Origin of the sequence: Vibrio sp. MOR3 (assembly GCF_001557775.1) — a bacterium.
GTDB lineage: Bacteria > Pseudomonadota > Gammaproteobacteria > Enterobacterales > Vibrionaceae > Vibrio > Vibrio jasicida.
In genome coordinates this window covers 1-57671 of record NZ_LNRD01000013.1, presented here as the reverse complement: position 1 = coordinate 57671, position 57671 = coordinate 1, and the positions used below count along the sequence as shown (strand labels likewise).

The 57671-nt window shown below is 45.4% G+C and carries 50 protein-coding genes (1 of these 50 running past the window's edge); 16 read left to right on the top strand and 34 right to left on the bottom strand.

The features are described 5' to 3' along the window. Both ppnN and xni read left to right on the top strand, forming a co-directional pair. Positions 1-1041, top strand: the 3' portion of a protein-coding gene (ppnN, locus tag ATB76_RS20690) for a nucleotide 5'-monophosphate nucleosidase PpnN (RefSeq protein ID WP_038865411.1). The gene continues 336 nt to the left of window position 1, outside the view; only the last 1041 of its 1377 coding nucleotides appear in the window; its start codon lies beyond the left edge, outside the window; its stop codon occupies positions 1039-1041. A 58-nt stretch (positions 1042-1099) separates the two neighbouring features. Further along, a complete protein-coding gene (gene xni, locus ATB76_RS20685) occupies positions 1100-1882 on the top strand; it encodes a flap endonuclease Xni (protein WP_038865412.1) in 783 nt (260 codons plus the stop codon). Between the two features lie 78 nt (positions 1883-1960). Here the strand turns inward: xni and rlmM are convergent, their stop codons facing one another. The 7 genes from rlmM to pomA form a co-directional block, all read right to left on the bottom strand. Further along, a complete protein-coding gene (gene rlmM / locus ATB76_RS20680) occupies positions 1961-3052 on the bottom strand; it encodes a 23S rRNA (cytidine(2498)-2'-O)-methyltransferase RlmM (protein WP_045400178.1) in 1092 nt (363 codons plus the stop codon). After that, the gene (locus ATB76_RS20675) at positions 3049-3447 is read right to left on the bottom strand and encodes a DUF423 domain-containing protein (protein ID WP_038865415.1); all 399 of its coding nucleotides are present in this window, start codon (positions 3445-3447) and stop codon (positions 3049-3051) included. The genes rlmM and ATB76_RS20675 overlap by 4 nt, the downstream gene beginning before the upstream one ends. Next, the gene (locus ATB76_RS20670) at positions 3437-4060 is read right to left on the bottom strand and encodes an alpha/beta family hydrolase (RefSeq protein WP_038875574.1); all 624 of its coding nucleotides are present in this window, start codon (positions 4058-4060) and stop codon (positions 3437-3439) included. Before ATB76_RS20670 ends, ATB76_RS20675 begins: the two co-directional genes overlap by 11 nt. Next, on the bottom strand, positions 4041-4961 hold the full coding sequence (locus ATB76_RS20665; RefSeq protein ID WP_005447583.1) for a transcriptional regulator GcvA: 921 nt from the start codon (positions 4959-4961) through the stop codon (positions 4041-4043). The genes ATB76_RS20670 and ATB76_RS20665 overlap by 20 nt, the downstream gene beginning before the upstream one ends. A 521-nt stretch (positions 4962-5482) precedes the next feature. Continuing rightward, a complete protein-coding gene (gene thiI, locus ATB76_RS20660; protein ID WP_038865418.1) occupies positions 5483-6931 on the bottom strand; it encodes a tRNA uracil 4-sulfurtransferase ThiI in 1449 nt (482 codons plus the stop codon). Positions 6932-7128: 197 nt separating this feature from the next. Further along, positions 7129-8073, bottom strand: coding sequence for a flagellar motor protein MotB (locus tag ATB76_RS20655; protein WP_005440148.1), 945 nt, complete (start codon positions 8071-8073; stop codon positions 7129-7131). Between the two features lie 15 nt (positions 8074-8088). Next, entirely contained in the window at positions 8089-8850 is a 762-nt protein-coding gene (gene pomA / locus ATB76_RS20650) for a flagellar motor protein PomA (protein WP_038865419.1), read from the bottom strand. 265 nt (positions 8851-9115) lie between these two features. On the opposite strand from pomA, the gene xseB reads away from it, so the two are divergent. The 3 genes from xseB to dxs are packed head-to-tail and all read left to right on the top strand — an operon-like array spanning position 9116 to position 12151. Further along, complete coding sequence (gene xseB, locus ATB76_RS20645; protein WP_038865420.1) at positions 9116-9358, top strand: exodeoxyribonuclease VII small subunit; 243 nt, start codon at positions 9116-9118, stop codon at positions 9356-9358. Between the two features lie 22 nt (positions 9359-9380). Then, on the top strand, positions 9381-10265 hold the full coding sequence (ispA, locus tag ATB76_RS20640; RefSeq protein ID WP_042603914.1) for a (2E,6E)-farnesyl diphosphate synthase: 885 nt from the start codon (positions 9381-9383) through the stop codon (positions 10263-10265). 20 nt (positions 10266-10285) lie between these two features. Continuing rightward, entirely contained in the window at positions 10286-12151 is a 1866-nt protein-coding gene (dxs, locus tag ATB76_RS20635; RefSeq protein WP_038865423.1) for a 1-deoxy-D-xylulose-5-phosphate synthase, read from the top strand. A gap of 92 nt (positions 12152-12243) precedes the next feature. Here the strand turns inward: dxs and pgpA are convergent, their stop codons facing one another. The 14 genes from pgpA to ATB76_RS20565 form a co-directional block, all read right to left on the bottom strand. Continuing rightward, complete coding sequence (gene pgpA / locus ATB76_RS20630) at positions 12244-12747, bottom strand: phosphatidylglycerophosphatase A (protein ID WP_038865424.1); 504 nt, start codon at positions 12745-12747, stop codon at positions 12244-12246. Positions 12748-12803: 56 nt separating this feature from the next. Beyond that, on the bottom strand, positions 12804-13769 hold the full coding sequence (gene thiL / locus ATB76_RS20625; RefSeq protein WP_038865426.1) for a thiamine-phosphate kinase: 966 nt from the start codon (positions 13767-13769) through the stop codon (positions 12804-12806). A 78-nt stretch (positions 13770-13847) separates the two neighbouring features. Beyond that, complete coding sequence (nusB, locus tag ATB76_RS20620) at positions 13848-14315, bottom strand: transcription antitermination factor NusB (RefSeq protein WP_038865428.1); 468 nt, start codon at positions 14313-14315, stop codon at positions 13848-13850. Then, positions 14315-14785 carry a 6,7-dimethyl-8-ribityllumazine synthase gene (gene ribE, locus ATB76_RS20615; protein ID WP_005440184.1) on the bottom strand — a complete coding sequence of 157 codons (471 nt, stop codon included), beginning with the start codon at positions 14783-14785 and terminating at the stop codon, positions 14315-14317. Before ribE ends, nusB begins: the two co-directional genes overlap by 1 nt. A gap of 169 nt (positions 14786-14954) precedes the next feature. Further along, positions 14955-16064 (bottom strand): bifunctional 3,4-dihydroxy-2-butanone-4-phosphate synthase/GTP cyclohydrolase II, encoded by a 1110-nt coding sequence (gene ribBA / locus ATB76_RS20610; protein ID WP_038865430.1) that lies wholly within the window; start codon positions 16062-16064, stop codon positions 14955-14957. A 159-nt stretch (positions 16065-16223) separates the two neighbouring features. Then, positions 16224-16877, bottom strand: coding sequence for a riboflavin synthase (locus ATB76_RS20605; protein WP_038875569.1), 654 nt, complete (start codon positions 16875-16877; stop codon positions 16224-16226). A gap of 11 nt (positions 16878-16888) precedes the next feature. Continuing rightward, on the bottom strand, positions 16889-18013 hold the full coding sequence (ribD, locus tag ATB76_RS20600) for a bifunctional diaminohydroxyphosphoribosylaminopyrimidine deaminase/5-amino-6-(5-phosphoribosylamino)uracil reductase RibD (protein WP_038865432.1): 1125 nt from the start codon (positions 18011-18013) through the stop codon (positions 16889-16891). Between the two features lie 7 nt (positions 18014-18020). Then, positions 18021-18470 (bottom strand): transcriptional regulator NrdR, encoded by a 450-nt coding sequence (gene nrdR / locus ATB76_RS20595; protein ID WP_038865435.1) that lies wholly within the window; start codon positions 18468-18470, stop codon positions 18021-18023. A 127-nt stretch (positions 18471-18597) separates the two neighbouring features. Next, positions 18598-19848 carry a glutamate-5-semialdehyde dehydrogenase gene (locus tag ATB76_RS20590; RefSeq protein ID WP_039975402.1) on the bottom strand — a complete coding sequence of 417 codons (1251 nt, stop codon included), beginning with the start codon at positions 19846-19848 and terminating at the stop codon, positions 18598-18600. 17 nt (positions 19849-19865) lie between these two features. Continuing rightward, on the bottom strand, positions 19866-21005 hold the full coding sequence (proB, locus tag ATB76_RS20585; RefSeq protein ID WP_061036064.1) for a glutamate 5-kinase: 1140 nt from the start codon (positions 21003-21005) through the stop codon (positions 19866-19868). A gap of 122 nt (positions 21006-21127) precedes the next feature. Beyond that, positions 21128-21517 (bottom strand): sigma factor-binding protein Crl, encoded by a 390-nt coding sequence (gene crl / locus ATB76_RS20580; protein ID WP_038865441.1) that lies wholly within the window; start codon positions 21515-21517, stop codon positions 21128-21130. A gap of 118 nt (positions 21518-21635) precedes the next feature. After that, positions 21636-22883 (bottom strand): esterase FrsA, encoded by a 1248-nt coding sequence (gene frsA / locus ATB76_RS20575; protein ID WP_042602617.1) that lies wholly within the window; start codon positions 22881-22883, stop codon positions 21636-21638. Positions 22884-22974: 91 nt separating this feature from the next. Next, positions 22975-23439, bottom strand: coding sequence for an oxytetracycline resistance phosphoribosyltransferase domain-containing protein Tet(34) (gene tet(34), locus ATB76_RS20570; RefSeq protein WP_005440202.1), 465 nt, complete (start codon positions 23437-23439; stop codon positions 22975-22977). A gap of 304 nt (positions 23440-23743) precedes the next feature. After that, positions 23744-25033: an NCS2 family permease gene (locus tag ATB76_RS20565; protein WP_038865443.1), complete on the bottom strand. Its 1290-nt coding sequence runs from the start codon at positions 25031-25033 to the stop codon at positions 23744-23746. Between the two features lie 1035 nt (positions 25034-26068). On the opposite strand from ATB76_RS20565, the gene ATB76_RS20560 reads away from it, so the two are divergent. Next, positions 26069-27541, top strand: a complete 1473-nt coding sequence (locus ATB76_RS20560) for an aminoacyl-histidine dipeptidase (RefSeq protein WP_038865444.1) — start codon at positions 26069-26071, stop codon at positions 27539-27541. 84 nt (positions 27542-27625) lie between these two features. Here the strand turns inward: ATB76_RS20560 and ATB76_RS20555 are convergent, their stop codons facing one another. Further along, entirely contained in the window at positions 27626-28165 is a 540-nt protein-coding gene (locus ATB76_RS20555) for a DUF3332 domain-containing protein (RefSeq protein WP_038865446.1), read from the bottom strand. A gap of 330 nt (positions 28166-28495) precedes the next feature. Between ATB76_RS20555 and ATB76_RS20550 the strand changes: the two genes are divergently transcribed. From ATB76_RS20550 to ATB76_RS20540, 3 genes are all read left to right on the top strand, one after another. Then, positions 28496-29566, top strand: a complete 1071-nt coding sequence (locus ATB76_RS20550) for a succinylglutamate desuccinylase/aspartoacylase family protein (protein WP_038865448.1) — start codon at positions 28496-28498, stop codon at positions 29564-29566. Positions 29567-29818: 252 nt separating this feature from the next. Further along, a complete protein-coding gene (locus ATB76_RS20545) occupies positions 29819-32005 on the top strand; it encodes a TonB-dependent receptor (RefSeq protein ID WP_061036063.1) in 2187 nt (728 codons plus the stop codon). Between the two features lie 98 nt (positions 32006-32103). After that, positions 32104-32526: a hypothetical protein gene (locus ATB76_RS20540; protein ID WP_061036062.1), complete on the top strand. Its 423-nt coding sequence runs from the start codon at positions 32104-32106 to the stop codon at positions 32524-32526. An 88-nt stretch (positions 32527-32614) separates the two neighbouring features. Here ATB76_RS20540 and ATB76_RS20535 read toward each other — a convergent pair whose 3' ends face one another. Then, complete coding sequence (locus tag ATB76_RS20535) at positions 32615-32923, bottom strand: DUF3622 domain-containing protein (RefSeq protein ID WP_038865460.1); 309 nt, start codon at positions 32921-32923, stop codon at positions 32615-32617. 380 nt (positions 32924-33303) lie between these two features. After that, positions 33304-37215, bottom strand: coding sequence for a phosphoribosylformylglycinamidine synthase (gene purL, locus ATB76_RS20530; RefSeq protein ID WP_061036061.1), 3912 nt, complete (start codon positions 37213-37215; stop codon positions 33304-33306). Positions 37216-37800: 585 nt separating this feature from the next. Between purL and mltF the strand changes: the two genes are divergently transcribed. After that, the gene (mltF, locus tag ATB76_RS20525; RefSeq protein WP_038865454.1) at positions 37801-39402 is read left to right on the top strand and encodes a membrane-bound lytic murein transglycosylase MltF; all 1602 of its coding nucleotides are present in this window, start codon (positions 37801-37803) and stop codon (positions 39400-39402) included. Between the two features lie 483 nt (positions 39403-39885). Here the strand turns inward: mltF and tadA are convergent, their stop codons facing one another. The 6 genes from tadA to ATB76_RS20495 form a co-directional block, all read right to left on the bottom strand. Next, positions 39886-40419 (bottom strand): tRNA adenosine(34) deaminase TadA, encoded by a 534-nt coding sequence (gene tadA, locus ATB76_RS20520; protein WP_045495257.1) that lies wholly within the window; start codon positions 40417-40419, stop codon positions 39886-39888. A 473-nt stretch (positions 40420-40892) separates the two neighbouring features. Continuing rightward, positions 40893-42452 (bottom strand): AbgT family transporter, encoded by a 1560-nt coding sequence (locus ATB76_RS20515; RefSeq protein ID WP_005440222.1) that lies wholly within the window; start codon positions 42450-42452, stop codon positions 40893-40895. Positions 42453-42740: 288 nt separating this feature from the next. After that, on the bottom strand, positions 42741-43151 hold the full coding sequence (locus tag ATB76_RS20510) for a prepilin-type N-terminal cleavage/methylation domain-containing protein (protein ID WP_039975394.1): 411 nt from the start codon (positions 43149-43151) through the stop codon (positions 42741-42743). Further along, entirely contained in the window at positions 43141-44436 is a 1296-nt protein-coding gene (locus tag ATB76_RS20505; RefSeq protein WP_061036060.1) for a hypothetical protein, read from the bottom strand. Before ATB76_RS20505 ends, ATB76_RS20510 begins: the two co-directional genes overlap by 11 nt. After that, positions 44436-45062 (bottom strand): hypothetical protein, encoded by a 627-nt coding sequence (locus ATB76_RS20500; RefSeq protein ID WP_038875551.1) that lies wholly within the window; start codon positions 45060-45062, stop codon positions 44436-44438. Before ATB76_RS20500 ends, ATB76_RS20505 begins: the two co-directional genes overlap by 1 nt. Positions 45063-45073: 11 nt before the next feature. Next, complete coding sequence (locus ATB76_RS20495) at positions 45074-45589, bottom strand: GspH/FimT family pseudopilin (RefSeq protein ID WP_061036059.1); 516 nt, start codon at positions 45587-45589, stop codon at positions 45074-45076. 103 nt (positions 45590-45692) lie between these two features. On the opposite strand from ATB76_RS20495, the gene ATB76_RS20490 reads away from it, so the two are divergent. Next, positions 45693-46130: a type IV pilin protein gene (locus tag ATB76_RS20490; protein ID WP_061036058.1), complete on the top strand. Its 438-nt coding sequence runs from the start codon at positions 45693-45695 to the stop codon at positions 46128-46130. Between the two features lie 89 nt (positions 46131-46219). On the opposite strand, the gene dnaJ is transcribed toward ATB76_RS20490, so the two are convergent. The 4 genes from dnaJ to grpE all read right to left on the bottom strand — a co-directional run bounded on the left by dnaJ (position 46220) and on the right by grpE (position 52098). After that, the gene (gene dnaJ / locus ATB76_RS20485) at positions 46220-47368 is read right to left on the bottom strand and encodes a molecular chaperone DnaJ (protein WP_038868766.1); all 1149 of its coding nucleotides are present in this window, start codon (positions 47366-47368) and stop codon (positions 46220-46222) included. 201 nt (positions 47369-47569) lie between these two features. Next, the gene (gene dnaK, locus ATB76_RS20480; RefSeq protein ID WP_038868767.1) at positions 47570-49486 is read right to left on the bottom strand and encodes a molecular chaperone DnaK; all 1917 of its coding nucleotides are present in this window, start codon (positions 49484-49486) and stop codon (positions 47570-47572) included. A gap of 319 nt (positions 49487-49805) precedes the next feature. Then, positions 49806-51080, bottom strand: coding sequence for a dicarboxylate/amino acid:cation symporter (locus tag ATB76_RS20475; protein ID WP_038868768.1), 1275 nt, complete (start codon positions 51078-51080; stop codon positions 49806-49808). Between the two features lie 421 nt (positions 51081-51501). Next, a complete protein-coding gene (gene grpE, locus ATB76_RS20470; RefSeq protein WP_038868770.1) occupies positions 51502-52098 on the bottom strand; it encodes a nucleotide exchange factor GrpE in 597 nt (198 codons plus the stop codon). Between the two features lie 145 nt (positions 52099-52243). On the opposite strand from grpE, the gene nadK reads away from it, so the two are divergent. From nadK to bamE, 5 genes are all read left to right on the top strand, one after another. Further along, complete coding sequence (gene nadK, locus ATB76_RS20465; RefSeq protein ID WP_038868771.1) at positions 52244-53128, top strand: NAD(+) kinase; 885 nt, start codon at positions 52244-52246, stop codon at positions 53126-53128. A gap of 240 nt (positions 53129-53368) precedes the next feature. Beyond that, a complete protein-coding gene (locus tag ATB76_RS20460; RefSeq protein WP_061036057.1) occupies positions 53369-54556 on the top strand; it encodes a DUF3103 domain-containing protein in 1188 nt (395 codons plus the stop codon). 168 nt (positions 54557-54724) lie between these two features. Then, positions 54725-56389, top strand: a complete 1665-nt coding sequence (gene recN / locus ATB76_RS20455; RefSeq protein WP_039975384.1) for a DNA repair protein RecN — start codon at positions 54725-54727, stop codon at positions 56387-56389. Between the two features lie 21 nt (positions 56390-56410). After that, positions 56411-56893, top strand: coding sequence for a GNAT family N-acetyltransferase (locus tag ATB76_RS20450; RefSeq protein WP_042603930.1), 483 nt, complete (start codon positions 56411-56413; stop codon positions 56891-56893). Positions 56894-57144: 251 nt separating this feature from the next. Next, positions 57145-57504, top strand: a complete 360-nt coding sequence (bamE, locus tag ATB76_RS20445) for an outer membrane protein assembly factor BamE (RefSeq protein WP_038868775.1) — start codon at positions 57145-57147, stop codon at positions 57502-57504. Positions 57505-57671 lie beyond the last annotated feature (167 nt).

Genomic DNA, 57671 nt, shown 5'->3' with positions numbered 1-57671 from the left:
GACAACCAACGCCTTAATCTCACCAATGCTACGCACATTACCAACCTTGTATTTGGCATTCTGCGCAATGCGGGCGCCCTAACTCCGGGCATCGAGCCAAATCTTGTCGTGTGTTGGGGTGGCCACTCAATCAATGCAACCGAATACCAATACACTCGCGAAGTAGGTAACGAGCTTGGACTTCGTGAGCTGAACATCTGTACAGGCTGTGGCCCTGGTGCAATGGAAGGACCAATGAAAGGGGCAGCGATTGGTCACGCCAAACAGCGTTACACTGAGCAGCGCTACCTTGGTTTGACAGAGCCTTCAATCATTGCTGCAGAGCCACCAAACCCTATCGTGAATGAACTGGTGATCATGCCAGACATCGAGAAGCGTCTCGAAGCCTTTGTACGTATGGCGCACGGCATAGTGATCTTCCCTGGTGGTCCGGGTACGGCAGAAGAGTTGCTGTACATCTTGGGCATCATGATGCACCCAGATAACGCCGACCAACCAATGCCAATCGTGCTAACGGGTCCAAAAGAAAGCGAAGCTTACTTCCGCTCAATCGATGCTTTCATTGCAGATACGCTGGGTGAAGAAGGCCAGAAACACTATCAAATCGTTATTGATGATCCGGCCGAAGTCGCTCGTATCATGAAGCGTTCGATGGAAGATGTTCGTCAACACCGCAAAGAAAAAGGCGATGCCTACAGCTTTAACTGGTCAATGAAGATCGAACCAGAATTCCAATTGCCTTTTGAGCCAACTCACGATGCGATGGCAAGCCTAGATTTGCACTTGAACCAACAACCACAGGTACTGGCTGCGAGCTTACGTCAGGCTTTCTCTGGCATTGTTGCGGGTAACGTAAAAGCAGAAGGCATTCAAGAAATCGAACGTCATGGTCCATTTACCATCAACGGCGATCCCGTGCTAATGAAGAAGCTGGATAAGTTACTGAAAGACTTTGTTGAACAACACCGCATGAAACTACCAGGCGGAACGGCCTATGAGCCATGTTACCGAATTGCCCATCAGGAAAATGGTGGTCGATAGATAACTCAGCTTTGGTTACACTAGGGGCATTACGCCCCTTTTTTATTGCTAAGTCATTATGTCTATTCATCTTGTTATTATTGATGCCCTAAACCTGATTCGTCGCGTGCACTCTGCACAACCCGATCCGACCGACATAGCAAGAACTATCACGACGACAGGACGAACGCTAACTCGCATCCTTTCTGAAGCTCAACCTACGCACATCATCGCGGTGTTTGATCATCATGAACAAGATAGAGGCTGGCGCGCTGAAATTCTTCCGAACTACAAGCAAAATCGTAAGCCTATGCCAGAGCCGCTAATGCAGGGATTGGATGCCATCCAACAAGCTTGGTGGGAAGAAGGCATTGATTCACTATTGTCTGAAGGCGATGAGGCCGATGATTTAGTCGCAACACTGGCAACTAAAGTGGCGAGCCACGGCGAAAAGGTCACGATTGTCTCGACCGATAAAGGCTACTGCCAACTGCTCTCCCCGACTCTTCAGATCCGAGATTACTTCCAACACCGTTGGCTAGATGAACCGTTTATCGAAAAAGAGTTTGGCGTAAAACCATCTCAGCTCGCGGATTATTGGGGTTTGACAGGAATCAGCTCAAGCCAAGTTCCGGGTATTCCGGGTGTTGGCCCTAAAGCAGCCAAAGAGATCTTAACTCAATTCGAAGACATTGAAGCCGCTTACGCTAGCGAAGAACTGGTACCGAAATATCGTAAGAAGTTTGATGAACATATTGAGTCGGCACGCTTATGTAAACGCGTAGCAGCACTTAAATGCGATATTGAACTAGGTTTCAACCTACAAGACATTCGCTTTACCGGACCAAACAAAGCGGAATAGCAATCGACTTCAAACACTAAAAAAGCGCCTATTGCCGGCGCTTTTTTGCTTCTACTCTATCGTATATCAACGCGTAGATTAATGCGGAGAAATGTTCGATAGGCACTGAATGTGAATCGTGATTTCTTCACGGTCGTGGTACAGGTGCTTAGCTTGCAGCTTGAACTTCACCTTGTTCTCAATCAGGAACATTTTTAGGTTTTCCAAATCTTGCAGTACTTCGTCGTAGCGACCTTTCATTGGCAGTTTCAGGTTGAAGATAGCTTCTTTTGCCCAACCTTTCAGTAACCACTGTCCCATCAAGTGAGCAACGCGTGCTGGCTTCTCAATCATGTCACATACAATCCAAGTCACGTTCTTGCGGTCTGGTTCAAACTTAAAGCCATCCACCATGTGGTGCTTAATTTGTCCCGTTTCCATTAGACTGTCTGCCATCATGCCGTTATCGACACAGTGAACGAACATCGAACGCTTCCCCAATTGGTAAGTCCAACCGCCTGGACACGCACCGAGATCTACGCCCCACATGCCTGGTGCTAAACGCTCATCCCACTCTTCGCGAGGAATAAACACGTGGAACGCTTCTTCTAGCTTCAAAGTAGAACGACTTGGTGCATCTGCAGGGAACTTCAAACGAGGAATGCCCATGAAGAACTGAGAGTTGTTACCTGGGTATGAGTAACCTACGTAACAATGACCAGGAGCCACAAAGCAAATATGCAACACAGGCTTCTTCGCATTGTCTTTGTTCCACATCAGACCTTTACCACGCATCGCTTGACGCATTGGTACCGTGAACTTACGGCAGAACTTCAATAGCTCTTTCGCTTCGTTGGTGTCTGGGGTTTCAATACGTAGATCACCACAACGTGGGAATTCTTCCATTTCAGACAGTTCAGCAAGAATTGGACTGATACGGTCTTCGCTTGGCAGAGCTTCAAATTCAGCAGCAACGGCAAACATTTGGCGAGCAAAAATCAATGCGCTGAAATCTAGACCTTTCGCTAGCTTATCTGCGTCTCCATCTTGGTAACACTCGAAGACAACATAACCTGAATTTTTCTTCACACGAGGGAAGCCATACACTTCAAGTTTTGTTGCTTTGTCCTGAATTTCACCAGCACACTCTTTCTCAAAGCCAGAACGGCAATAGAGCATTAGTTGTTTCACTTGGAGACCTCTTTGATATTAAACGCAGCAAAAAAGAACAAACACCAACCGATCATGAACAAGAATCCTCCCATAGGGGTGATTGGTCCAAACCACTTGATACCTGTCAGCGCCAGCGCGTAAAGACTGCCGCTAAAACAAAAGATGCCGATGATAAAGCAAATCGCCGCGATGAAAAAATACTTTTGTGCTTTTTGTCCCAAATTTAGTACGAGCAAAATGGCACAAAGCGCGATAGCCAAAGTATGGATGAATTGGTACAAAACACCGGTCTCAAACACACCGAGTAAATAAGGCGAGAGCGTTGCTTTTAAACCATGAGCAGCAAACGCTCCTAGCGCAACAGAAGTTAAACCAGAAAGTCCTGTAAAAGAAAGTAACCACTTACTTTTCATTGGATACCTCTTTAATAAATGTCGCTAATTGCTCTACCGTCAAGGCAATATTGCCTTCTTCCGTAAAGCCGGAACGTTTACGAGGCTTGAAGCCATGGTCGCCATCGGGCAAGAAACTCACCGTTACTTGGTCAGAAAGAGCAAAGCCATCGAATTCTTCTCGCTTGCCAAAGGTATCTCGCTCCCCTTGTAAAATAAGCGTCGGCTTATTGATCGTCGCGAGATGCTCACCTTTGTACTTTTCAGGTTTGCCTGGCGGATGGAACGGAAAGCCCAGACACGCAACGCCTGCTACTAGGTTATTGTCTGCAAGCAGGCTCGACATACGGCCACCCATCGATTTACCACCAATGACAATAGGCTGTGAAGTAAAGTGAGTGATCACTTCTTCATATGCTTCCAGTAACTTTGGCGCACGATCTGGCGGACGTTTTTTACCATCTTCTGCTCGCTTAACCATATAAGGGAAATTAAAACGCACCACACGAATACCTTGCTCAACTAATCCTTTGGCTACAGCAATCATGAAGTCATGCTCCATACCGGCACCTGCACCGTGAGCAAAAATAAAAAGTGGTCCGTTCTCAGGCCCTTCAGCTATCCAATGGCTCATCTAGTACTTCCTCTTGTTCTTTTCGTGCGGTCGCCAACATCCAATCCCTGAACGTCGCGATACGTCCCATATCCGCTTGTTGTTCGTGACACACCACGTAGAAGGCATTCTTAGAAACCAGCACCTCATCAAATGGTGCAATCAAGCGTCCTGCTTCCATTTCAGGTTTAGCGAGTACGTTGTTTCCTAGTGCAACACCTTGCCCATGCGCCGCCGCCTGCAACACCATGGTTGAGTGGCTGAAGATTGGACCATGGTTTACGTTGATACCTTCGATATTTTGTTGGCGAGCAAACTGCTTCCAATCTTTACGAGAAGTATCGTGTAACAAGGTGTGTAATTTAAGGTCACTTAGAGATTCTAATGGTTTGTTACCTAAAAGTAACGATGGTGAACAAAGTGGGATCAAAAACTCTTGGTAGAGTTTATCGGCACGCAAACCAGGCCAATTTCCACGACCATAATAGATAGCTACATCAACATCATCAGTCAGTGAACCTTCATCCATATCCACCGCTTTAATGCGCACATCAATGTCTGGTTCTTGCGCGTTAAAATCGGCTAAACGAGGCACTAGCCATTGGATGGCAAAACTCGGTGGCAAACTGATGGTTAACGCACCTTTTTCACTACGTTCCAATACCTTATCGGTCGCTTCAGCAATGGAAGTGAAGATATCTTTAATGTCTAAAAAGTAACTTTGCCCTTCTTCCGTCAGTAATAACGAACGATTACGACGACGGAAAAGTTTCAGCGATAAGAACTCTTCTAACGCTTTAATTTGATGACTCACTGCGGCTTGAGTAACAAACAACTCTTCAGCAGCACGGGTAAAACTAAGATGGCGAGCAGCCGCTTCAAAAACGCGAAGCGAATTTAACGGAGGCAATCTGCGAGACATTATGGGACCTCAAGTAGGATTAGTTTTTTTAATCTGAAACATTATAAAATGTCCGTTGCCGAACAGCCAGATAAATTCTATATTTCATCCCGCAACACGAGCCTGAACGGCTTGATTCCATTTGTGAATCAATTGGCTTCGTTGTTGCGATGTTGTGTTTGCAAACTCGTATTTCGAGTTCGGTAGAATTCTACCATGATGTTTTGTCCACACTCCCTGTGACAAAACATATACTTCCTGTATTTATTTTGACCTGTCTGTCAAATTTCTTGCACCGCCTAATTAGGCGGTGTTTTTTTATCTAAACCATCCACATTTCTTCTTTTATAAAAAATTGGCATCAACGTCACTTTTCATCCTCATTTCGGATTATCTATCGTTATATCAATACAAATTTCGAAACGTGTGATTTAACGCAATACTACCACTTTAATACACTCCATTTTGCGCGCGCTAAAACGAAAAAAGCGCAAACTGATTTCTCAATTTGCGCTTTTGTGATCTTCTGTTTTACAACGATTCTATGGGCGGTAAACCTTCACGTTGTTGAAACCTTGCTCCTGCAAGTACAATGCCTGTAGACGGCTCATCACACCGCGGTCACAGTACAGAAGGTAAGTCTTAGATTGGTCTAAGTCTCCGAACTGAGTACCCAGCTTATAGAATGGAATGTGCTTAACGTCCACACCATCGATTTCTAGTGGGTTATCGTCTTCCTCTTCAGGGCTACGAATATCCAAAACGATAGCGTGCTCTTCTACAGCTTGAACCTGCTCTACTTCTGGTGCTGCTTGCTCAGACTCTTTTGCGATATCGCGAATGTCCATCACGCGAGCTTCTTGCACAACTTGCTCAAGAATCGCAAAGTCAAACTTCTCTTCTTCCGCGTTCAGTCTGCCTTTTACCGCTTTCACTGTTGGCTTCTTAGAGATAACACCACAGTACTCAGGCATCGTCTTAGCGAAGTCTTCAGTACCGATGTCACGCGCTAGGTTGATGATGTCTTCTTTATCCCAGTTGATAAGCGGACGAAGAATCAGGGTGTCAGTCACATTATCGATATGACGCAAGTTAGTCAGTGTTTGGCTTGATACTTGGCCTAGAGCTTCACCCGTAACCAATGCTTCGATCTTAAACTTCTCTGCCACCATACCAGCGGCACGCATGAACATGCGCTTCAAGATCACGCCCATTTGGCCGTCGTCGACTTTTTCTAGGATTTCAGCAACTACTGGTTCGAAATCAACAGAGATGAAGCGAACTTTTGCAGAAGAACCGTATTTGTTCCATAGGTAATGAGAAACCTGCTTAACGCCGATCTCGTGTGCTGGGCCACCTAGGTTAAAGAAACAGTAGTGAACTTTTGAACCACGCTTGATGTGCAGGTAACTTGAAACGCCAGAGTCGAAACCACCAGAGATCAGACTTAGTACGTCTTCTTGTGTACCTAGAGGGAAGCCGCCTAGGCCTTTGTGACGAGCCAACACTTGGTTTAGCTTGTCATTGGTTACTTCAACGTTAATCGTTACGTCTGGCTTGCTTAGCTTAACACGAGCACTTTCTACCGCTTGGTTAAGACCACCACCTACGTAACGCTCTAGTTCAATAGAAGTAAAATCATGTTTACCACGGCGTTTAGCACGCACGACGAAAGTCTTACCTTCGATCAGTGAACCGCTTAACTCCAACACTTGCTCGTAAATATCGTGCAAGTCTTTGAACTCAGTTTGCTTCACCTCAAGAACGTGGTGGATACCAGGGGTATGAGTCAGGACTTCTAAAACTTCAGCGTGAAACTCGTCACTCTCAGAGGTCACTTCAATGTGATCACGACGGTTGAATACCGCGACAGATTCCGTACGGCTCTTAACGATGTTACGAATGTTGCACTCTAAAATCTTTGTGAAGCGCTTACGCACAGATTCACTTTTTACAAAAATTTCTGGATGGGGCTTTACAATAAATTTCATAGTCTAGTTCGCAGGTTAGTTTCGCAATCAACAATGAGTGATACTCCGCACTAGGTGTTCATACGTAAAAATATCACGCATGTCACACTCAAACTTTTGAGCTCACTTTTAAAGGCGCAAGATTATACACCCAAGCGAAATGGAATGACAAAAAAAGCGAGCTTGACGCTCGCTTTAGTATAAGAATAAATACTCGGTTATTGAATTACCGGCACTTCTTCGCTGTAGAGTGGTTCACCTTGCATGATGCTGATTTCGACGCGGCGATTAAGCGCTCGGTTCGCATCCGAATCATTTGGTGCCAATGGCTCAGTGTCCGCCATACCACGCACGCGTAAGCGTTGATGCGAGAAGCCTCGTACTTTCTCCATTTCTTGAGCAACCGATACCGCTCGTTGCGACGACAGGTCCCAATTGGAGCGATACAGCTCAGAATCCAACGGTTGGTTATCCGTATGGCCAGAAACTCGTACGATGCCCGGTACATCTTTCACCAATTCCGCAATCTGACGCACCAGCGGTCTAAACTTCGGCTGGAGGAACGCAGAGCCTTCAGGGAATGCCCCTTTCTCTCGCATTCGAATCACGATCTGTTGCCCAAGGTTTTCGACCTCTATTGCCCCTTGCTCAATCTCACGCTCCAACGCTTTCTTGATACTTTCCATCAAGGTATCCATCTCTTGCGAGGTTTGCTCAGACTGCTGTTGTTGCATGTCTGATTCCGCTGATTGGTTGTTTTGCGTTGACGTTTCTGGTGATTGACCACCGGTTAACTTCCCTTGGTCACGCTTAGTGCCACCAGCTCGGTCAGATTCCCCTTCATGAAACTCCAACGTCTGCTGAGTGATGTCCATGGTCTGCTGCATGATGACATCAATCGGTGTTGGCTCTGGGCGACCTGGTCTGAACTCTTGCGCAATAATGCTGGTGCCTTTAGGTATGTCCTTAACCTCAAGTTGGTTCTGAACACCAAAAGCAAATTTCATAGAGCCAGCGATCTGTTTGAACTTCAGTACGTCCATTTCCGAGAACGAAAGTAACAATACGAAGAAACACATCAACAAGGACATCAAGTCAGCGAACGTCCCCATCCATTGGGGGAGGCCAGGTGGCGGACAATCACATTTGTTATCTTCATCCATTAGATGACCTCCAGATTACTCGTCAATCTCAAGGACGCGTTTGCCCTCGTTGAGGTAGTTCTTCAGATAGCTATCGATAACACGTGGGTTCTGACCATCTTGAATTGCGAGTACACCGTCCATAATCAAACGACGGTTGAGTGTTTCTTGATCACGGCGTAGTGAAAGCTTGTCCGCAATTGGGAAAAACACCATGTTAGAAAGAATTGCACCGTAAAGAGTGGTTAAAAGTGCAACGGCCATCGCAGGACCGATCGCTTTTGGATCATCCATATTTGAAAGCATGGCAACCAAACCAACCAAGGTACCGATCATACCCATTGCCGGAGCGACATCACCGAATGCTCGAAAAACACCCGTGCCTTGCGAGTGGCGCTCATCGGTCAGTGCAATGTCTTTTTGCAAAGCAGCACGCACCACATCCGCATCATGCCCATCCACCAGTAAGTCGATGCCCTTTTGCATGAAGCTATTATTAATCTCCATCTCTTCCAATGCTAGGAAGCCACCTTTACGCGCTGCGTCTGCCATTTCTACGATCTTAGCAATCAGATCTTCTGGCTCGTCCGATTTGAACATGAACGCTTTGCCCGCAATTTTGGTCGCGCCGAAGAATTGCCCCATGGTGAACTTCATCAATACTACAAACGTTGAACCACCAACGACGATTAGGATTGAGGTGACGTCTACGAACATGCCAATGCTGCCACCAAGCACCATCGCCATAATGACGAATGCAAAACCACCAATCAAACCTATTAGGGTTGCTAAATCCACAAAGCACTCCTCACGCTATACTCAAACATTGCCCAGTCAGGCGAATTATTACTTGTATCGACAACTAGAGCAGAATTTTTAGAAAAATCTTGGTTAATACATCACAAAAAGATCGTTAATACCTTAACTTATTAATGGTCTTCGTCTCATCAGACCCGTTGAACGCTAAATTTGTGACAATTATATAAGGTTAAATTTGACCAAGTTACTAGGCTAAGGTAACTTGCGTGCATTCTATTAGAGGCTTGATTAAGGCAGATAAAAGATGGCGGTTAAGAAACCAGAAAACATGACCTTTGAAGCAACCATCGATGAGCTAGACAGCTTGGTTGATCAACTAGAGAACGGTGACCTTGCTCTAGATGATGCTCTACGTAAATTTGAACGTGGCATTGCACTCGCTCGTGCTGGTCAAACGAAACTGAGCGACGCCGAACATCGCGTTAGCATTCTTCTAAGCGAAGATGATGAAGCACCACTGAGTGACTTCAACCCTGAGTCAGAATAATAAATCAGTAGTGAGCAATGTGATGCAAGAGACATTGACGTCTTATCAACAAAGAAATAACCAACAGTTAAATCAATGGCTTGAGCAATTACCTCATCAAGAACAGCCGTTGATTCAAGCCATGAAATACGGCCTACTCCTCGGCGGTAAACGTGTTCGTCCCTTCCTTGTTTACATCACTGGTCAAATGCTAGGTTGTGAACCTGAAGACCTAGATACGCCGGCTTCTGCGATTGAGTGTATCCATGCCTACTCTCTTATCCATGATGATCTACCTGCTATGGATGACGACGACCTGCGCCGTGGACAGCCGACTTGCCACATCAAATTTGATGAAGCGACAGCCATTCTGACCGGTGACGCACTGCAAACCCTCGCATTTACGATCCTTGCAGAAGGCGAACTGAATCCGAACGCAGAAAGCCACCGTATAAAGATGGTGCAAGCCCTTGCACAAAGTTCTGGTGCGAATGGCATGTGCGTTGGTCAAGCATTGGACTTAGGTGCAGAAAATCGTCGAGTGTCTCTCGCAGAATTGGAAGAAATTCATCGCAATAAGACTGGTGCACTGATTAACTGTGCCGTAAAACTAGGCGCACTTGCCGCTGGCGATAAGGGCCTAGACGTTATGCCTCACCTTGAGCGCTACTCTAGAGCGATCGGTCTGGCGTTTCAGGTTCAAGACGATATTCTTGATATAATTAGTGATACAGAAACATTGGGTAAGCCTCAAGGTTCAGACCAAGAGCTAAACAAGAGCACTTACCCATCTTTACTGGGGTTAGAGGGAGCAATGGAGAAAGCTCACACTCTGTTGCAAGAAGCACTTCAAGCATTGGAGGCAATCCCATACAATACTCAGTTACTCGAAGAGTTCGCCCGATATGTCATCGAGCGCAAGAACTAACACTATAAGCGCGCATTTATATGACTCTTGATATTTCAAAGTACCCAACACTGGCGTTAGCAAATACACCGGAAGAGTTGCGTCTTCTTCCGAAAGAAACATTGCCAACTTTGTGCGATGAATTACGCACGTATCTGCTAAATTCAGTGAGTCAGTCTAGCGGACATTTAGCGTCTGGCTTAGGCACAGTAGAGCTAACCGTTGCTCTGCATTATGTTTACAACACCCCAGTGGATCAATTGATCTGGGACGTGGGTCATCAGGCTTATCCACACAAAATTCTTACTGGCCGTCGTGACCAAATGCCAACCATCCGCCAAAAAGGCGGCCTTCACCCATTCCCATGGCGTGAAGAGAGCGAATACGACACGCTATCTGTTGGCCACTCATCGACTTCTATCAGTGCAGCGCTCGGTATGGCGATCAGTGCACAAAAAGAAGATGAAGGTCGAAAGGTGGTAAGTGTGATTGGTGATGGTGCAATCACAGCAGGTATGGCATTCGAGGCCATGAACCATGCTGGTGACGTTCATCCTGATATGCTAGTGATTCTAAACGACAACGAGATGTCGATTTCAGAAAACGTTGGCGCATTGAACAACCACCTTGCTAAAGTCCTTTCTGGTAGCTTATACACCTCTATCCGTGAAGGCGGGAAGAAAGTGCTGTCTGGCGTTCCTCCAATTAAAGAGTTGGTTCGTCGTACAGAAGAGCACCTTAAAGGCATGGTTGTTCCTGGCACATTATTCGAAGAGCTTGGTTTTAACTACATCGGTCCTATCGACGGTCACGATGTTAACGAGTTAGTCAAAACGCTGAAAAACATGCGTGAACTGAAAGGCCCTCAATTCCTGCACATCATGACCAAGAAAGGCAAAGGTTATGAACCAGCAGAAAAAGATCCTATCGGCTACCATGGAGTTCCAAAGTTCGACCCATCACATAACAGTTTGCCGAAGAGCAGTGGCGGTAAACCGACCTTCTCTAAGATCTTTGGTGACTTCCTATGTGATATGGCCGCGCAAGATCCTAAGCTAATGGCGATTACGCCAGCGATGCGTGAAGGCTCTGGCATGGTTCGTTTCTCGAAAGAGTACCCAGAACAGTACTTTGATGTTGCAATTGCAGAGCAGCATGCTGTGACGCTAGCAACAGGCATGGCGATTGCCGGCGATCACCCGATCGTCGCTATCTACTCAACCTTCTTGCAGCGTGGCTACGATCAGTTAATCCACGACGTGGCGATCATGGATTTACCTGTCATGTTCGCTATCGACCGTGCAGGTCTGGTTGGCGCAGATGGTCAAACTCACCAAGGCGCGTTCGACCTTAGCTTCATGCGTTGTATCCCAAACATGGTGATCATGGCACCAAGTGATGAAAACGAATGTCGTCAAATGCTGTACACCGGTCATAAACACACTGGACCAAGTGCAGTTCGCTACCCTCGCGGCAGCGGCATGGGCACAGAAATCGAGCCAGAATTTACTGCACTTGAGATTGGTAAAGGCCGTGTGCTTCGTAAAGGCGAAAAAGTCGCGATTCTAAACTTCGGCACCTTCTTAGGTAACGCGCTAGAAGCGGCTGAAAATCTGGATGCAACCGTCGCAGACATGCGCTTCGTGAAACCACTTGATGAAGAATTGATTCGCCAGCTAGCGTCTGAGCACGATGTATTAGTCACGCTAGAAGAAAACGCAATTGCTGGCGGTGCGGGTGCGGGTGTGATTGAGTTTATGATGCAAGATAAGATCATCAAGCCTGTGCTAAATCTTGGCTTGCCTGATCGCTTTATTCCTCAAGGCACACAAGACGAACTTCATGAAGAACTTGGCTTAGACGCGAAGGGCATTGAGAAGTCGATCAACGAATATCTCGCGAAGTAAGTTAACGCAAACAAGCGCTAAAAGTAAACACCAAAAAGGGATGCCATGATGGCATCCCTTTTATTTATCTGTCGATTGTTAAAGCGGTATGACTACATCCAACCTGCGTATTTCGCCACTAAGAACAGTGCGATACCCGCCATGATACCGGCCACGATATCATCAATCATGATACCCAAACCACCGTGAACACGTTTATCCAACCAGCCAATTGGCCATGGTTTTACCATGTCAAAGAAGCGGAACAAAATAAAACCAGTCAGCAACCACTTCCATTCCGTGACTGGGATATTTAGTGCTGGTACTAAGCTCATGGTGATCCAAAAGCCTGCAAACTCATCCCACACGATTGAGCCATGGTCATGAACCCCCATGTCATCTGATGTCACTTGGCAGATCTTAATACCAATAACACAAGAGATGAGTACTAATACGACATACAGTGGGAAGGGTAACTGCGCCAGTAACAAGAATAACGGCACAGCTGCCAACGTCCCCATAGTTCCTGGAACCACTGGTGATAAGCCGCTACCAAAACCCGTTGCCAAAAGATGCCACGGGTTCTTTAATGAAATCAGAGAGAGGGGATTGGTCATTTCCTTAAACCTATACTGCTAGTTGGTTTCAATCTTAGGCTAGAGCCTAGCTCAGATTATCTAAAGTGGTCAAAGCCACTGAGTTCCCAATCAAGAGGTTGATTGTTGTCGTGCAGCTCAAACGTACCTTTTGGTCGAATTTGGCCAATGCACGTAAACTTACACCCAGCGTGCGACAACGCACTTTGCAATGAACCGTTGTTCTGCTCAGGCACAGTAAAGCACAATTCGTACTCTTCACCACTGGATAAAGCATACTGCTGTGCGCTTACCTTATCATCTAAAAATTGAACCAATTCTGAAGATATAGGCAGTTGGGACACATCTAAACTGACTCCAACATCAGAACGCTTAAGAATATGTTTGATATCAGAAATTAAGCCATCAGAAATATCAATTGCTGATGACGCTAAGCCGACTAATGCTTGCCCAGCCAACACGCGTGGCGTACTGAGATAATGTGCTTTCTCTAACTCTGGGGCAGCTATTCGAGTACGTAATGTGTTATCAAGAACGACATCCAGACCAGCTTTGGCATCACCAAGGTTACCTGTCACATACACCCAGTCACCGACTTTTGCTCCAGAGCGAGTCAAAGCTTTGCCCTCTGGTACAAAGCCTTGCACCGTAAGCGTCAGGCTTAGTGGACCTTTGGTCGTATCGCCCCCAATAAGCTGAATACCAAAGTAATCAGCTAACTCAAAAAACGCATCACAAAAAGGGGCAAGCCATGCTTCATCTGGGTCTGGCATAGTTAACGCAAAGCTTACCCAAGCAGGTGTTGCACCCATTGCAGCTAAATCACTGATGTTTGACGCTAATGCTTTGTGCGCCACCCACGCAGGGTTAGCATCAGAAAGAAAGTGCGTGCCTGCCACCAGCGTATCGGTACTAATAGCAATTTGTACATTCGCAGGTGCTTTCACTAACGCACAGTCGTCCCCCGCTGCTAGATGGACGTCTTTGCGCTGGCTTTGGCGTCCAACAAAGTATTTGTCGATAAGATTAAATTCACCAGACATAATTCACTTTCTTTTTGATGTAAAAGATTTTGATACAAAAAAGGTCAGCATGTGCTGACCTTTTTAATAAAGAAATCGTTATTTCTTACGTACGTGTGGCGCCGCTTTATCTAGCACACCATTCACAAATTTGTGGCTGTCTTCTGCCGCGAATACTTTTGCAAGTTCAATCGCTTCATTGATTACCACTTTGTAAGGAACATCTTCGCGACGAGTCATCTCGTACATAGCAAGGCGAAGAAGAGCAAGTTCCATCATGTCTAGATCCTGCATTGGACGAGACACGTATGGACGGATTTTGCAATCTAGCTCTGAGTGGCTAAGTACAACACCGCTTAGTAGTTCACGGAAGTAAGCTACGTCAGTTTCTGGAGCAGCAAGTGCTGGCTCAGATGCATGAAGTTCTTCTTCATCGTATTTGTCACCAGACAAAAACTGTTCTTCAATCGTGGCAACATTGTCTTTAGTAATTTGCCATGAGTAGATCGCCTGTAGAGCGAATTGACGTGCGTTACGACGTGCGGCTGGTTTCACACTGGCCCCCATTAGGAATCAATTTCAGATAATACGTTAATCATTTCAAGTGCGCTTAGTGCAGCCTCTGCACCTTTATTACCAGCCTTGGTTCCTGCGCGTTCAATCGCTTGATCGATAGTATCAACAGTCAGTACGCCAAACGCTACTGGAAGGCTGTATTCCAGAGAAACTTGTGCAAGACCCTTGTTACATTCACTACAAACATAGTCAAAGTGTGGTGTACCACCACGAATTACTGTACCTAGAGATACGATAGCATCGTACTTACCAGTTTTAGCAACTCGTTGAGCAACTAAAGGCAGTTCTACAGCACCAGGACAACGAACAACAGTGATGTTGTCTTCGCTTACTTGTCCGTGACGCTTTAGTGTATCGATCGCACCAGAAAGTAGGCTTTCGTTAATAAAACTGTTAAAACGAGAAATAACGATAGCAATTTTTGCATTTGGCGCTGGGAAGCCACCCTCGATCACTTTCATAAGCCTTCCTTTAACTCTATTTTTAAGTGAAAATTGTTCATCAAGTGAGAATCGCCGGATTCTATCACAAATTTGTGAGCAATATCTAATGGAAATTAGAGACGAGTCACCAAGCCCTAGCCGTCAGCAGAATAAGCCGAAACTTGGCTAGGGGGGAATCGTTCAGTTGTTATTCGCAGATGTATTCAACAACATTCAAGCCAAAGCCACCCAATGCATGGTACTTTTTGTTGGTTGAAGAAAGCAGACGCATATCGTGCACGCCAAGATCCGCCAAAATCTGAGAACCAACACCTACACGACGTGATGTGCCCTGCTTCTTAGCAAGAGTAGGTGCCTCGCCTTTGTCTTGCGATTCAAACATTTTTACACGATGAATAAGCAGATCGGTCGAGTCTTCATGACCAAGTACAACCAGAACACCCCCTTCTTCACCGATTCGCTTCATCGCTTTATCCAGCGTCCAACTGCGTTCTGCGTTACGATCACTGCGAAGCACATCGGTAAATACGTCTTGTAAGTGAACGCGAACTAACGGTGCATTCGCAGTTAAATCACCTTTACACATCGCGTAGTGTACTTGGTTATCAATCGTGTCTTTGTAAGTCACCAAAGTGAACTCACCGAATTCCGTTGGCAGTGCACACTCAGCAACGCGTTCAATCGTTGTTTCCGTGTTGTTGCGGTATTCGATAAGGTCTGCAATGGTACCTAGCTTTAAATCGTGTTTTTCAGCAAACACTTCAAGGTCCGGGCGACGCGCCATCGTGCCATCGTCGTTTAGGATCTCAACAATAACCGATGCTGGCTCTAGACCTGCAAGACGAGCCAAATCACAGCCGGCTTCTGTATGACCAGCGCGAGTTAGAACACCACCGTCTTGTGCTGCTAGCGGGAAGATATGGCCCGGTTGCACTAAGTCCGCCGCTTTTGCACTTGGCGCAACTGCCGCTTGTACAGTGCGAGCACGGTCAGCTGCAGAAATACCAGTGGTAACACCTTCAGCGGCTTCAATAGAAACCGTAAAGTTGGTGGTGTATTGCGCGTTGTTGTCTTGCACCATTGGTGGCAAGCCAAGGCTCTCACAACGAGTTTTTGTCATGGTTAGACAGATTAAGCCACGGCCATGCGTAGCCATAAAGTTGATAGCTTCCGGCGTAATGTGCTCGGCAGCCATGATCAAATCACCTTCATTCTCGCGGTCTTCATCATCCATTAGGATGACCATTTTGCCTGCGCGAATATCATCAATAATCTCTTGAGGCGTGCTGATAGGCATATTCTGTTTCCCGTTATTCAAAAATTTATTATTGCAGCAGCAATGCGTTTAACGTTTCGTTGAGTTACGTCTACTGGCTTTAGTCAGCAAAGCAGTTTGAAGCTAACCTTTATTAAGTCAATTAACCTGATAACGTTCTGTGATTGTGGTCGGTTTCGCTTACGCAAAACCATTTTGCTGCAAGAAGTCCATTGTAATACGTGATTCTTGCGGCTCTTCTTTTTGGCCTTGTAGCAAGCGCTCCATATAGCGAGCTAACACGTCTACTTCTAGGTTCACTTTACGGCCAACTTGGAACTGATCGATGGTTGTCTCTTCACTGGTGTGAGGAACAATCGTTAATTTAAATCCATTCTTACGTAGATCGTTGACGGTCAGACTAATGCCATCCACTGTGATAGAGCCTTTTTCTGCCACGTACTTACAGATTTCCGCTGGCATCTCAACCCAGAACTCAATCGCACGGCCAACTTGATTACGCTCAACAATCACACCGACGCCATCAACATGACCTGAAACGATATGACCGCCAAAACGAGTGGTCGGCAACATGGCTTTTTCTAGGTTCACTTTGTCGCCCACTTGATAAGCAGCAAAACCAGTTTTGTTCAGCGTTTCCAGTGACAAATCAGCACTGTAATAGTTACTACCGAAATCGACGACCGTTAAACATACGCCGTTAGTCGCAATGCTGTCGCCTAACTTAACGTCAGCCATATCCAATTTGCCTACTTCCACCGTCACGGTGATGTCTTCGCCTTTTGGCGTGATTGCAGTTAGTTTGCCAACTGCTTCTACAATTCCTGTAAACATAATGCTTCTTTCTAGCGTTGAATGCGTTTGACGGTTGCGGTGATGCGAATATCCACCCCCACCATTCGAACGTCGGTAATAGTTAAATCGATAACTTGTGCCATCTCGGTTAAACCAAGCGCGCCGATCAAGCCTCGTCCATCGCTCCCCATCAACTTAGGCGCGAGATAAACGATCAGTTCATCTACAAGGTTAGCTTCGATTAATGAACTCGCGAGTGTCGCTCCCGCTTCGACCCACAAGTGATTGATGTGACATTCGCTTGCCACGGCTTTCAATGTCGCAGCTAAGTCAACTTGATCGTTTTCAGTCAGTTTAGGGGCGATATCACCATCTTGACTGACAATAATACGCTCACCTTCTGTCTTGAATAGCTTTAAATCATTACGAAGCTGAGATTGGCGATCGAGTATGACTCGTGGAGGCTGACGAACATCAACCTGAGGGTATTGCGATTGTAGGCTTTTTGGCAAATCATCCCAGCGAACGTTCAATGAGGCATTGTCGTCAATCACTGTTTTGCTGGTAGAGAGAATACCGCCGCTCATCGCACGATAGTGTTGGACATCTTGGCGAGCTTTTGGGGAGGTAATCCATTGGCTCTGTCCGTTACTCAACGCACTTTGCCCATCGAGGCTAGCTGCCATTTTCAACTGAACATAAGGCATGCCGGTTTGCATGAATTTGATAAAACCTTTGTTCAGCTCGATCGCATCGCTTTCCAACAAGCCAACGTGAACTTCTACCCCTGCATCACGCAGCATTTGAAAACCACGCCCTGCAACTTTCGGGTTTGGGTCTTCCATTGCGCAGACCACACGTGCAACCTTGGCTTTGATAAGTCCCTCAGCACACGGCGGTGTTCGCCCGTAGTGAGAGCAAGGCTCCAACGTCACATAAGCGGTCGCCCCTTCGGTTTTATCCCCAGCCATACGCATTGCATGAACTTCGGCATGAGCTTCACCCGCGCGATGATGATGGCCTTCGCCAACAATCTCACCGTCACGGACAATAACGCAACCAACGTTGGGGTTAGGCGCTGTGGTATACATGCCGCGCTTCGCCAATTTCAACGCACGCGACATCATTTCGAAATCTTGAGAGGTAAATTCTGAAGAAGTGTTCTGTTGTTCCATGACTCAATCAGTCTTCTAGACGAGCAATTTCTTCGCCAAATTCACGGATATCTTCAAAGCTGCGGTAAACCGATGCAAAACGGATATAAGCAACTTTATCCAGCTCTTTCAATTGGCCCATAACTAGGTTACCAATCATCTCACTTGGCACTTCACGTTCACCTGTTGCACGCAGCTGCGATTTAATCATGCTGATTGCCAATTCGATAGAATCTGCACTCACTGGGCGTTTTTCTAGTGCGCGTTGAATGCCACCGACCATTTTGTCTTCATCAAACGGTTCACGGTTGCCGTTAGACTTAATCACTTTAGGCATCACCAACTCAGCTGTTTCAAACGTGGTAAAACGTTCGCTACAAGCTAAGCACTGGCGACGACGACGCACTTGATGGCCGTCAGCAACTAAGCGGGAATCAATTACTTTTGTATCGTTCTCAGAACAAAAAGGACAATGCATATCACCTCCAAATAGCGTGCGATTGGGTTCGTCCCAAAAGCAAGACTAGTGTAGCGGAATTGCTATGTTAGAGAAAACAAAAAGGGGCACTATTGCCCCTTTTTCAATCAATATCAAACGGTTTCTGTTAACTGCGTGCTAGGTAGTTTGCTTTACCAACCCATTTGTAGCTGGTGAGTTCTTCCAAACCCATTGGGCCACGTGCATGCAGTTTCTGAGTAGATACCGCCACTTCTGCCCCAAGACCAAACTGAGCACCGTCAGTAAAACGAGTTGAGGCATTCACGTAAACCGCAGCAGAACCAACAGAATTAATGAATAATTCCGAGTTAACCAAACTGTTGGTCATGATCGCATCTGAGTGGCTCGCGTTATGAACACGCATGTGGTCAATCGCCTCTTTTACGTCGGCAACCACTTTTACACCCAGCGTGTAACTTAGCCATTCAGTATCAAAGTCACCTTCCACTGCATCACGAATTTGTGTTGCTTGAGCCATCAGTACTTTTGCCTTTGGTTCTGTCACGAAGGTCACTTTATCGCTCATGCGCTCTACGATCATTGATAGGAATTGCGCCGCAACATCTTCATGTACGAGCAAAGTATCTAGCGAGTTACATGCTGAAGGGCGTTGAACTTTTGAATTCTCAACAACGTTCAACGATTTTTCTAGATCCGCTGACTCATCAACAAAAATATGGCTGATACCAAAACCACCGATGATCACTGGAATGGTGCTGTTCTCTTTACACATCTTGTGTAAGCCAGCGCCGCCACGTGGAATGATCATATCAACGTAATCGTCTAGCTTAAGGAGTTGAGAAACCAACTCACGATCTGGCTTTTCAATATATTGAACGGAAGCCGCCGGCAAGTTCGCTTTCGCTAGAGCCGATTGGATAACCTTTACCAATTCCATATTGGAAAAGAACGTCTCTTTACCACCACGTAGGATGCTTGCATTACCTGTTTTTAGACATAGAGCAGCAATATCGATAGTTACGTTTGGACGCGCTTCGTAAATCACACCAACCACACCCAGTGGTACACGACGACGGGACAGAGACATGCCATTTTCTAGCACTTTGCTGTCGATTTCACTGCCTACAGGATCGTTTAGGCTGATCACGTTACGAACGTCATTAGCGATACCAGTAAGGCGCTCTTCATTTAATAGAAGACGGTCTAGTAGTGCATCTGTTAGACCCGCTTCGCGACCTAATTCGATGTCTTTTGCGTTTGCAGCCAAAATAGTTGCCGCATTCGCTTCTAGCTCATCAGCGATGATCGCTAGTGCTTGGTTTTTTTGTGCGGTTGACGCTGTCGCCAATTCGAAAGCTGCATCTTTGGCAGCTTTACCCATATTCGTTAAATCCACTTTGCTTCCCTCAATATCTATTCTTGGATGACGACAAGATCATCGCGGTGAATCACTTCTGAGCCGTAATCATGACCCAAAATAGAGATGATATCTTTACTGTGTTTACCGGCAATGTTTGCTAGGTCTTCGCTTGAGTAGGCGCTGATACCACGTGCCACCAGCTTGCCTTGTGCGTTGGTCACGCGAGCCACTTCACCACGAGCAAAATCACCACTTACCTTAATCACGCCTTTTGCAAGTAGACTACTGCCCTTACCGACAACCGCGCTAACTGCACCATCATCAATAATGATATCACCGGATGCAGCAGGGCCCGCTAGGATCCAGCGCTTGCGGTTTTCTAGCGCTTCTTCACAAGGAAGGAAACGCGTCCCTTGTGGCTCTGAGCTCAATGAGTCAAAAATAACATTTGGTGCGCTGCCCGCAGCGATGATCACCTCAATGCCTGCACGGCGAGCGATGTCTGCCGCCTGAAGCTTGGTTGCCATGCCGCCAGTACCTAGCGTTGTGCCGCTACCACCCGCAATTTTGCGCAAAGTATCATCAATGGTTTTCACTTCTTTGATCAATTCGGCATTTGGATCTTTACGAGGGTCTGCGGTAAACAAACCTTTTTGGTCTGTTAGCAGCAGTAATTTGTCTGCACCACACAAAATCCCCACCAAAGCAGACAAATTGTCGTTATCGCCCACTTTGATCTCGTTCGTTGCTACCGCGTCATTTTCGTTCACGATAGGAATAATGTCGTTTGCAACCAGAGCATTGATGGTGTCACGCGCGTTAAGAAAACGCTCGCGATCATCCAAATCAGCACGAGTTAGCAACATCTGACCAATTTTGATGCCATAAATGCCAAACAGAGACTCCCATGTTTGAATCAGACGGCTTTGGCCCACTGCAGCAAGCAATTGTTTGCTCGCCATCTCGTTGGGCAATGCGGGGTATCCAAGATGCTCACGGCCTGCTGCAATTGCACCAGACGAAACCATTACGACTGAATGGCCTTGTTTTTTTAGTTCAGCACATTGACGAGCCAGCTCTACCATGTGAGCACGGTTTAACGCCAAAGTGCCGCCTGTCAGCACACTTGTACCCAGTTTCACAACGACGGTTTGTGATTGTGAAATAACTGCATTCTGTTGATTCGTTGTCATGATGTCTTCTGAAATGAAAAACAAATAAAGAGTGGATGTTTTAGCAATCAAATGGGGATTTAACAAGCAGAAAAGGTGCGAAAACGCACCTTTTTGTCTTATAGAGGAAGAAAACAGCCAAATTAGGCGAAATCAAACGATTCTGTGTGATATTCCACTTCCAGTTTGAAATGCTCAGCCAGCGTATCTACTAGCTTCTGATGAAAGGTACTCTGGGTGAGGTAAACCTCTTCAGTCACCTTATTCGGTAATGGCTCTGAGGTCCAATCCCCTTCTTTGTTGTATTTACCAATATGGTATTTTGCAGTAAAGCCACCTTCGATGGACTCCAAGTCCATCCACCATCCCCAAAATTCACGTTTTTCTGGCGACTTTTTGTCGTCTACACAAACAGATAGACAGTCAAAATAGTAGTGGCCTTCTTGTGATTGTGGTTCGCGCAGGTAAGGACCTATCGCCTTTAACTTAGACATCAAGCGAAAGTGAGTCGGCCCTTGAGTCGTCTCTGACATAAGAATCTCCGTTTCCATAGTAAGGATATTTAGCTATCCAAGAATGATTATTATTTTTTATTATCATGAGCTTATTTTTTGCTCACATATATCACTCTTAACTAAATTAGGAGATTTGTCATCTTAATAATTCCTCCTCCAACCACTTTATGGCCAAATCGAGGGATTGCTCATAACCTTTTGTAATTGTTTTGGAACTGATTTTCTTTGCTTGACCATAGTGACTAAACAGCGCTACCAACTGGTTGTCACTGTGTGGGGAAACAGGATCCCCTTCCAAACTCAAAGCCAAAATAGGTACCTTGGTTTTACGACTGCTTAAGAACCCTTGTACTTTCAACGACCACGCCATCATCTGCCCAGCCATGCTATTGATGTCCACGGCGTTCTTACCTAAACGAGACGCCAGTAGATCTAGGTACATCTTCGGCATCTGCTGCAGCTTCTTCGGTGAGGTAAACAAATCATGTACAGGTGCACCGAGCGCCACACACGCTTTGATCTTCTCTTGTTCAACGAATGAAAGACGGATCATAGCATTGCCACCAAAGCGGAAACCAATCAATCCCACTTTGTAATGATCGACCCAAGGCAGTTTGTACAGCTCATTCAATACCGCTTGATGCAAACAACTAGAATCTTCCGTTAATGGCCAATGGGAGCTATGACCCACTGACGGCATGTCGATGGTCAACATTGCGATGTCTTTAGGCGCTAAATGATTGCGGAACAAACGCCACATGTCTGTTTGCAAGCTGTCCAAACCCGCACTCACCATCACAACGGGCAATTGCTTGTCCGTACGTGGCAAGTGTAAATTCGCGATGATCTTGCGCTTTTGATAAGGTACTTCGATCTGTTTGATCGTGTATTGCGTTTTCTCAGAGCCTTCGTTGTATGCTTTATTGGCCAACACTTGAGCTTGAGTCGCAAGGTTATCGTTCTTCAAATGTGGGTAGCCCGCAATACTGAAACACAGCGAAGCGGAAAACAACTCATCCGCCGCATCTTCACCTTTCAATTCGGTTGAACGGCGTTGGTGTTCCATCCCAAGCTTTATCCACTCAAACGTCCAGTTACCGCCGTGATAACCCATCACTGTATCTAACCACTTATCTTCCGTACGCGAATGTTTCGACGACGCAATTTTAGACAGTGTACTTTCCATCTCGATTGGAGATAAACCCTGCCAAGTCCACTGCAAACGTCTTAAGTGTCGATACCACGCACGATCATCTTGCCCTTCTCGCTCATCAAGAATTGTTTGGCTGGTAGGCATGTATTGAGTAAGTGCAGAGGTTTCTTTCGCCTGCTTGTGCTTAACAAACAAGGTTTCTGAGAGGTTTTTACTGACGTCTTCTGACATAGGAAGAACTCTAAGCTATTGGCAATTGCTGTAATAATAATAAAAAAAATGCCCCTATAAAGGGGCATTTCTCAATATTCTTGGTGCAAACTTATTTTTGCTTACGATTTACTGGCTCAGCAAACTGGATAGACATATCCCAAGGTTGCTCGATCCAAGTGTCTTGAGCGATGTCTACTACGTAATCGTCTAGTAGCTCAACACCTGCAGGCTTAGCACATACTGCGATAAGCTTCGCTTTCGGGTACATTTCACGTAACTTGCGTGCTGTGTCACCGCTATCTACTAGGTCTTCAACGATTAGGAAACCTTCGCCGTCACCTTCTGGTGCTTTAACTACTGTCATATCACGCTGGTGATCGTGGTCGTAGCTAGAGATACAAATAGTATCAACGTGACGAATACCCAGTTCACGCGCTAGGATTGCACCAGGAACTAGGCCACCACGACTTACCGCCCAAATACCTTTCCATTGCTCAGCTGGCATTTGTTTCTCAGCCAGTTCACGGCAGTAAGACTGCATCGCATCCCAAGTGATAATGAATTTTTTACTCATTGTAATAACCTAATAATTTCAAAATATGCATCCCCTCTGTCTAGCTGATGGCGCTGAAATGGACTCATCCCGCTAAACTTTCCACACCAGAGGAAATGGGGGTTTCAAGCTACGCAAACGATTATTCTACCGAAACACATCGTTAATACCAACGCTGATATCAAAATTCTCTGCCTATTACGCAGAAAAATCGTATTCGGTGAACAATACAAAATGGAGAAGTGGATGAATTACTTTAAAAATTATCCACAAACAAAAAGCCAGTGTGAATCGAGTTCGCACTGGCTTTTTTCAATCGTTGGAATTAACCGACCATGTATTTCACAATGAAGATAGCAGACATCACCCACACACTCATCGATACTTCACGGCCTTTACCACTGAACAGTTTAATAGCAGCGTAAGCGATGAAACCTAGCGTGATACCTTCTGCAATCGAGAAAGTAAGAGGCATTACCAAACAAGTAACCACAACTGGCGCAGCTTCTGTGAGGTCACGCCAGTCGATGCCAACAAGACCAGAAAGCATTAGGATCGCTACATAGAATAGCGCACCAGATGTTGCGTAAGCTGGAATCATACCTGCTAGTGGCGAGAACAACAGAGCCAGAAGGAACAATACGCCAACAACCACAGCCGTTAGACCAGTACGACCGCCTGCTGCTACACCAGAAACACTCTCAATGTATGACGTCGTGTTAGATGTACCTAGTAGAGCACCTACTGATGTTGCTGTTGAGTCAGCAAGTAGCGCTTTGTTTAGACGTGGAATGTTGCCGTTTTCGTCAGTTAGACCTGCTTTCTGTGAAACGCCAACTAGCGTGCCCGCAGTGTCGAACAAGTCAACGAATAGGAAAGCAAATACGACCGAGATCATGCCAACTTCGAACAGACCAGAGAAGTCTAGCTGCATGAAGGTTGGTGCGATGCTTGGTGGTGTCGACATGATGCCGCCCCATTGAACGTCACCAAAGATAAGACCAAGAATTGTCACACCCAAAATGGCGATCATAACCGCACCTTTCACACCACGGTGAACCAGCGCGATAGTCATAAAGAAGCCGATAGCCGCAAGTACAGATGGTAGCGAAGTGATGTTACCCATTGAAACTAGCGTTGCTGGATTATCTACTACGATGCCGGCATTTTTCAGTGCGATGAACGCAAGGAACAGACCGATACCTGCAGAGATACCTGTACGAAGAGAAAGTGGAATTGAGTTAATGATCCACTCACGGATCTTGAACACACTCAACACAATAAATAGTAGACCCGACACAAATACTGCTGCTAGCGCGACTTGCCACGTATAACCCATACCCAACACAACAGAGTAGGTAAAGAACGCGTTTAGGCCCATACCTGGAGCCTGAGCGATTGGGTAGTTTGCTACTAAGCCCATGATGAAACAGCCAATAGCCGCAGCAAGACACGTCGCAACGAACACAGCACCACGATCCATACCAGTATCTGCAAGGATTGCTGGGTTTACGAAGATAATGTAAGCCATGGTTAAGAAGGTAGTAACACCTGCGATGATCTCAGTGCGCACATTGGTGCCATTTTCACTAAGTTTGAATAGCCTTTCGAGCATGATCGAATCCTGTAAAGGGTAAAAAGTAAACGGTTGCGTAATCGATTGGCTCGAATTATAAAGTTATCAAATAACAAATTCCAGATAGAATTTTCACTCTAATGCGATTTTTTTCTTTGGATATGAAACCGATTCGCTAGCGTTTCAAACGCGATTAAAATTTAAGGCTTAATAAACAATAACTAACAATTAAGGCATTCAAGTAAGACAACGAGTGCAAACTGAACAATGTATTAAACTTTCAAACAGAAACATGGAGTTTTGAGCGTAAAACACTCACGAATTTGGTTAGCAAATGAAATAAGTTGGGGAAGCAAACCTAGAATAGGTGCTTAGCGGTGAGAAATCAGTCAACGTTCAGGATCGAGAGATAAAAAAACGCCACTCAATTTGAGTGGCGGTGAATCATGTCAGCACTATGCACTGAAAAAAAATTCCAATTTATAGGGGTGAACAAATTTGTTCGAGTCACATGCGTTGGCTTCAATTAGTAACCAAAGCTTGTTGGGTATACAAAGTTACCGGTGTAAACAGATTTGCTGTTCCAGAACATTGCACTTGGTAAACCTTTCATAAATATCACCTTCTAAATCAATTAATACTGTTAATTTGGTTGATTTCTCGGTTCCTTGGAGGCGACAAACGGACTCATCCTTTGAGCATTTCATTCTTCTCTCAGAAGCTGGTTACAAATATACCACCAAGAAATTTAATTACAAGCATTTTAGTGACAGAAATCACAAAACATTAATAAATTGATCTTCATCAAGAATTAACTGTAATTAAATTACACTTTAGTAAATTAAAAAATAACCAATCTTATAATTGATACTAATTGAGTTGCATTCGTGTATTTCTGTGTGTCCATAAACTGTGACAGTTCAAGGGCAAATCCTTTTATCCACATCTACTAGTAGCGCCCTTCTGGTGGTATGCTGAAAACAATTCAAAGCCAAAACCGGATTAGCATTTACTGCTAAACACTTATTAAATTTACGGTTTATATTTGGCAAAGCACATCAAAAGGAGTCCTCCGTGTCTGAATTCCATTCTGAAATCAGTACCTTATCACCTGCTCCACTTTGGCAGTTTTTCGATAAGATTTGTTCAATCCCTCACCCTTCTAAACATGAAGAGGCACTAGCTCAGTACATTGTGACTTGGGCAACAGAGCAGGGATTTGACGTACGCCGCGATCCAACTGGCAACGTATTTATCAAAAAGCCAGCAACACCGGGTATGGAAAACAAGAAAGGCGTGGTTCTTCAAGCGCACATCGACATGGTGCCGCAAAAGAACGAAGATACTGATCACGACTTCACTAAAGATCCTATCCAACCATACATCGATGGTGAGTGGGTAACAGCGAAAGGAACAACACTAGGTGCTGACAACGGCATTGGTATGGCTTCTTGTCTTGCAGTTCTCGCTTCTACTGAAATCAAACACGGCCCAATTGAAGTTCTGCTAACGATTGATGAAGAAGCTGGCATGACTGGCGCATTCGGTCTTGAAGAAGGTTGGTTAGAAGGCGACATCCTTCTAAACACGGATTCAGAGCAAGAAGGCGAAGTCTACATGGGCTGTGCTGGCGGTATCGACGGCGCAATGACATTCGACATCACTCGCGATGCCATTCCAGCAGGCTTTGTTACTCGTCAGCTAACGCTAAAAGGCCTTAAAGGTGGTCACTCTGGCTGTGATATCCACACAGGTCGTGGCAACGCAAACAAACTGATTGGTCGTTTCCTAGCGGGTCACGCACAAGAGTTGGATCTTCGTCTTGTTGAGTTCCGTGGTGGCAGCCTACGTAACGCTATCCCTCGTGAAGCATTCGTTACGGTTGCTCTACCGGCAGAAAACCAAGATAAGTTAGCGGAATTGTTCAACTACTACACCGAGCTACTAAAAACTGAGCTTGGTAAAGTTGAGACTGACATTGTGACTTTCAACGAAGAGTTCGCGACTGATGCACAAGTATTTGCAGTTGCAGATCAACAACGTTTCATCGCAGCACTTAACGCGTGTCCAAACGGCGTAATGCGCATGAGTGACGAAGTTGAAGGTGTGGTTGAAACGTCACTTAACGTTGGCGTTATCACAACAGAAGAGAATAAAGTCACCGTACTTTGTCTAATTCGTTCGCTGATCGATTCAGGTCGTAGCCAAGTTGAAGGCATGCTTCAATCAGTAGCAGAGCTAGCTGGCGCGCAAATCGCGTTCTCTGGCGCTTACCCAGGTTGGAAACCAGATGCAGACTCAGAAATCATGGCAATTTTCCGTGATATGTACGAAGGCATCTACGGTCACAAACCGAACATCATGGTTATCCACGCAGGTCTTGAGTGTGGTCTATTTAAAGAACCTTACCCGACTATGGACATGGTTTCTTTCGGCCCAACCATCAAATTCCCTCACTCTCCAGATGAGAAAGTGAAGATTGATACCGTTCAATTGTTCTGGGATCAAATGGTTGCACTTCTAGAAGCTATTCCAGAAAAAGCGTAATCTTAACCAGATACGACAAATACGAAAAAGGGTGCCGAGGCACCCTTTTTTATTGCGAGTTTGCTATTAAAAGCACTTCGCAAATTATGCACGAGTTTGCGCGTATGCCGCTAGCTCATCCATAGAAGTCTTAGCAACCACTTCACCATCGATGTAGTAAGTCACAAAGTCACCTTCACGAACACCCATTAGCGTCGCTTTCTCACCGTTGTTGTAAGTGATATCCATTTGAACTGTGTTCTCGTCAAGCTGTTGCATTTGACCTTGTTCGATAACACGGTTGTTCGTTAGAGGACCAACAGGTGCAGTGGTTAGAGATTTATCTAACTGGTGGTTTACGTCGATGTAAGTATCCATCTTCTTGTCAAAGATGTGTGGCTTACCGTTTAGCGGGTTTTTACCAGTCCAAAACTCTAGTGAGTTGAACACGATGTAGTCAGCCGCAATAGCAACACCGTAAACTGGCGCCATTAGCATGTTTAGACCACCACGAGCGTAACGGTTATCAACAGCTTTCAAGTTGAAGCCCATAACGTAACCCGTTACAGCGTTGCTGCCTACACAGCCAGAAAGAGAAACTGCTACAGCAGTTAGTGCGCCAATTTTAGCGATCGCCTTTTTCATCAAAACCTCTAGTTAGATAGTATTAGGTCAAAAATTCGGCGGGGATAGTAGCGGATAAAAACCTTAGGTAAAAGACAGTTTTTCTCGAAAAAAATATTAGTATTAAATTTAACACAGTCTTATTTTTGTGATGAATATAACAATTTAAAACACAGCGTACAGCTACTCAATTAACACAAGAATTTCCCAAATGTACTTACACAAGCCATACACTTGGTGAATTTTTAATCTTTTCAATAAAAATTATTGTTCGTGACATTAAGAAGAATGATTAGTGTGATTTTGAACCAGTTGTTACATTGTTGCTAACGTATTCGATAGAGATGGTTTATGGCCAGAAGTAAAAAAAGCAAGGTGTTTGAGCTACTAGGACACCAAGTTCAACCAGGACAACGATTAGAAACCGAATTTGAAGCGGCGCAGCTTTACACACACTCTCCTCTTTCTATCCCTGTGGAAATTATCCACGGTAAACAAGAAGGTCCGGTGTTAATGGTAAACGCAGCAATCCATGGTGACGAGCTGAATGGCGTAGAAATCGTTCGTCAGATGATCAACCAACTGGACCCTGCAAAACTAAAAGGTACTGTGATTGCCGTGCCTATCGTTAACGTGTTTGGCTTCATCCATAAATCTCGCTACCTGCCAGACCGTCGCGATCTAAACCGTTGCTTCCCAGGCAGTGAAAAAGGCGCGTTGGCTTCTCGTATGGCACATGGGTTCTTCAACAACATTGCTAAGCGTTGTGACTATATTCTGGATCTTCACACGGGTGCGATTCACCGAACGAACCTACCTCAGATCCGCGCTAACTTGAGCAACCCAGAAACACTGCGCATCGCAAAAGCATTTGCAACCCCAGTGATCGTAGACTCTGCTCTGCGTGATGGCTCTCTACGTAGTGAAGCAGAGAAGTGCGACATTCCTGTACTGACTTATGAAGCAGGTGAAGCGCTGCGCTTTGACCCACTATCGATCAGTGCTGGTGTACTAGGTGTGCAACGTGTGATGCAGGCTATCGGCATGCTACGTGCGAGCCGCAAAAAGCTACCAGAGCCAATCATTGCCAAATCCACCAGCTGGGTTCGCGCATCGGGCAACGGTATCCTACGTACGGTTGTGAACTTAGGTGATAAAGTAGAAGAAGGCGAGACTCTCGCTTACATCAGCTCGCCTTTAGGTCATGACGAGCTAGAGCTGTTAGCACCAAAAGGCGGTATCGTAATTGGCCAGCAAACACTGCCACTGGTTAATGAAGGTGATGCTATTTTCCATATTGCCTACTTTAAGCAAGACGATGATGTGGTTGAGCAAACAGTAGAAAGCTACATTGAAGAGCTGACTGAGTTTGATGTCGACCAAGTAACAACGGGGCAAATCCCGCTAGAAACGCAACAATAATTGCGAACTAGTATAGAAAGCTAACTTCCAAGCCCAGACTCCTTGTCTGGGCTTTCTTTTGTCGTTCAAATAGACACACTCACTAACTAACAGACCAAAAACCAAACAATAATCCAATTTACCGTCTAATCATGGGTATAAAAGTTTACAGGAAAACCAAAAACCATTATTGATAACTAATCTCATTATCATTTATTAATCTTTTCAGCATTCATATAATCCCCGCCTCTCAAATTACGATAACAAATGAATATGAAACGATTATCGACCCATCGCTTAAAAGTAAGCCTTGTCTCGCTCGCAATGCTCAACTCAATTTCTCTCCATGCAACAGAAAGCGTCGACGAAGAACTCGAAGTCATTGGTGTCCGCTATACCAAACCGATTACCGTCGCAGAACCCGCTGAAACCATCATTGATTGGACCCAAATCGAAGAACAACAATACTCTAACTTCGCTGAAATGATTGATGCTGTGCCGGGGGCAACGCTCGACGGCGGAGCGCGTTCTGGTGGGGAACGCATTAATATTCGCGGTTTCGATAACCCTAGCGACATCGCCGTGTTTGTTGATGGGGCTCCAATTGGTTTCCAGCAATACCGCTACGGCACCTTCTTCTTTGACCCATTCTTAATTGGTGAAGCGGAGATCATCAAAGGCGCACATGACTACCGCGCTCTAAACGGTAAGTTTGGTGGGTCTATCCGAATCAAAACCAAAAGCGTTGACGACCTGCTTGGAGGGGATCGCAACTTCGGCGTTCGTGCGTCAACGGGTTATAACAACAATGGCGAAGAGAACTCATACACCCTCTCCCTTTATGGCAAAAATGACGCTGGCTTTTACTTCCTCGCAAATGGTTCAGTAAAAGACTCCGACGACATTAAAGTGGGTGGCGGTAAAACACTAGATTACTCAGGTTACGAACAAGAAAACATGCTCGTCAAAGTTGGGTACGAAAATGATGACCATGAATTTGAAATCAGTCACACACGATACAAAGATGAAGGCCGTAAACCATGGGCTAACCGTCGTGGTCAAATGCCAACCATTTCGGATTACAACATCAAAAAATATGGCTCGTTAGAAAAAGCGCAATACGCTTACACGGTCTACAACGAATACAAAGACAATACGACGACAATCTCCTACCATTACATGCCGACTAGCCCGTACATTGATTTCAACATAAAAATGGCGCGTTCTGAAAACGACCGTCATTGGGTTCGTCCAGATATTGCCTTTGAAAAAATGTTCGTTTCCGTTGGCAGTTATGGTCATGAATCTTGGCTAAGCTACGAACGTGATTACATTGATGTATTCAACCAAGCGCAGATTGGTGACCATGCACTGGTTACGGGTCTTCAGTATCAAAAAACGGATCGTGATTCGTTAGTTTTCAATGCTTCTTACGATAATAAAGAGTCGAAAAACTACGGTTGGTATACCCCGTACTATGAACCATCGGGCACTCAGTCTATATACGCGGCCTACATTGCTGACCACTATCAAGCAACCGACCGCCTGACGATTACTCCTTCTCTGCGTTATGAGTACATCACCAGCGAAGGGAAAGGTAATGCGGCGCCAGATTACAATAACCCAGCAGCCGGCCATGACTACAGTGAAACAAGCCACAAAGGCTTTAGTCCACGTTTGGATATCGATTTTGACGCGACCAACAATACTCGTTTGAACTTCTCTTATGCCTACGCCTTAAAAGCTCCAACCGTCGATAACATTTACTCTGTGCAATATGCTCGAGCAACAGCCACCGCTACGGCACGCGATCTCGATGTTTCTCGTATTCATGCTTATCAAGCCAGTGTGATTAATTTGGCCAAAGGATTAGTTAGCGAGCGCGACAACCTCGCAACAGAACTGACATTGTTCTATAACGATGTGAGTGACACTGTTGATATCCGAACCGGTGAAAACTTAGATAAAGACAGCGGTGATATTCAAAGTTGGAGCACAAACCTAGATGGCTTCAAGAACTATGGCTTCGAGTTGATTTCACAATACCGTATTAACGATTTCTATAGTGATTTCTCAGCGAGTTACATTCGCGGGAAAAATAAAGGTAGCTTATCGGATTCAACCGGCTCGGATGATGACTACCCGGGCGTCCCGCCCTTGAATATTAATCTCGGTTTGGGCTACGAATGGCTTCCGGGACTGCGCTCTGGTTGGGAAGTTCGTTGGTACGATGCTCAAACCAAAACAGACGCGGCTGGTGATAACTTAAAAGTGAAATCACCAAGTGAGCAATACACGTTGCAAAATGCTTATGTCACTTGGGAAGTTCAGCAGGTGAAAGGGTTAAGTGTTGGAGCGGTCGTGAATAACTTAACAGACCGTTATTACGAAGCTTACCTATCTAATGGCGTGCCTTCTCCGGGCCGAGAAGTGAAGGTCCAACTAACTTATCAATACTAATCAGGCTTTGTCTGATTACGAACCGAACCAAATTCGGAGCATACGTACTTGCTCCGAATTTTTCTTTTTATTCACCGACACTTTTCACAGTATATCTAATGAAGAAGATTCAAATTACTTTTTTACTAACAAGAACGTTAACCACAATTGGCCTCGCCTTCCTCACTGCTCCAAGCTACTCACAAGAGAATATCTCGCAGTATTTAATGGCTCAGAATAAGACACTACCAGTAGAGGATCATTACGCTGCCAACATTTCAGATAACTTAAATCTAGACGCTCAGCCTGAAGCTTTGACTTGGGGAGAAAATGGGAAGTCAGGTCACTGTAACTACGCAAAAGGTGAGATTACCGAGGCAAGAGACTATGACTACGGTGAAGCTACCGATTTGTCAGATGGATTACGCCACATTGATTTGCAGCCAGTTCACACACCTAAAAAACTGCGCAAAGACCATACGTACAATACCGCTTCATCAGGAAGTTCAATGACATTCTCTGTTTCCTCTGACTGCTTATAACGACACAAATAAAAATGCCCCGAGATTAATTCGGGGCATTTTCAAATTCATTGTCGATGGTAGTCAATCACCATCAAACACACTGCGATTACTCTTCGTCAGTGTCTACGTCTGCTTCACGAGCTTGACGAGCTTCTTCTTTGCGAACTTTTGCCGCTAGTTGCTCTGCTTCACGCTCTTGACGTTGTACTGCTTTGCGCTCGTTACGAACTACTTGGTTTTGTACAAAACCTGCAAGTTCCTGCTCAGCCCAAGCTTGTGCTTTCTCTTCGCTGTCAAAACCAGTTTCACGTTTTGATACCACTACTTTACGAGAAGTCACCTGACGAGTGATCTCTGCGCTCCAACCGTTACGTTTTTCAGTTACGCGGATAGCAAATTTTGGATTTTTAGCCATTTCTTTCATTTCCTAAGGGATTAATCAGGGATTCGGTCAACTTGATAACTCCATCTAAGCTGAGCTGTTTAACACCATCCCTTGGTAAGCGCGGTATTAGAGCATAAAAGTTACCGAAACGCTGCAAGTTTTTTAAGGGAGACGGGAGACGATTTCATTTGGATTACTTAGGAACAAATACTGTCAACACCTATTGAGTCCATGCATTGACCTCTAGTATTCCAGTGCACACATCTCAATTCCTACAGCGAAGCCTTCCCGACTCTCGAAGCGCAGCGTCCTGTAGGACGAAGTCTGTTCTCGACTCTTAAATAAAGAAAGCGCCGGTCTCTCAACCAGCGCTTATCGATTTTCGTTAACGTTGACGAACGACGTCGTGATTAACCGATGTTCTTGCGTGCGTTTTGGAACATACGCATCCAAGCACCGTTCTCACCCCAACCTTCTGGAGACCATGAGTTCGCAACTGTACGGAATACACGCTCTGGGTGCGGCATCATGATAGTTACGCGGCCATCTTGAGTCGTTAGACCCGTGATTGCATTTGGCGAACCATTCGGGTTGTTCGGGTATTGCTGAGTCGCATTACCGTGGTTATCCACGTAACGAACTGCAACCGTGCCTGACGCTTCAATCGCGGCTAGGTGGTCAGCATCACGAACTTCTACGCGGCCTTCACCATGAGAAACTGCGATTGGCATGCGAGAGCCTGCCATGCCATCGAAGAATACAGAATCAGATTTCTGTACTTGCACTAGGCTAAAGCGAGCCTCAAAACGCTCAGATTCGTTACGAACGAAGCGTGGCCATAGGTCTGCACCTGGGATTAGCTCTTTCAGGTTCGATAGCATCTGACAGCCGTTACATACACCTAGAGAGAAGGTATCTTCACGCTGGAAGAAGCCTTCAAACTGGTTGCGAGCTTGCTCGTTGAACAGGATAGACTTAGCCCAACCTTCACCCGCACCAAGTACGTCACCGTAAGAGAAGCCACCACAAGCGACTAGACCCTGGTACTCTTCTAGAACCGCTTGACCGGTTAGGATGTCGCTCATGTGAATATCGGTTGCTTCAAAGCCTGCACGGTCAAAGGCTGCTGCCATCTCAACGTGAGAGTTAACGCCCTGCTCACGTAGGATTGCCATCTTAGGCTTAGCGCCCTTATTTATCATAGAACCGGCAATGTAAGGTGCTGCAATGTCTTCATTTACATCGAAGCTTAGCTTAACGTTTAGGCCAGGATCTGAGTTGTCTTTCTTCGCTTCATGCTCTTGGTCAGCACATGCTGGGTTATCACGTAGACCTTGCATCTTATGCGTAGTCTCCGCCCAGATAGTACGTAGTTCAGTACGATTACGCTCTAGAACTACCGTGTCACCAGAAGTAATCACTAGCTCATCAGATGCTTCTACTGAGCCGATTACATGAGAACATGCCTCAAGACCGTTTGCTGATAGCGTTGAAAGTACCGCGTCTAAATCTTCGTTCTTAACCTGAAGTACTGCACCTAGCTCTTCGTTAAATAGTGCTGCTAGTACGTCTTCACCTAGGTCAGCAATATCTGCTTTCACACCACAGTGACCTGCGAATGCCATTTCAGCAAGAGTCACGAATAGACCGCCATCACCTTTATCGTGGTAAGCCACTACTTGGTCATTCGCGACTAGGGCTTGAACGCCTTCGTAGAAGCCTTTCAGTTGTACTGCGTTGTCTACGTCTGCTGGCTTATCACCAAGCTGCTTATAAACCTGTGCAAGCGCTGTTGCGCCTAGACGGTTTTGACCATTACCTAGGTCGATAAGTACAAGGCTAGAAACACCTTTGTCAGTACGAAGCTGAGGAGTAATCGTCTTACGAACATCTTCAACACGTGCAAACGCAGTAATAACAAGAGATAACGGAGACGTTACTTCTTTCTGCTCGCCGTTCTCTTCCCACTTGGTCTTCATCGACATTGAGTCTTTACCAACTGGGATAGTTAGACCAAGCGCTGGACATAGCTCTTCACCAACTGCTTTCACTGCTTCGTAAAGACCTGCGTCTTCACCCGGGTGACCTGCTGGAGACATCCAGTTTGCAGACAGTTTAATGTGTTTGATATCACCGATGTTTGTCGCTGCGATGTTTGTGATTGCTTCACCAACCGCTAGACGAGCCGACGCACCAAAGTCTAGTAGAGCAACTGGTGTACGCTCACCCATCGACATCGCTTCACCGTGGTAAGTGTCGTAACTTGCTGCAGTTACTGCGCAGTTAGCAACAGGAACCTGCCACGGGCCAACCATTTGGTCACGCGCTACAAGACCAGTCACCGTGCGATCACCGATCGTGATTAGGAATGTTTTTTCTGCAACCGTAGGTAGACGTAGAACGCGATCCACGGCTTCATTTAGCTCGATACCGTCACGGTTAACCGCTGGGTTATTCGCTTTAAGCGTTTTCGCATCACGGTGCATCTTAGGCGTCTTGCCAAGAAGTACATCCATTGGCATGTCGATTGGCGTGTTGTCGAAATGCGAATCTTCAAGTTTCAGTTCACGCTCTTCCGTTGCTACACCTACTACGGCGTATGGTGCGCGCTCACGCTTACAGATTGCGTCGAATACTTCCATATTCTCTGGCGCAACTGCCATTACGTAACGCTCTTGAGATTCGTTACACCAGATCTCAAGTGGGCTCATGCCCGGCTCGTCGTTTGGTACGTCACGCAGTTGGAAGATACCGCCACGCTCGCCATCGTCTACAAGCTCTGGAAGTGCGTTAGAGATACCGCCCGCGCCCACATCGTGGATAAATGCGATAGGGTTAGCATCACCAAGTTGCCAACAACGGTCGATCACTTCCTGACAGCGGCGTTCCATTTCTGGGTTTTCACGCTGTACTGAAGCGAAATCTAGGTCTTCGGCTGATTGACCAGATGCCATTGAAGAAGCAGCACCACCGCCAAGACCAATGTTCATAGCAGGACCACCAAGTACGATTAGGCTTGCGCCGACTGGGATCTCTTTCTTCTGAACGTGCTCGTCACGGATGTTACCCATACCACCAGCAATCATGATTGGCTTGTGGTAACCACGAACCTCTTCACCTGCGTGCGAGTTCACTTTTTCTTCGTAAGTACGGAAGTAACCAAGTAGGTTTGGACGACCAAATTCGTTGTTAAACGCCGCGCCACCCAATGGACCTTCTAGCATGATGTCTAGAGCGTTAACGATACGACCTGGTTTACCGAAATCTGTTTCCCATGGCTGTTCAAAACCAGGAATACGTAGGTTAGATGTTGTGAAACCAACTAGACCTGCTTTTGGCTTACCACCGATACCAGTCGCGCCTTCATCACGGATTTCACCACCAGAACCAGTAGAAGCACCCGGCCAAGGAGAGATAGCAGTTGGGTGGTTGTGCGTTTCCACCTTCATTAGGATGTGCGCTTTCTCTTGGCTGTAACCGTACTGGCGAGTTTCCGGGTTCGGGAAGAAGCGACCTACATCTGAACCCACCATAACTGCTGCGTTATCTTTGTATGCAGACAGAACGTTTTCTGGTGTGGTTTCAAACGTGTTTTTGATCATCTTGAACAGAGACTTCTCTTGCTTAACGCCATCGATAGTCCAGTCTGCGTTGAAGATCTTGTGACGACAGTGCTCTGAGTTCGCTTGTGCAAACATCATTAGCTCAATGTCAGTCGGGTTGCGTTCTAGCTTATTTACGAACGCATCGTAAAGGTATTCGATTTCATCATCTGCAAGTGCAAGACCTAGGGTAACGTTTGCGTTTTCAAGCGCAGCACGACCGCCTTTTAATAGGTCAACGTCTGCTACAGGAGCAGGTTCTGCCGCTTGGAATAACGCATTTGCTGCATCGAAATCAGTAAATGTCACTTCCATCATGCGATCATGGATGAGTGCTTTTACATCAGCAATTTGAGCATCGTTAAGAGGAGTCGATGTCTCTACGTAGTATGCAGTGCCGCGCTCAAGACGTTTTACTTTGTCTAGACCACAGTTGATAGCGATATCAGTAGATTTAGAAGACCAAGGCGAAATAGTGCCCGGACGAGGTGTAACAAGAAGTAGAAGACCTTCTGGCTCATGCTCTTCGATCGTAGGACCGTAAGTCAGCAATTTTTCCAGTTTTTCCAACTCTTGAGCATCAAGGTCAGACTTTAGATCCGCAAAGTGCATGAACTCTGCGTAAATGCCAGTGACAGGCAGATCTTGTTCACGACAAAGTTCCAGTAGTTTATTAACACGAAACTCAGAAAGAGCTGGGGAGCCACGCAAAATTCTCATGTGCTTAGGTCTCTTATTGCAAGTGATTAAGGTGATATTGGAATAAATTCAGTGGGTTATACTGTTTTCTTCGAAGCTATTCCCGAAGGTTTTTCAAACCTATGCCGATGCCACCTCTTCGTTGCGAGCGCATTATATAGCAATTGTTTTTGTGATGTAACACCAAAAGCAACCGTTTGCGTCATTTTTTTCGTCAAATTTGATTTATACCCAAGTGACTTCAAGATTCAGGGTTCAGAGCAGTGTCACTGATTCAAGTTCAAGGAAAGCAACGCCGTGTAATAGCAAGCTCTTTCCAAGTTGTTTGACGATGAAATTGTTTCAGTGACACGCTCCCAAAGGGCGAGTTGCCTTGGCTCGAATGCATCGTCACCAATTATCAATTTAGAATCACTAGATTTTCAAATTGTTGCTTCGCTTTCAAACCAAGTCATTCTCGCTGAACCAAGTATCTCGAGGTTACTTGGGTATCCTTAAATGTCGATAAATCACACAATGTCGCACTCTATCTGCCTGATTCACTTTGCCCAACCAGCTCGCTTTGATATAAAGGCAACTAGAAATTTATCGAGACGTACCGAATTAATGCAAATAAGTCAGTTCAACCGACTCAAGCGCAGCGCCCTACTTTTCGCGTCTGTGCTTTTACTTTCTGCTTGCCAGATTGAATCGGAGCCAAAAAGTGAATTCGAGCAAATCCAAGAGCGTGGTGTCCTACGTGTTGGCACGCTAAACAACCAACTCTCCTACTACATCGGACCTGATGGCCCGGCAGGTTTGGATTACGAACTGGCACGAAAATTTGCTGAGCAATTAGGTGTGAAGCTGGAGATTCGACCGGCGTTTCGCCAAGCAGATCTCTTCCCTGCATTAAAGAAAGGCGACATCGATATTATTGCGACAGGTTTAAACCAAACTTCTGAAGCTGTACAACGTTTTCGTCCTGGACCCGCTTACTATTACGTCAGCCAACAAGTGGTTTATAAAAAAGGTCAGCTTCGTCCTCGCGACATTAATCAGCTGATCAATTATCAAGCTAAAAAAGACAGTAATGCGGAAGAAGGTTCAAATGCTGGGGCAGAAACTCTTCAGATAGTTGAACAATCTCAGTTTGTTCCAACCTTAACGGCGCTACAGAAACAATACCCAGACTTCCAATTTGAGATTGTTGGTGATGCGGATACGCGAGATCTACTCAAGCATGTCTCTACAGGTGAGTTACGTTTTACGGTAACCGATTCAGTAGAACTGTCTTTGGCACAGCGCCTGTACCCGGATCTTGCTTTAGCCTTTGAATTGACAGAAGACCAACCCGTATCTTGGTTTACTCGTCGCTCTGAAGATGAAAGCTTCTACGCAATGTTGATCGAGTTCTTCGGCAACATTAAACAATCTGGCGAACTGGCGACTTTAGAAGAGAAGTACATTGGACATATCGAAGCCTTCGATTATGTCGATACTCGTGCTTTTATACGCGCACTGGACAATACCTTGCCTAAATGGGCACCGCTGTTCCAAAAATACAGTGAAGAGTTTGATTGGCGCTTGATTGCTGCATTGGCTTATCAAGAGTCTCATTGGAAACCAAAAGCGAAGTCGCCGACTGGCGTTCGTGGCATGATGATGCTCACGCTCCCTACCGCAAAAAGTGTTGGTGTAACAGATCGTCTTGATCCGGAACAATCCGTACGCGGTGGCGTGGAATACCTACGTCGTATAGTCGCACGTGTTCCAGATTCAATTAATGAACATGAAAAGATTTGGTTTGCCTTAGCATCATACAACGTGGGTTATGGTCATATGATGGACGCACGACGCCTGACTAAAGCACAAGGCGGCGATCCAAACGCGTGGGCAGATGTTAAAGAGCGTCTACCCTTGCTGCGCCAGAAGCGCTTCTACAGCCAAACACGTTATGGTTATGCTCGTGGTGATGAAGCACGCAACTATGTTGAGAACATTCGTCGCTACTATCAATCCATCATTGGGCATGTCAGCCAAAAGCCTGCGATTGACGAAGACACAGAAGATCTGCAAGTCATTCCACCACTCTCCCCAGATCTGTTAACGTCTGGAGCGGTGGAAACCTTAGCTGAGCAAGTTTCGGGAGCGGTCGAGACAACACCAAGTACAGAGGCCAGCCCAAATCAAAATGCAGAGCAAACGCCGAATCCAAAAGAAGAATAAACCTTTCGAAAATAGCGAGCTAACAGCTCGCTATTTTTTTATTGAGTCGCCAACAGAAACTCACTAGAATCCCGTCTTTCGAGCTCATTTATCTAGCCAGTGTTTTCGTGAAATACCGAGTAACGGAAGAGAAACAGTGAGCTCAATTGGTCACCCTCTCCTTGATATGATGTCACCATCATCCATGAGTATGCATCATAAGAATGACATCTATTGATCATGAATCGGATACTTTGCTATGCGAGTGTCGGAGAGTGTGTTCGTTGTCTGCAAGAGGTTCTGATAATGAGAAAACGCAGAGTGCAGTCAAAACGTTTGAATAAAACAGTGGCTGCTAACCGCCGTAAGCGCACGCTTACAACCATGAAAAGAAAAGTCAGTGCACGTAATCGTGTTTTCGTTCACTTAATGAATCACTGAAAACTTGAAGCAAACATCTACTGCACGGTAGGTGTTTGCTAAAAACAACCATCAAACTCCCTGTTATTCGTCTTTTGTTCCCTGTTCATTGTCCAACGCTTTTTGCGCCTGCTTCTTCGCTTTAATTTCTTTACGACGACGTTTAAAGAACGCCTGTAACTGACCTCTGCATTCCTCTTCCAGCAAACCGCTTTCTACTGTCGCATAATGATACGCGGCTTGGCTCTCAAACAAATTCAGAACGGTCCCTGCAGCGCCAGCTTTAAGATCTGGAGCTCCATATACCACGCGCTTTACTCGACTGTGTAGTAACGCACCTGCGCACATAGGGCACGGTTCTAAGGTCACATAGAGCGTAGTATCAAGTAAACGGTAGTTCTCGAACGCCTCACCCGCTTTACGCAAGGTTTGGATCTCAGCATGAGCGGTCGCATCGTGCGAACAAATAGAGCGGTTCCAACCTTCAGCAACCACTTCACCATCTTTCACAAGCACTGCCCCAACAGGCACTTCCCCTTCCGCTTCAGCTTGCTCTGCAAGCTCTATCGCACGGCGCATAAATAGTTCGTCTTGAGGGGAGAATTGTGAGTCTGACAAAAGAGGCTCCAGTTTTGGGATCGGTCATTATGGAAAGTGGATTTTAACCTTCAAAGAGAGGAAGTGGAAGCGGGATGCGGGATGCGGGATGCGGGATGCGGGATGCGGGATGCGGGATGCGGGATGCGGGATGCGGGATGCGGGATGCGGGATGCGGGATGCGGGATGCGGCTTATTTTGTTTTTCTAGGAGCAAATTTTGTCAACGCTGTTTAAACTGAGTCTCTCTCATCAACCTTCCGGTACACCTCTTGATTTAAAAAGCGAAGCTTTCTATAGGACAAAGTCCGTTCTTCGATTCCCGAAAACCAAAAAGCGCCAGTCTCTCGACCAGCGCTTTCGAATTACCAATACCTAAAGAGTTGGTGTTGTAGCTAGGCAACAAGCAAGTTCAGCCCTATGAGCATAGAGGCTCTATGTGATTAGGGTGAACTTGCGCAGTTAACAACGCTACAGCGCCAAATATGACGGTATTTACATTGTGTATGTGTATGGCGCTTGGATACCTAGAGGAATACCTAGCATCCAGTAAGCAACTAGGAAGATAGACCAGCCGATTAGCATCGCAATCGAGAATGGCATCATTAGAGAAGCTAGCGTACCGATACCTGTCGACTTCACGTAACGTTGACAGTAAACCACTACTAGAGGGAAGAATACCATCAGAGGTGAAATGATGTTCGATACAGAGTCACCTACACGGTAAGCCGCTTGAGATAGCTCAGGAGAGATACCCACAGCCATTAGCATAGGCACTAGGATAGGACCGATAAGAGCCCATTTCGCTGATGCAGAACCGATTAGAAGGTTTACAGAAGCCGTTAGAAGAATCATACCGATGATAGTTGCTTCACCAGGTAGGTTCATCGCTTTCAGGCCTTCCGCACCGTATAGCGCTAGCATCGTACCGATGTTTGATTGCGCGAATGCAGATAGGAACTGCGCACAGAAGAACGACATTACAATGTATGCGCCCATCGTAGACATAGTATCCGCCATCGCTTTGATGATGTCGTTACTTGTCTTGAACGTGCCAGAAACGCGACCGTAAACGTAACCCGGAATGATAAACAGGATGAAGATCAGTGGAACGATAGACTTCATGATTGGCGCAGAGAACGCTGTGATTTCACCTTCAGGTGAACGCAGTGCAGAGTTTTCTGGGATAAGCGCCACAACAAGAAGTGCGATACCCGCCATCATAGCCCAACCAGCGTAACGGAACGCTTTTGATTCAGTTTCAGTGAAAGAACCAAGATCTGGTGCTTTTTCTGCATCTTCATCAACAGGCGTGTTCGCTAGGCGAGGTTCGATGATTTTCTCAGTTACGTACCAACCAATAGCAACGATGATTACTGAAGATAGACCAGTAAAGAAGATGTTCGCTAGCGGGTTAACCACGTACTCAGGGTCAAGGACCTGTGCCGCTGTTTGAGTAAAGCCAGCTAGTAGAGGGTCGATACCTGAAGGGATGAAGTTTGCAGAGAAACCACCTGATACACCAGCAAACGCAGCTGCGATACCCGCTAGAGGGTGACGACCTGCTGCGTGGAAGATGATACCACCAAGAGGAATAACTAGAACGTAGCCCGCATCCGCAGCAGTGTGCGATACGATTGCCACAAGAATTAGCATTGGAGTAAGAAGTTTTGCTGGCGTGAAGTTCAGCATCTTCTTAAGACCAGTGGTGATGAAGCCAGACGAATCGGCAACACCCACACCTAGCATCGCAACAAGTACGATACCCAGTGGAGCAAAGCCAGTGAACGTTGTCACCATGTTAGCAAGGAAACTTGCTAGTGCTTCACCCGTAAGAAGGTTAGTAATAGTAAGAGCTTCGCCAGTTCGAGGGTTTAGAAGGTCGAAAGAAACATTCGACAAAAGTGCAGACGCAGCCCAAGTAATGATTAGTGCCCAGAAGAACAGAATCGCTGGATCAGGAATTTTATTACCCGCTCTTTCGATAAAGTTCAGAAAGCGATCCATCCCGCTCGGCTTCGGTGACGGTGCTTTATTTACAGCTTGGTTACTCATGGTAACTCCATATGAATGATGTTGGTGCCATGGCCTATTTGAGTAATTATAACGGCCTATTTTCAACCGAGCATTCTATTAAATAGTGATTAAGAAAGCACAAGGTTCTATGTTTTTTTCCATATTTGGAGACATATTTTGCAAAAACGACATATCAATTAAACATAAAAAAAACAGTAGCACACCATTCGCATTAACAGTTCTAAAACCACCTATTAACCACCAAAAACAGCAATAAAAAGCACAAATGTTAACGACAAAGGTAATGACGAGAAAAATACAAAATCGTTAGTTTTCGAATTCACTGTACTGCGAAATCATTGTTTTCAACTCAAGGGATTGCGTCTCCCCCATGCGGTCTTGCCAGCTGGAGGTCACAATGATGGTCTTTAATGATCCAGAGACTGTCGCCGCCGGAACTTCCCATTCCACGGTATAGGCTCCCGTAGCAGAAGATCCTGTTGCAATCGAAGCAAAGGAAGCGGTAGAGATGGTAGAAAGCGCATCAGAAGCCCCGCGAGTCCTAAACCATTCGAGCTGATTTTCAGCTAAACGCAGCGCTTCAATACTGTGGATAGCATATTCTGATTTACGCTCCATGTAGATTTGCAACTTTGTTAGACCAAGCGCTCCGATTCCCAATAACAGAAAAGAAATCAGCACTTCGATTAAGCTAAAACCTTGTTGTTTAGAGATCATTCCAAGAGCCTTTTTTCCAACGGAAGTTAATAATCGGATCAACTACCTCATCGATGTTATCTCGGTTGTATGCAAAATTTAGAGAGTTAACAAAATAAGCACTATAACCAGGGCTATCTAACACTTGTCCACCCGAAAAACTAAAGGAACCGCGTTGGAGGTAAACGACTTTATCTAAAGCAAGCGTGGGAAAGTTAGCCGCATCTCCAAAGTGATCTTTGGCCTCGAATAAATCCCAATGTGTATCCAACCCTGTTGGTGAGTTGGTTGTGAGTTGATAAAGCATACCGGGGAAAGTCATAGAGCCATGTACAGCGAAGATACCATCTTGAACCAAGAGTAATATTGGAGCTTCTCCTGTTGCATCAAAGGCTTCGTTGAGATAATCAATGCCACCTTTGATTGGTACCCCATCAGAATCATTCTCATAACCTCCAGAGCTATTCTTTTTCGAGGAAGTAAACTCACAGGACCCAGTCACCCAAATATGAGTTTTACCTGCTGAAATTTGCTCCCCAACTTTCTTTCCACAATCGGTAACAATTTGATTGGTTGAATCATCGTAATCAATCGCAGTAAAACCCCAGTCAGATTTCACAGAATCCCAATTACTACGCTGCTCTCTAAAAATGTCGAAAAATGGCTCTAGATCTGCATCTTGAATAAAGTCCTCACCATAGCCAGAGTCAGAAGCAGTGACACTCTTATGCTCAGATTTACAATCTATGTTGTTGTGAACAAAATCTGCATAAGGCGCTGAGCCATGGATAACCCCTTGATTAGTCGCCCCAGCTCGAGAATGGAAAGCATTTTTATAGCGAATAGCCACACATTCCCACCCACTACCGACTAACTCTCCAGGATCTGGTGTCGAAAAAGCAGAGCTGCCATTCACATATAAATCAGTGCTACTTTTTAGTGCTCCAGAAGCTCTTCCACGAGATAGAACTAGTTGCTTTTCAATGGTTCGGCTAGAACTCGCAACGGGCTGACTTAGCACCTTATTGTCGGGTTCTAAAGTTAGTTGATGCAGGTCTAACGGTGTTTCACATCGGTTTGAAATTAGTGACGTTGCAGAAGAAACATCACCTGTACTTTGAACTAAAGAATAGAAACACTCTAATCCCCCCTCAGCTAACCAATGTTCTTGTCGAGCTTCAATTTGGTTGTTTGCTCGCTTAATTTGATAAAAAAGGGATTTATAGCTTCCTAGTGACATCATCAGCGCTGCAACAAGCAACACACTGACGACCAATAACGCGGCGGCACCTTGCTGTTTTCTCATTACTGCCAATTCCTTTGCTTCACTGTAAACGACTGCTCTGTTCGAATATCAGTCGCATCTTTTAACTCTGTCCCTAACGTAACCGTTACCATGGCAGTCTCGGCGTCGGTATTTTTTACCGTAGCCGCGGCCAACGTAAATTGATTCACATGAATCGCTTTCTTATCAAAAAGCGTGTTACATGATCCCGTTCCAGATAGAGCGATGACATCAGCTACACTCCAGATCGTTGTTTGTTTTTTTTCACATACAAACAGAGATTCTGGTGTATCGACGCGTTGTTCATATACAACGTTTTTATACAAAGCCGTCGCTCCGGAAGCCCCGACATTGTAGGCGTAAGCAATAAGCCCCATACCGGGAGCATCAAGGGTGTAGATAGTATTACTGGCTCCTGAAATCTTCACGGAGTTACCATCAATACCATCGAACCCAGCGCGTTGAATGTCGTTCCTCAACATCTGTAAAACGCTGGCTGTATTTTGCAATAGCATCAGTTCCTTAGAGCGCTCCATTGCAGCCTTTTGACCGCTGATATACAGCGAACCAACAATAGCGAGAGAAATGAGCCCCAAAGAGGACGCAATCATAAACTCAACGAGGCTCGCCCCTTTTTGCTTTAACATATCAACCCTTACTAAGAGCAAGTGGAATAGCCAAAGTATTCAGTTGAGTTGTTATCACTGCATACTCGAACACGGGCGGAAAGTGTGTGGGAAATAAGCTTAAGCGCTTTTGCAGATTCTCCAACCGGATAGAATTGGATATTGCCCGAAGAAGGGCGACCATGAACATCATCAAAGCTTATTTGACCAGACGAATAACTAGGTGTGACGACTATCCCGTCATAGGGAACGCCAGAAAAAGAAAACAATACGGACCCAGCACCTTCGGTTCCATTGTCAGTTAATTCAATGCGCCAATCACCATCGCTCGATGAGTTTCCAGACATGATGATATGCGCCCAAAGTCGCTCACGACGCAATACTGCTTCAGATTTCCCCTGAATAACAAAACCATGCAGCTCATCTGCTAATCGCTGCATTTTGTTGGTTTCAAACACATTTTGAAAAGATGGTGCCGCAGCAGCTAACAATATGCTCATTACAGCAATGGTGATTAAGAGCTCCAGCAACGTAAACCCGCGAGGCATTTCCCAAATTCCTATGCAAACGGCGAGAGGGCCGTAATTCATCTTGCACAGATGCTATCACCTGAGAAAAATAGTCGGAAAAGTGAAAAGGGAACTACTCGTCATGATTCGAATTTCTAGTTGTAACGGATACAACAGACGATTAAGAGGGATGACATTGATCGAATTACTGATTGCAGTCGTGATTGTTGGGATCATTGCTGCTATTGCTTATCCATCTTACTCAGGTCATACGATCACATCGCATAGAACGGTCGCGTTGAGTGATATTAGCCGCATTCAGTTGGAGCTCGAAACATCTTACAACGGTAGCTATGACTGGAGCGGGATTATATCTGGAGGTAGTTGTACGATCTGCGATTCGGACACAGACCGTTTCTCCTTTGCTGTCGCAAGTTCAGCAACAGTGGCATACACAATTACGGCAACCGCGAAATCTGATCGTGGGCAAGATGGGGACAGTTGCTTTTCTAGCGACCAAGATAAAAAAATAACACTCACTTCAACCAATATTGAATCGCCAAGCGAGTGCTGGAACTGATCAAGCCGCCTTCTCTGGCGACAAGAAAACAGATACGAAAAAGCCCGCATTGATGCGGGCTTCTTATTAAATTTTAACTTAGTCAGCAATTAGCTAGTTAAGTCATCAAAGAACTTCTTCACACCATTGAAGAAACCTTCTGATTTTGGTTTGTGCTTAGTCGCAGCATCACCACCACAAGACTCATCAAACTCTTTAAGCAGTTCTTTTTGGCGAGAGCTTAGGTTAACAGGTGTCTCAACCACTAGCTTAACGATTAGGTCACCAACACCGCCGCCACGAACGCCTTTCACACCTTTACCACGCATACGGAACATACGGCCAGTTTGCGTTTCTGTCGGTACTTTAAGGTTCACACGACCATCTAGCGTAGGAACTTCAACTTCACCACCAAGTGCTGCCATTGCAAAGCTTACTGGTACTTCACAGTACAGGTTGTTACCTTCACGTTCGAAGATATGGTGCTCTCTTACATGAACTTGAACATATAGGTCACCCGCTGGTGCGCCCATTTCTCCTGCTTCGCCTTCGCCAGATAGACGAATACGGTCGCCAGTATCAACACCTGCTGGGATCTTAACGTTAAGCGTTTTCGTTTTCTGTTTGCGACCTTGACCATGACATTCATTACATGGGTCTTTGATGATCTTGCCTTTACCATGACAGGTAGGACAGGTTTGTTGAACTGCGAAGAAGCCTTGACGCATCTGTACTTGACCATGGCCATGACAGGTGCCACAAGTTTCAGCCGTTGAGCCTTTCTTCGCGCCACTGCCATCACAGGTATCACAGTGGACTAGCGTAGGCACTTCGATCTCTTTAGAAACACCGCGAACAGCTTCTTCTAACGATAGTTCCATGTTGTAACGCAGGTCCGCACCACGTTGTGCTCGCTGCTGACCACCGCCACGACGGCCGCCGCCAAAGATATCACCAAATACATCACCGAAGATGTCGCCGAAATCAGCGCCACCGCCACCAAAACCGCCGCCGCCGAAGCCGCCACCGCCTTGTTCAAAAGCCGCATGACCATACTGGTCGTAAGCCGCTTTCTTTTGAGGCTCAGTTAGAATTTCGTACGCTTCTTTTACTTCTTTAAACTTGTCCGCAGCAGACTCATCACCCTGGTTACGGTCTGGGTGGTATTTCATCGCTAGACGCTTGTACGCCTTTTTAATATCGCGCTCAGAGGCATCACGGCTTACGCCTAATACTTCGTAAAAATCACGTTTTGACATGTTCTTCGTCACCAATTATTTACTGCAAACGGCATCGATTCACCGCTTGGTGTTTGTATCATTCTAGCTAAGTGCACTTATTGCAAAATACTTAGCTAGAAGGACAACGTTGACAAACAGACGGGCGTAAGAGTTACCCCAAACGCCCGTACACAAAGTCTTATCGACTCTAGGCGACCGCAATCGCCTAGTTAAGAAAGCTTATTTCTTGTCGTCTTTAACTTCTTCGAACTCAGCATCAACTACGTCGTCTTCTTTAGACTGTTGAGCATCAGCGTCAGCACCTTGTGCTTGTTGAGCTTGAGCTTGTTGTTGAGCGATTTCCATTAGCTTTTGAGCTGCAGTCATAAGCGCTTGAACTTTCGCATCGATTGCTTCTTTGTCATCACCCTTACGAGCAGTTTCAAGCTCAGCGATAGCTGCTTCAATCTTCTCTTTCTCATCTGCAGGTAGTGCTTCACCAGCTTCTTCTACTTGCTTACGAGTACCGTGAATCATTTGGTCAGCTTGGTTACGTGCAGCCGCTAACTCTTCGAACTTTTTGTCCGCTTCTTTGTTAGCTTCTGCTTCTTGAACCATTTTCTCGATGTCTTCGTCGCTTAGGCCGCCAGAAGCTTGGATAGTGATCTTCTGTTCTTTACCTGTTGACTTATCTTTCGCAGATACGTGAAGGATACCGTCAGCATCTAGGTCGAAAGTTACTTCGATTTGTGGCATACCACGAGGCGCAGCTTGAATGCCTTCTAGGTTGAATTGACCTAGAGACTTGTTGTATGACGCTTGCTTACGCTCACCTTGAAGAACATGGATTGTTACCGCGTTCTGGTTGTCTTCTGCTGTAGAGAAAACTTGGTTCGCTTTAGTTGGGATAGTTGTGTTTTTCTCAACTAGCTTAGTCATTACACCGCCCATTGTCTCAATTCCTAGAGACAGTGGTGTTACGTCTAGTAGAAGTACGTCTTTTACTTCACCTGCAAGTACACCGCCTTGAACTGCAGCACCCATTGCTACTGCTTCATCAGGGTTTACGTCGCGGCGAGCTTCTTTACCGAAGAACTCAGCAACCTTCGCTTGAACCATAGGCATACGAGTCTGACCACCAACTAGGATTACGTCAGTGATGTCGTTTACAGATAGGTCAGCGTCAGCTAGAGCAACTTTTAGAGGCTCAAGAGAACGTTGTACTAGGTCTTCAACTAGAGATTCTAGTTTCGCACGAGTCACTTTCACGTTCATGTGCTTAGGACCAGTCGCGTCTGCAGTCACGTAAGGTAGGTTTACGTCAGTTTGAGAAGTAGAAGAAAGCTCAATTTTCGCTTTTTCTGCTGCTTCTTTAACACGTTGCATCGCTAGTGGATCGTTCTTAAGGTTGATACCTTGCTCTTTGTTGAACTCGTCAACTAGGTAGTTGATTAGACGTGTATCAAAGTCTTCACCGCCAAGGTGAGTGTCACCGTTAGTTGCTAGAACTTCGAAAGTTTTCTCGCCTTCAACTTCATCGATTTCGATGATAGAGATATCGAATGTACCACCACCAAGGTCGTATACCGCAATAGTGCGGTCGCCGCCTGACTTGTCTAGGCCGTATGCTAGAGCAGCCGCTGTTGGTTCGTTGATGATACGTTTAACTTCTAGACCTGCGATACGGCCAGCGTCTTTTGTTGCTTGACGTTGAGCATCGTTAAAGTAAGCAGGAACTGTGATAACTGCGCCAGTTACTTCCTCACCTAGGAAGTCTTCAGCAGTTTTCTTCATTTTTTTCAAGATTTCAGCAGAAACTTGAGGAGCAGCCATTTTTTGGCCTTGCGCTTCTACCCAAGCGTCACCGTTGTCAGCCTTAACGATTTTGTAAGGCATGATTTCGATATCACGCTGAACTTCTTCATCTTCAAAGCGACGACCAATTAGACGCTTAATTGCAAATAGCGTGTTAGTTGGGTTTGTAACCGCTTGACGTTTTGCAGGTTGACCTACTAGCGTTTCACCATCGGTATATGCAACAACCGATGCCGTTGTGCGTTCGCCTTCAGCGTTTTCAATTACACGAGGTTTGTCGCCGTCTAGTACAGCAACACATGAGTTAGTAGTACCTAAGTCAATACCAATGATTTTACCCATCAGGCTATCTCCGAATAAATTCTATTTTCGTTTTGCTATATCCCCTATGTGGGGACGTAGAATCGGGTTTCAACCCTTGCTCACAAACAAAAATAATTATGTTTGCTTCTCTTATGCCCAATAGATAAGGGCTGCAAATGGCTTTTCAAGGGAAAGAGTAAAAAAAATTGAAAAAAGTTGTGCAAAAGGTGGGATGCTGGAATCTCGAAGCGCAGCGTTCCATAGGACGAAGTCCGTTCCCGAAGCGAAGCGTCTATTAAAAAGAAAAAGCGAGGCCCTAAGACCTCGCTGTGAATTCGATTAAGTGAGCGATTAAGAATTACGCACTCGCTTGTGCTGGTTCAGCATCCACGATTTCTTCTTTACCAATCTCGCCTTCAGACTTAGCAACAATCGTGTTTACTGCTGTATCGCCGACTACGTTAGATGATGTACAGAACATATCGTTAATACGATCAACCGCTGCAACGATTGCTAGACCTTCTGGTGGTAGACCCAATTGGTGAAGGATAACACCAACCATCACTACACCACCGCCAGGAACACCGCCAGCACCGATAGACAGTAGCAGAACCGTGAAGCCTAGAGTCACTAGGTCAGATACCGCAATAGGCTGACCAAACGCGTTTGCACAGAATACCGCTGCGATTGCGATGTAGATTGAAGCACCTGCCATGTTCATAGTTGCACCTAGTGGTACACCAAAACCAGCTACCGACTTAGACACACCAATCTTGTCAGTAAGAGTACGCATCGTTACTGGGATCGTCGCATTTGAACTTGCTGTAGATAGAGAGAACAACACTTGTTCACGCGTCTTACGAGAGAACTCGCGCGCAGAAATACCCGTGAACATTTGAACCGCTAGAGGGTAAACCACGAAGATCCAAAGCACTAGCATTGAAACCACAAGAGCAACGTAACCGGCTACTGATGCAAGCGTACCCGCATCCAAGGTTGCACCAAGTTGAATCATCAGAGCAAATACACCGTATGGCGCTAAGCTCATTACGAGACCAATCAGTTTCATCATGATTTCGTTCGCCATCTTAAAAGTACGAACCGCAGGGCCGCCTTTTGAATCAAGCGCTTGAATTGCAAGACCTGTCAGAATTGCCATAAAGATGATTTGTAGCATGTCGCCATTTGCAAACGCTTGTACAGGGTTGCTTGGAACAATGTTCACAACCATAGAGAAGATGTCTGGTGTTTCTGTTGACTTAAGCGCCACAGAATCAGAAATCGTACCCGCAAGGTTTGCACCTGCACCAGGCTGAACAATCATAGCAACAGTAAGAGCAGCAATGATCGCAACGACGGTATTTAAAATGTAAAGAGTAAAAGTTTTACCACCCAAGCGACCAAAAGAACGAATGTCTTTAAGTTCCACAATGCCACATACAATTGATACATAAACCAGAGGAACAACCAGAAGTTTAATCAGCGAAACGAACATGCCGCCCGCACCTTCTGCTGCACCTAGAATATAGGTATCAAAAATCGCAATACCGCTAAATAAGTACTGAATAGCTGTACCCAGCACGAGGCCGGCGAACAAGCCGATAAAAATCTTACTAGAAAGCGATTTATCCATCATAAATCTCCGAAATGTTGTGTTTGCTATTTATATTTTTATAGTTACATCTGCTAATTTTTACGGCAGACCTCGCGAATAATACACATCGGAGTTACAAAATAAAGGCTTTCTTTACAAGAATGTTAATAACTAACATTAAAAGTAAATCACCAGTTCTAGATTGATATTCAGAATTTTATTTTGAAGACAAGTCATAACAGGTACTTATAGACACAGCATCCCATAAGTAAGCAAGATAAAGAGAGGATATCTCCTATAGGAAAATTATTTGCCAATAGGAAAAAATTTGAAGAGGATCAAATTTCGAAATTTAGCTCATATTCAGAGGAGTGAATATGAGAATGACAATGTTTGAAACAAAAATGCCCACTGAGAACCAGTAGGCATTTAAATAAATATATATCAGTAGGTTACTGAATTATTTTGCAACCATAACCATTGCAGGACGTACCACGCGACCGTTTAGCTCGTAACCTTTTTGCATTACGAACATAACGGTATTTGACTCATGGTCAGGGCTTTCTTGGATAGACATCGCTTGATGGAATTCAGGGTTGAAAGCTTCACCTTCTGGATTGATCTCTTTCAAACCAAATTTCGATACTGCGTCTACAAACGTCTTATGCGTTAGCTCAACACCTTCAAGAATTGGCTTAACCACTTCATGCTCAGCATCAGCAGCTTGGATAGCACGCTCTAGGTTGTCGATAACAGGAAGAAGCTCTTCAGCAAACTTGTTCAAAGCGTATTTACGCGCTTTATCAATTTCTTGCTCTGTACGGCGACGCATGTTTTCTACTTCTGCTTTAGAACGTAGAACGGCATCTTGCTGATCTTTCACTTTCGTTTCACTTGATAGAAGTGCTGCTTCTAGTTGAGCAATCTTAGCGTCTTTTTCATCACCAATGTCTTCAAGTTCCGCTTCTGCTTCTTGAGCTGCTGCCTCTACTTTCTCAGCCTCTTCGATAATCTGATCAAGCTCGGCTTCAGTAACTTTGTTTTCTTCGTTGCTCATGATATCTCCAGAATCAACATAATGTCCTCAAAGCTTACGCACGTTTTGCGGGCTCTAACCACATTAAAATTCGCATATTTAGGTAACTTGCCATTATTATGGGGATGAAGATTCCTGATTCAAGCCTCTTTAATGCGGAAATGCTATGAAAAACCCATGTAACGTGATCGCGATTATCGGAAAACCTCGAGATCAGCAGGCTATTCAAACTCATAGAGAGCTTTACCAATGGTTAACCTCTGAAGGTTACCAAGTGTTTATCGATGACCGCCTTGCTGCAATTTTAGACGATATTCCACAAAATCAATTTGCCAGCCTAGTGGAACTTGGTAAAAACGCCGATCTCGCTATTGTCGTTGGAGGCGATGGCAACATGTTAGGCGCAGCTCGCATTTTATCTCGCTTTGATGTCGCAGTGATCGGTGTGAACCGAGGTAACCTTGGTTTCCTAACGGACCTTAACCCCGATGATTTCAAAACGGCATTGAAAGCCGTTCTGAATGGCGAATATATTGAAGAAGAGCGATTTTTACTTGAGGCCGAAGTGCATCGTCATGGCCAAATTAAAAGCCACAATGCCGCCCTAAACGAAGCAGTACTTCACCCTGGTCAAGTCGCACATATGATCGAGTTTGAAGTTTACATTGATGATAGCTTTGCGTTTTCGCTGCGCGCCGACGGTTTAATCGTTTCAACTCCAACAGGTTCAACCGCTTATTCCCTTTCCGGTGGTGGTCCTATCTTGTCGCCAAGCTTGAATGCAATCTCTTTGGTTCCGATGTTTCCTCACACTCTTTCAAGCCGTCCTTTAGTGGTTGATGGAAAACGACGCATTAAATTGATCGTGTCACCAGAAAACCGCGGTACGCAAGAAGTCAGTTGTGATGGACAAGTTTCACTACCGGTTTCTCCAGGCGATGAAGTTCATATTTATCAAAGCCCGAATGTACTTAAACTGATCCACCCAAAAGACTACAGCTACTACCACGTGCTAAGAAACAAGCTCGGTTGGTCAAGTAAATTGTTTTAACAAGAAAGGTTGATGTGAAGGCATCAACCTTTTTTCTATGCTCTCATTAACTCCAATTTCATCCCCACCCAAGGCGACACAGATTAATTCCTTGTTAAATTTAATTTTATAAAACTTGATCTTGTGGGTAAATTTTATACAAAATTCTGAGCTCAAATTGAAAGGTGTCCGACTGATGATATTCTCAGTATGAATAGAGTATAAACTCTAATTCATACTTATTATCTCAAAGGGCACATTATGAAAAAAACAATGATATTGTCCGTTCTCAGTACGTTAGCGCTTGCTGGCTGTCAATCTGAGGAGGCAAAGGTTACCGATATATCAAACGCAAAAGCCGAGGACATCTCGAATACCAAGCGGACACTAGCTCTGCAACTCAGCGAAAGTTATGCCAACATAGAACCCATGCTGCGCAAAGACATCACTGCCGAACACATTAATGTCCCCCTTTCCTCATTCGCCGAACAGAAACCTTTATCAGCATTTAGCCAACAACTCATACAAGCCGATACACAAATTCGAGCGTGGAAAGGCATCTCTGAATACTCCGATCAATTGCTTGAAGTTCGACTTGCAAATGAAGAAATGCTCGGCGTGTGGCAAGAAGGGGCCGTCGACCCACTCTTTGCTTTCGAACCAACAGGGGATGATGAGCAGTGGCAATACATCGAAGCTTACGATGTTTATGGCCAAGTCCACCAACTCGATGTCTATCAACTTCCAGACGTGCCTGTATTGGTTGTCGACAGCAACAGCTCTGCAGAGCTAAAAGCTGGGCTACAGGCTATGCAGGCAGAAATGAGCAAGCTTGGGCAAGCAACCATGGTCCAACCCTATATGACTGACATCGCAAAGGCTCAAAAATCTCTTTTCTCCCACACAGAAAGTACACCTCAACCAATTCAAACTACGGTTTTGAAGAAGATTCGTCTTGCCAATGACCAAGAGCCTTGGATTTCAGGAAAAGCTGAAATCTACGCCATTGTCACAGGTGTAAACCCTACGCGTGATGAACCCACTTTGGATCTCGTCGAGCTACCTTATTTGGATTACGACAACACCACCTACTTACCCAACCAAATCATCATTCACTGGTCTCGTTACCGTTGGGGGGCGGCGGATATCGTCTTAATGGAGCAAGATGACGGCACCGATTACAAACAGTTAGCCAAACTGCTTGTTCAGGTTGCAGAAGAAGTCCTGAAGGCAATTCCAGATCCCGAAGTTCAGGCCTATGCCATTATTCCTCATATCACCAACAAAATTATCGATGCGATTCCGGATGGCGCACTCACTAACGATGACGATTTTATCGATGTGTATTACACCCTGATGCAAGACACTTCCTATGTCGACCATCCTGGAGCAGGGGTTAATGCAGTGGCAACGTTTGAGCCGCTCACAATTAACCCAACTCGACCGTAACTTGTTCAATTTTAATAGGTCGTTGCATTTGCTCGGCCTATTTTTCTCTTCACCATCACAAAAAATACCTTCTTCCTACAAAAAATCCAGCAGCCACCTTTACTGTATAAAGAAACAGTATATACTGTTTTCTTATACAGTATTGTTCAGTTATACAGGTAAATAAAAATGCTGGCTCATCTAAGTGTTAATAATTTTGCGATTGTTAAGTCTTTACAGCTCGAGCTTTCAAAGGGCATGACCACCATCACTGGTGAAACAGGTGCAGGTAAATCTATTGCAATTGACGCATTAGGTCTTTGTTTAGGCGGGCGTGCCGATGCAGGCATGGTACGACAAGGCGAAGAGAAAACAGAAGTCAGCGCCGCCTTTTTACTGGACAACAATCTACACGCAACGCGTTGGCTAGAAGATAACGACCTGCTGGATGGCAGCGAATGTATCTTGCGTCGCATCATCACGAAAGAAGGCCGTTCTAGAGCCTTTATCAATGGCAGCCCAGTCCCTCTTTCACAACTCAAATCTCTTGGGCAGTTATTGATCAACATCCATGGACAGCACGCGCATCATCAGTTGATGAAGAGCGAGCATCAAATGGCCATGCTGGACCAATATGCTGGACATTTAAACCTACTAAAAAGCACACGCAGTGCTTACCAGCATTGGCGTCAAGCAGACAACAACCTTAAGCAACTAAAAGAGAACAGCCAGCAAAATCAGGCCCAAAAACAGTTGCTTGAATACCAAATTAAAGAACTGAATGAGTTATCGCTAGGTGAAGAAGAATTCGCAGAGCTCGAGCAAGAGCACAAACGACTGTCCAATAGTGGTGAACTCGCCACTACCTGTCAGCAAGCCCTCGAACTTATTTACGAAGGTGAAGAAGTCAATGCGCTTGGTATTTTGCAATCGGCCAATCACTCCCTAATCCAGTTAGCCGAATTGGATGAGAAGTTAGCTGAATTGCCAAACATGCTGGCAGAGGCAATGATCCAGCTAGAAGAAACCAAAAACGAACTTCGCAGCTACCTAGATGGCATTGATGTCGATCCCGGTCGCATGGCTTATGTCGAAGAACGTTTTTCTAAAGTGATGTCGATGGCTCGCAAACACCATGTTATGCCCGATGAGCTATACCAACATCACCAAGATCTTCTTGCACAAATCGAAGCATTAGATTGCTCTGACGAGCGTCTGGATGAACTCGCTCAAGAAGTAGAACAGAAATACCAAAGCTTCTTAACTCAAGCAGAGAAGCTGCACAAGTCACGTAGCCGTTACGCAAAAGAGCTGAACAAACTTATCACGCAAAGCATGCACGAATTGAGCATGGAGAAAGCGGTATTCAGCATCGAGGTAAACAACGAAAACCTCCACCCATCTCCATTGGGTATGGACAGTGTGTGTTTCTTGGTCTCAACCAACCCAGGTCAGCCATTACAACCTATCGCTAAAGTCGCATCAGGTGGTGAGCTATCACGTATCTCGCTAGCAATACAAGTTATCACCGCACAAAAAGTGGATACGCCAAGCTTGATCTTCGATGAAGTGGATGTCGGTATCAGCGGCCCAACGGCTGCGGTTGTCGGTAAGATGCTGCGCAAGTTAGGCGAATCGACTCAAGTGATGTGTGTAACCCACTTACCGCAAGTTGCTGGCTGTGGTCATCAACAAATGTTTGTTGCTAAACACACCAAGAGTGGGCAAACCGAAACAAAAATGCATGCCCTAGATGAACAACAACGTGTGGCAGAACTCGCTCGTTTATTGGGCGGAAGCCAAATTACCGACTCAACATTAGCCAACGCAAAAGAATTACTCATCGCGGCTTAACCATTCAACAAGGGATGAGAAATGGATATCAAAGCCATCAACAAAGAAAACTGTTTAGAGCTCGTCCCTCTTTTTATTGAGTTAGAATGCTATTACTTCAAAGAGGACGCCGCATCAGAGAATGAATTGACGCACTATCTAAAGCACCAAGTCTTCTCTGAGCATTCTAGTATCAAAATCATCGCAGCTTATGAGCACGACTCTATTATTGGTTTTGCGTCTTACACAGTGATGTACCCTGCCCCTAAACTTTCCGGCCAAATGTACATGAAGGATCTCTTCGTTTCTTCAATCGCGAGAGGAAAAGGCGTTGGTATTCAACTAATGAAACATTTAGCGACCCTAGCAGTTACCTCGGGTTGCCAAAGACTTGATTGGACAGCAGAAAACACCAATCCTATCGCTGGTCAATTTTACCGCTCCATAGGTGCAGCACACCTTGTTGAAAAAGAATATTATCGGTTTGAAGGTGAAACGCTCAAAGCATTTTCCCTCCCGCAATAATGCAACGCACGACCAACAGTAGTCGCCCTCACGAAATATTGCAGGCGATCTCTTAAATCCCATATCATAAAAAGCACACAACATGCTTGATGAGTCATGTTCCGCCAGTTATCGTCTAATATCAGCGAATAAATGCAACTCAACTCAAAATTCGTTGTCAGATTTTCTACCATACGACGCATAGCTTTTTACATCTGCGTCGAGCTTGTTTATTATCAGCGCAGTATTTTAAAGGTTACTAAGAAATTATTATGCAATTAAAGAAGTGGTTAGTTGCCGTACCATTAGCAATGACTTTGCTGACAGGATGTTCGGTATTGGAAAAACTGGTTTATCGTATTGATATCAACCAAGGCAACTATGTAGAACAAAGTGCGGTTGATAAATTAAAGTTTGGGATGACTAAAGCACAAGTTCGCTACGTTCTTGGTTCGCCTATGTTGGTTGAAAATGGCTACCCAAATACTTGGTACTACATTTACCATCACACTCCTGGGCACGGTGAACCTGTGCAAAAAGATCTGGTTGTTCAATTCAATGACCAAGGTACGTTAGCCGATCTGACTGGCGACTACCCGAAAAGTGATGCCTTTTACGAGAAGATTCAGTAGCCCATCTTTATTTTCACAGAATTCTCAAAGCCTCCTCGCCGGCTGTCTCTTGATCACAAGTCTAGTGATCAAGAGACATTGCGAGTTCGTAGCCTTCAAGGATGGTTTGTAGTTTAAACCACCCTTCCCAAAGCACCTTTATTGAAGCTCTACCCGTCCTCTTGGTA

What these genes read in the sequence shown, in the direction of transcription:
- xni (WP_038865412.1), top strand. Translation starts at nt 1,100, where the DNA reads ATGTCTATTCATCTTGTTATTATTGATGCCCTAAACCTGATTCGTCGC.
- ATB76_RS20675 (WP_038865415.1), bottom strand. Translation starts at nt 3,447, where the DNA reads ATGAAAAGTAAGTGGTTACTTTCTTTTACAGGACTTTCTGGTTTAACT.
- ATB76_RS20670 (WP_038875574.1), bottom strand. Translation starts at nt 4,060, where the DNA reads ATGAGCCATTGGATAGCTGAAGGGCCTGAGAACGGACCACTTTTTATT.
- ATB76_RS20665 (WP_005447583.1), bottom strand. Translation starts at nt 4,961, where the DNA reads ATGTCTCGCAGATTGCCTCCGTTAAATTCGCTTCGCGTTTTTGAAGCG.
- thiI (WP_038865418.1), bottom strand. Translation starts at nt 6,931, where the DNA reads ATGAAATTTATTGTAAAGCCCCATCCAGAAATTTTTGTAAAAAGTGAA.
- ATB76_RS20655 (WP_005440148.1), bottom strand. Translation starts at nt 8,073, where the DNA reads ATGGATGAAGATAACAAATGTGATTGTCCGCCACCTGGCCTCCCCCAA.
- xseB (WP_038865420.1), top strand. Translation starts at nt 9,116, where the DNA reads ATGGCGGTTAAGAAACCAGAAAACATGACCTTTGAAGCAACCATCGAT.
- ispA (WP_042603914.1), top strand. Translation starts at nt 9,381, where the DNA reads ATGCAAGAGACATTGACGTCTTATCAACAAAGAAATAACCAACAGTTA.
- dxs (WP_038865423.1), top strand. Translation starts at nt 10,286, where the DNA reads ATGACTCTTGATATTTCAAAGTACCCAACACTGGCGTTAGCAAATACA.
- pgpA (WP_038865424.1), bottom strand. Translation starts at nt 12,747, where the DNA reads ATGACCAATCCCCTCTCTCTGATTTCATTAAAGAACCCGTGGCATCTT.
- thiL (WP_038865426.1), bottom strand. Translation starts at nt 13,769, where the DNA reads ATGTCTGGTGAATTTAATCTTATCGACAAATACTTTGTTGGACGCCAA.
- nusB (WP_038865428.1), bottom strand. Translation starts at nt 14,315, where the DNA reads ATGGGGGCCAGTGTGAAACCAGCCGCACGTCGTAACGCACGTCAATTC.
- ribE (WP_005440184.1), bottom strand. Translation starts at nt 14,785, where the DNA reads ATGAAAGTGATCGAGGGTGGCTTCCCAGCGCCAAATGCAAAAATTGCT.
- ribBA (WP_038865430.1), bottom strand. Translation starts at nt 16,064, where the DNA reads ATGCCTATCAGCACGCCTCAAGAGATTATTGATGATATTCGCGCAGGC.
- ATB76_RS20605 (WP_038875569.1), bottom strand. Translation starts at nt 16,877, where the DNA reads ATGTTTACAGGAATTGTAGAAGCAGTTGGCAAACTAACTGCAATCACG.
- ribD (WP_038865432.1), bottom strand. Translation starts at nt 18,013, where the DNA reads ATGGAACAACAGAACACTTCTTCAGAATTTACCTCTCAAGATTTCGAA.
- nrdR (WP_038865435.1), bottom strand. Translation starts at nt 18,470, where the DNA reads ATGCATTGTCCTTTTTGTTCTGAGAACGATACAAAAGTAATTGATTCC.
- proB (WP_061036064.1), bottom strand. Translation starts at nt 21,005, where the DNA reads ATGACAACGAATCAACAGAATGCAGTTATTTCACAATCACAAACCGTC.
- crl (WP_038865441.1), bottom strand. Translation starts at nt 21,517, where the DNA reads ATGTCAGAGACGACTCAAGGGCCGACTCACTTTCGCTTGATGTCTAAG.
- frsA (WP_042602617.1), bottom strand. Translation starts at nt 22,883, where the DNA reads ATGTCAGAAGACGTCAGTAAAAACCTCTCAGAAACCTTGTTTGTTAAG.
- ATB76_RS20565 (WP_038865443.1), bottom strand. Translation starts at nt 25,033, where the DNA reads ATGCTCGAAAGGCTATTCAAACTTAGTGAAAATGGCACCAATGTGCGC.
- ATB76_RS20555 (WP_038865446.1), bottom strand. Translation starts at nt 28,165, where the DNA reads ATGAAAAAGGCGATCGCTAAAATTGGCGCACTAACTGCTGTAGCAGTT.
- ATB76_RS20550 (WP_038865448.1), top strand. Translation starts at nt 28,496, where the DNA reads ATGGCCAGAAGTAAAAAAAGCAAGGTGTTTGAGCTACTAGGACACCAA.
- ATB76_RS20545 (WP_061036063.1), top strand. Translation starts at nt 29,819, where the DNA reads ATGAAACGATTATCGACCCATCGCTTAAAAGTAAGCCTTGTCTCGCTC.
- ATB76_RS20540 (WP_061036062.1), top strand. Translation starts at nt 32,104, where the DNA reads ATGAAGAAGATTCAAATTACTTTTTTACTAACAAGAACGTTAACCACA.
- ATB76_RS20535 (WP_038865460.1), bottom strand. Translation starts at nt 32,923, where the DNA reads ATGGCTAAAAATCCAAAATTTGCTATCCGCGTAACTGAAAAACGTAAC.
- purL (WP_061036061.1), bottom strand. Translation starts at nt 37,215, where the DNA reads ATGAGAATTTTGCGTGGCTCCCCAGCTCTTTCTGAGTTTCGTGTTAAT.
- mltF (WP_038865454.1), top strand. Translation starts at nt 37,801, where the DNA reads ATGCAAATAAGTCAGTTCAACCGACTCAAGCGCAGCGCCCTACTTTTC.
- ATB76_RS20515 (WP_005440222.1), bottom strand. Translation starts at nt 42,452, where the DNA reads ATGAGTAACCAAGCTGTAAATAAAGCACCGTCACCGAAGCCGAGCGGG.
- ATB76_RS20510 (WP_039975394.1), bottom strand. Translation starts at nt 43,151, where the DNA reads ATGATCTCTAAACAACAAGGTTTTAGCTTAATCGAAGTGCTGATTTCT.
- ATB76_RS20505 (WP_061036060.1), bottom strand. Translation starts at nt 44,436, where the DNA reads ATGAGAAAACAGCAAGGTGCCGCCGCGTTATTGGTCGTCAGTGTGTTG.
- ATB76_RS20500 (WP_038875551.1), bottom strand. Translation starts at nt 45,062, where the DNA reads ATGTTAAAGCAAAAAGGGGCGAGCCTCGTTGAGTTTATGATTGCGTCC.
- ATB76_RS20495 (WP_061036059.1), bottom strand. Translation starts at nt 45,589, where the DNA reads ATGCCTCGCGGGTTTACGTTGCTGGAGCTCTTAATCACCATTGCTGTA.
- ATB76_RS20490 (WP_061036058.1), top strand. Translation starts at nt 45,693, where the DNA reads ATGATTCGAATTTCTAGTTGTAACGGATACAACAGACGATTAAGAGGG.
- dnaJ (WP_038868766.1), bottom strand. Translation starts at nt 47,368, where the DNA reads ATGTCAAAACGTGATTTTTACGAAGTATTAGGCGTAAGCCGTGATGCC.
- dnaK (WP_038868767.1), bottom strand. Translation starts at nt 49,486, where the DNA reads ATGGGTAAAATCATTGGTATTGACTTAGGTACTACTAACTCATGTGTT.
- ATB76_RS20475 (WP_038868768.1), bottom strand. Translation starts at nt 51,080, where the DNA reads ATGGATAAATCGCTTTCTAGTAAGATTTTTATCGGCTTGTTCGCCGGC.
- grpE (WP_038868770.1), bottom strand. Translation starts at nt 52,098, where the DNA reads ATGAGCAACGAAGAAAACAAAGTTACTGAAGCCGAGCTTGATCAGATT.
- nadK (WP_038868771.1), top strand. Translation starts at nt 52,244, where the DNA reads ATGAAAAACCCATGTAACGTGATCGCGATTATCGGAAAACCTCGAGAT.
- ATB76_RS20460 (WP_061036057.1), top strand. Translation starts at nt 53,369, where the DNA reads ATGAAAAAAACAATGATATTGTCCGTTCTCAGTACGTTAGCGCTTGCT.
- recN (WP_039975384.1), top strand. Translation starts at nt 54,725, where the DNA reads ATGCTGGCTCATCTAAGTGTTAATAATTTTGCGATTGTTAAGTCTTTA.
- ATB76_RS20450 (WP_042603930.1), top strand. Translation starts at nt 56,411, where the DNA reads ATGGATATCAAAGCCATCAACAAAGAAAACTGTTTAGAGCTCGTCCCT.
- bamE (WP_038868775.1), top strand. Translation starts at nt 57,145, where the DNA reads ATGCAATTAAAGAAGTGGTTAGTTGCCGTACCATTAGCAATGACTTTG.